Raw genomic sequence first — 56,519 nt, forward strand, 5'->3', positions numbered from 1 at the left:
ACCATCTCGCCGACCCACTCACCCATCGCCACACAACGAGTCTGGCCCTGCCGCTGACGCGGCAGGGCCAGAACCCAAGATCTTCATCAGACTTCTAGGGGGTGTCCGCGAAGTCCATCGTCGAGCCGATGGTCGTGGAACCGGTCGTCAGGAACGTCGTCGGGGGCAGGGAGCCGTCCGCCCGTCGTGCTCCGTACGCACCGGTCGCGTCCGTCGTCCGGAAGGGCGGGGTGGCGATGCCGCTGTCCCAGTCGTTGCCGGCGGAGACGGTCGAGGAGCCGAGCTTCGCCGCTCCGCCCTTGTCGCCGACGGCGAGGTTCCCGCCGAGGCGGGCCTTGCCGGTGGCGAAGTGGAAGCCGTCCTCGGCGTTGGCGTACGCGGTGTTGCGGTTCAGGGCGACGGCCCCGGTGTTGGAGTTCTCGGTGAAGCCGTGCAGGGTGTTGTCCCAGGCCGCGTTGTTGTTGACGACATGGGCGACGGACGCGCCCCCGCCGCCCAGCTCGAAGCCGTTGCCGTTGCCTTCGAAGGCCGTGTCGTTCCAGCGGTTCTCGCCGTTGCCGAAGGCCCAGGAGTGCTCGATGGTGACCGGCGAGGAGAACTGCCACAGGTCGAGGCCGTCGTCGGCGTTGTCGTACAGCCGGGCTCCGGTGATCCTGTTTCCGGTCCCGGAGCCGAACTTCACGGCGATGCCGTCGGCGTTCCGGCCGTGGCCGGCCGGGTCGTAGTTGCCGTGGCTGTCCAGGTTCTGCACGAGGTTGCCGGTGGTGCCGTCGCCGCGCAGGGTGAAGCCGGAGTCGCCGTTGTCCGCGGTGACCAGGTTCCTGAAGATTCCGCCGGCCGAGGACGTGGCGACGAAACCCTGGGCCGGGGAGTTGACGAAGGCCAGGTCCTGGACGGTCCAGTGGTCGCCGTATATCGCGGCCAGCCAGGACCCGGCGGGCAGCCTGGACCCGTCGATCCGTACCTTCTCACCGTCGTACGCCCGCAGGGTGATGGGCGCGGAGCTGGTGCCGTTCGCCGTGGACCTGAGGGTGGCGGCCGGGTGGTAGGTGCCGCCGCGGACCTGGATCACGGTGCCGGCGGTGGCGCTCTTCACGGCCTGTTCGAGGTGGGCCGCGGTGCTGACGGTGACCGTCCCCGGGGCGGCCTGCGCGCCGCCGGTCGACAGCCCGAGGTAGACGCCGCCGGCCCCCGCGGCGCAGGCCACGGCGGCGGCGATGGAGAGCGTACGGGTCCTGCGATGACGTCCGGCGCTCGGCAGCACGGAGCGTTCCTTTCCTGAGGGATCGGGGACGGAGACGGCTCGGAGGGGCCCGCTCCGGCCCGTTTCCGTCCAGCAGTCGCCGCCGCGCCGGAAAGGGTTGCCGCCGTCACGTGGGCCGGAGACCCCGGTGTTCCGAAAGTTTCGGAACCACCGGCCTCACGCTGCACCCGTTGACGCCCTGCGTCCCTCCGGTGAAACTCCGAGGGCCCGCTATCCAACAGAATCCCCCACACTCCGACAGGAAGTGTCATGCGCCCCCGCATCGCCCGCACGCTCCTGCTTCCCTTCCTGGCCCTGTCCGGCCTCCTCCTGACCCTTCTCTCGGCACCGACCAGCACCGCAGACCCCGGAGCCCCACCCGTGAAGCAAAGCAAGTACGCCGGTTATCTCTTCGCCTACTTCACCGGCGAGGGCACCGCCGACGGCGAGCAGATCCGCTACGCCCTCAGCCGCGGCAACGACCCGCTGCACTGGCGCGAGCTGAACGCCGGCAAGCCGGTGCTGACGTCCACGATCGGCGAGAAGGGCCTGCGCGACCCGTTCGTCATCCGCTCCCCCAAGGGTGACAAGTTCTACCTGATCGCCACCGACCTGCGGATGTACAAGAACTCCAGCGGCAGCTGGGACCAGGTCCAGCGGCACGGCAGCAAGTCGATCATGGTCTGGGAGTCCACCGACCTGGTCCACTGGACCGACCAGCGCCTGGTGAAGGTCTCCCCGGACAGCGCGGGCAACACCTGGGCCCCGGAGGCCTACTGGGACGACAAACTCGGTGAGTACGTCGTCTTCTGGGCGTCGAAGCTGTACGCCGACGACGACCCGGACCACAAGGGCAACACGTACAACAAGATGCTGTACGCGACCACCAAGGACTTCCGCACCTTTAGCGAGCCGAAGGTCTGGAACGACCCGGGCTACTCGGTGATCGACTCCACGGTCGTGAAGCACAAGGACGAGTACTACCGCTACACCAAGGACGAGCGGGACCCCAGCTCCTCCAGCCCCTGCTCGAAGTTCATCACCGGGGAGAAGTCGACCTCGCTGACGTCGACGAAGTACGACTTCGTGGCCGACTGCATCGGCAAGGGCGCGATGGACCGCGGTGAGGGCCCGACGGTGTTCAAGTCGAACACCGAGAAGAAGTGGTACCTGTTCATCGACGAGTACGGCGGCCGCGGCTACGTCCCCTTCGAGACCACCGACCTCGCTTCGGGCAAGTGGACCCCGTCCACGGACTACCAGCTCCCGGCGAGCCCCCGGCACGGCACGGTCCTGCCGGTGACGCAGAAGGAGTACGACCGGCTGCTGGCCGCCTACCCGGCCACGCCCACCTCGGTCGTGGACGCGACGGCGAAGCACCAGAAGGGGTACTCGATCGTCACGGACAGCGCCTCGAAGGTCGTCCTGCCGATGGAGCCCGAGGCCGACCTCCGGGGCCTCGCCCCGAAGCTGTGGGCCGGTGAAGGGGCCGAGCTGAGCCCGAAGTCCGGCACGCGCCGCGACTTCCGCAAGCCCCAGAAGTACACGGTGACGGCCGCCGACGGCACCGAGCGCACCTGGACGGTCGAGGCGGTCCGCACCCGCAGCCCGATCCTGCCGGGCCTGAACGCCGACCCCGACGTGCACTACCTGAACGGCCGGTACTGGATCTACCCGACGACGGACGGCTTCCAGGGCTGGAGCGGCACCAGGTTCAAGGCGTACTCGTCGAAGGACCTGGTCAACTGGAAGGACCACGGCGTCATCCTCGACCTCGGGCCGGATGTGAGCTGGGCCGACAACAACGCCTGGGCGCCCGCGATCGCCGAGCGGAACGGCAAGTACTACTTCTACTTCTGCGCCGAGCAGCAGATCGGCGTCGCGGTGGCGGACTCCCCCGCCGGCCCCTTCAAGGACGCGCTCGGCAAGCCCCTGGTCGCCAAGGGCGGATCGCTGAAGGGCCAGATGATCGACCCGGCGGTCTTCACGGACGACGACGGCCAGGCCTACCTGTACTGGGGCAACGGTCACGGGTACGTGGTGCCGCTGAACGACGACATGGTGTCGTACGACGCGTCGAAGGTGCGGGACATCACCCCGGACAACTTCCGCGAGGGCTCCTTCGTCATCAAGCGGAAGGGCACGTACTACTTCATGTGGTCGGAGGACGACACCCGCAGCGAGAACTACCACGTGGCGTACGCGACGGGGCCGTCCCCGCTCGGCCCGTGGACCAAGCGCGGGACGATCCTCGAGAAGCGGCCCGAGTACGGCATCCTCGGCACCGGCCACCACTCGGTGGTGAACACCCCCGGCACCGACGACTGGTACGCCGTCTACCACCGCTTCGCTCTGAACGGCCCCGGCAGGCCGGGCGGCGACGGCATGCACCGCGAGACCACCATCGACCGCATGGAGTTCGCGGCCGACGGAACGATCAAGCCCGTGGTACCGACCCTGGAGGGGATCAAGCCGGTACGGCGGTGAGTCTCACAGGACGTCGTCGAGCCAGCTGACGACCTCGTCCTGCATCGTGTCGGTGAAGACGTGGCCGAGCTCCGGCCACGTCTTCGTCCGTATCCGCTCCTCGGCGTGGTGCGCGCGCCAGACGGCACGCAGCCTGTCGTACGCGACCCGCACCCCCTCGGCCGGGAACAGCGTGTCGAGTCCGCCGTCGAAGAACAGCATCGGCCGGGGTGCGGCGATGCTCGCCACGTCGGGGATGTCGAGGTGCCGGGCGAGGCCGGGGTGGAGCATGTAGTACGCCGACTGCCCGCGCAGCGTGTTGTTGCCGGGCACCATCATCTCCTTCAGGCCCGTCATCCAGCACACGCTCGCGGCGGCCGCGACGTGACCGCTGAGGGCGGCGGTCTGCCACGCCCGGCAGGCGCCCATGGAGAAGCCGACGGCCGCGACCCGGCGGGCGTCCACCCGGTCGAGGCCCGCCAGGAACGCGGCGGCCCTCTGGTCCTCCCGGGCCATGAGCCCGGCGAGCGAGGAGCCGAGGTTGTAGAAGTTGGCGGCCAGGGCCTGCTGCTGCTCGTAGGCGAGGGGCCCGCGGTCGCCCCAGCCGAGCGCGTCCAGGCACAGCACCACATAGCCGCGCCGGGCCAGTTCGTCGCCGACGAACCGCCCGCTGAAGTACTTCTCGGCCCACGCCCGGGCGGACGCGAGCCGCGTGTCGTCGTACCAGGGCCGGACGAGTTTCTCCTTGCCGATGTCGAACCTGGCGCCGTGGTCGTGCAGGAGCAGCACCGCCGGGAAGGGCCCGCGGCCGTGCGGGGTCAGCAGGGCGCCGCGGACCCGTTCGTAGCGGGTGAGGGAGACGGTCACCAGCTCGCGGGTGTAGTCCCGCGTCCGGGAACGGCCGGTGAACTCCGGCGCGTACGGTGTCCCGTCCTGCCGCTCGACGAGGAGGTGCTCCTCGACGGTGGCCCGGGCGGTACGCCGCCAGGCGCGGACGTCGCGGATGGGGGACCGGCCCCAGGCGAGCGGGAAGGTCAGGGCGTCCTTCAGGGCCGGGTGGAAGTCGGGCAGCGGACCGTCCACGACCGCCGCCTCCGCCCCGCTCACCGCTCCCCCGCCCAGCAGCGCGGTCCCCGCGCCGACCACGAACGTCCGTCGTCCCAGCGCCTCATGGGCGTCCATACGGCCTCCCGGCTCCGGCGTGCCGCAGGACGTACCGCTCGACCGCCGCCGGGGAGGTCAGGGCGCGGTGCTGGTACACGTCGGCGGGGTCCCAGCCGATGTCGTTCCCGAGTCCGAGACCGCTCGCCACGGCGTTCAGGCGGGCGGGCCGGCCGTTGAACCAGGAGCCGGTGTCGTGGAACCGCGCGCCCCCATAGGCCGCGACGGCGAGCGACGGTCCTCCTCCTGGGTACCGGAAGACGTTGCGCTCGGAGAAGATCGCGGACTCCACGCCGACGCCCAGGGCGTAGAGCGGCGCCCGGCCCCGGTGGACGTTGTTGACGACGTGCACCTGCCCGAAGCGGACCCGCGGGGCGCGCTGCACGATGTCGCTGAACAGGTTGCGCACGAAGGTCACTTTGAGATGCCCCCGGTCCCGGTCGCCGCGTCCGTCGCCCGACCCGATGAGGACCGCCTTGTCGTGGTCCTCGAACCGGCTGTCGGAGACGGTGACGAGGTCGGAGCCGTCCTCGATGTCCAGCAGCCCGTCGTGCCGCTGCACGCGCTCGCCGTGGAACCCCGGCGGGGCCTCGCGGTCCGGGAAGCGTCCGTCGGTGAAGGTGCAGTGGTCGATCCAGATGTTCCTGCCGGTGATCACGGTCAGCGCGTCGAAGCGGGCGTTCCAGTCACCCTGGGTGCCGTCGTCCGGGGACCAGCTGGTGAAGTGGTCGACGGGCGCCTCCAGACGCAGGTTGCGCACGATGATGTTGCTGCCGGTGTTGACGGTCAGGAACACCCCTAGCAGCCGGGCGTCGCGGCCGGCGCCGACGAGTGTGGTGTTGCTCGGCACGGTGAGCTGGATCTGCGCCTTCTCCTTGTTCGAACCGGTCTGCCGAAGCTGCCGCTGCTGCTTGCAGTGGCCGAAACGGGTGTCGGACCAGGAGGCTCCGTCCTCGCCGAAGCAGGACATGTACGCGCCGAGGTCGTATCCGGGCGCGTAGTCCTGCTCGCCGAGCAGGGAACCGTCGTCGCTCTCGTGGCCGTTGATGGCGCCGGTGACCCGGATCACCTTGGGCGCGGCCGGCTCGCCGTCGTTGGCGAGGGCGGCCTTGAGCTCGGCGCGGGTGTCCACCGTCCAGGTCCGGCCGCCCGCCCCGCCGGTCGTGCCGGGGCCGGTCGAGGCCCAGCCGGTGGGGGCGCGTTCGTCTGCGAAGGCCGGTGCGGCCGGCCAGAGCAGGCAGAGGCCGAGGAGGAACACGGCGGCCCTACGCATACGGCCGCCAGTCGCCGAGCCAGGCGGCGCGGGTGGCGGACCGGGCCTGCCGGGGGGTGAGCTGTGGCCGGTTGGCGGGGACCGTGATGTCCGCGCCCGGGCCGGTGTTGCGGTACTCGGCGAAGCGCTGGGCCTGCCACGGGTAGGAGTCCGACATGTTGGCGTAGGGCGCGACCGCGTCGATGCCCGGGCCGAGCCGGGTGTCCCGCACGGTGAGCATGGGGCGGGCGGTGGTGTCGGAGCTGGGTACCCAGGGCCGGGCCAGCTTGTAGTAGCCGTCGGGTGCCTCGCTGCTGACACGGCTCCGGGTCACCAGGTAACCGAGCGGATTGGCACCGGCCGTCGACGGCGCGAAGACGAACCCGTAGGGGGCGCCGGCCAGGTCGGTCCGTGTCAGGGTCCGGAAGTGGCACTGCTCGAAGACCGCGGTGGCCCGTCCGAAGACGAAGTCGACGTCCCCCTCGGCGTAGCAGTGGGCGAAGTACTGGCGGGCGAAGGTGCCGAGGGCCATGGAGTCGGCGTACAGGGTGTCCTGGTGGCCGAGGAACCGGCAGTGGTGGAAGGCGGACCGGTCGCCCTGGGCCTTGAGGGCGACGGCCTGGGTGCCGGTGGTCCCGGGGTGGTCGGCGCGCAGCCAGTCGTTGGCGAAGGTGATCCAGCGGGCGGTGAAGCCGTCGGCCTGCAGGGTGGTGGTGGCCGAGCCGGTGGTCCCGTGGGTGCCGCCGCCGGGCTTGGGGGTTCCGGCCGCGTTGTCGTACACGATGACGACGTCACGGGGGTTCTCGCTCGCCCCGATCCAGGTCATCCCCGTGCGGGTGCGGTCGACGGCGACCGTCTCCCGGTAGGTGCCGGGGGCGATGACGAGGGTGTGCCCGGCCCCGTTCGCCGCGGCCACCGCGTCCCGGACGGTGGTGACGTCACCGGCGCCGCCCGGATGGACGTAGAGCGTCCTGGGCGTCAGGCGTGCGGCCGGTGAGCCGTAGCGGCCGAACGGGCGCGGGCGGCCGGCGGCCCGCGCGGGGACGGCGGCCGGACCGAGCGCGGCGCCCGCTCCGGCACTCACTGTCAGGAATCCTCTTCTGGACAGGGGCATGCGGGTGCTCCTTCTCTGTCACTGCTCAGAGGCCGGGGCGGGCGCACCCCCGGGGTGGGGGATGCGATGCGGGCCGCCCCGGCCGGTACCAAGGGGGCGTCAGCAGATCCGGCCCGCACCGGCCTGGCGGTCGACGATCCGCGGGACGGCCTTCGGCGAGTCGACCTTCGTGCGCAGGACCGGCTTCCAGCCCGCGCCGGACTGCAGGATCTCGCCGGGGACCTCCGCGTTGTGCACGGCGATGAGGTCGGTCCGCTTGCCGTTGACGTAGTTGTTCTCAGCGGTGAGCGGCGCCTCGTTCCACTTCTTCAGGGTCTTGCCGACGCCGATGCCGGCGGGCAGCGAGAACGCGTTGTCCGTGGCGTGAAGCTGTGAGGAGGCGCCGATGCCGAAGGTGTAGGCGTACGGCTGGTCCTTGGTCACCACGAAGTGGTTGTTGTACGCGTCGACCTGCCCGAACCGCACGCGCGGGGCCCGCTCGACGATGCCCTCGAAGCGGTTGTGGTGCAGCGTGACCTTGAGTTTGCCCGTGTCGTCGGCGGCGGCACCGTCGCTGTTGCCGATCAGCATGGTCTTGTCGTGGTCCTCGAAGGAGTTCCAGGACACCGTCACGTGGTTGGCGCCGCGCACGATGTCGACGAGGCCGTCGTGCTGCTGGTAGATCTTGCCGAAGTAGGCCGGCAGGCTGCTGTCGGGGTAGCGCCCGTCGGTGAGGGTGTTGTGGTCGATCCACACATGGGTGGAGCCGTACACCACCACGCCGTCGTACTCGGAGTTCCAGGCGCCGGTCTTGTTGTCGTCGGTCGGGTCCCACTGCGGGAAGCAGTCGACCGGGGCCTCGAAGGCGAGGTTGCGGACGATGACGTTGTCCACGCCCTTGATCTGCAGGCTGCCGCCGCGGATCCCGGAGCCCTTCCCCACGCCCACGATGGTGGTGTCGGCGGGCACGCTCGCCTTGATGGTCTTGTCCTGCGCGGCGGCGGAGGCGGCCCGCAGGTCCTCCTGCTCCCCGCTGACCGGCTTGTCGTGGCCCCAGACGGAGGGGTCGTAGGCCGCGAGGTACTTCTGGAAGTCGTAGCCCTCGGCCGCGAAGGCGTCGCAGCCCTCGGAGACGGCGTCGATCACCCCTTTCACCTTGATGATCCTGGGCGCCGGCCCGCCGTCCTTCAGGGCGGCCCGGAACTGCTCCCAGGTGGTGACGGTGTAGACGTGCTCCGCGTCGGCCTCGGAGCCGCCGGTGGTACCGGTGCCGTGGGAGCCCCAGCCGTCGCCGGCCCCGAGGGTCTGCCGGGCGAGATCCCGTGGCTGGGCGTGCGCGCCGGTGCCGCTCAGGGACAGCACGAGCGCGGTGCAGCCGACGAGCACGCCGGCTCTCGCAATGATGTGATCATGACACTTCTGGAGATGCATGGTGCGGCTCTCTTCCTTCTTCGTCGGGGGGTGTTACGCGGCGGCTTCCGGCCAGGTGATCCAGGACTCGGGAATCCGCTCGTCCAGCCGCCGCACATCGCGCGGCCCGAGCACCCGGGTCCGCAGCAGCTCCCGCGCCACGAGCCGGGCCACCTCGACGGCCCCCGGCGGGTTGAAGTGCGTGTTGTCCTGCTCGGTCGCCGTCCAGTTGAAGTACTTCTTGGTCTCCTCGGCCCCGAGCCGCTGCCACAGCGCGAGCGACAGCGCCTGGATGTCGAGCAGCGCGACCCGCTCCTCGGCGGCGAGCGCCCGCATGGCCGCCGGGTACTCCCCGTGCGTCGGCAGGGCCTTCCCCGCGGCGTCGAAGCGCCGGCGCTCCACGGAAGTGGCGAGCACGGGCCGCGCCCCTCGCGCCCGGGCGCCGTCGAGGTACATCCGCAGATACTCCTGATACGTCGACCAGGGCTCGGTGTACCGGGTGGGGTCCTCCGCCTTCTCGTCGTTATGGGCGAACTGGACGAGGAGAAAGTCCCCGGGCCGGATGGCGGACAGGATCCCCTTCAGCCGCCCCTCGTCGACGAAGCTCTTCGAACTCCGCCCGTTCACGGCGTGATTGGAGACGGCGAGCCGGGAACTCCGCAGAAAGAACGGAATCGCCATTCCCCACCCGGTCTCGGGCGCGGCATTGGCGTACTTCTGCGCGGCGGTGGAATCACCGGCGATGTAGAGCGTGGGGGTACGGCGGGTCCCCGCGTGAGCGGTACCCGACATGGAAAACACCAACGGCACAGCGGCCGCAGCAACAGCAACCTGTCTACGACTGAGAGACACGCGGAGTTCCTTTCAGCGAATGGGGGTTGCGCAACTCACCAAGGGGCGCGGGGAACTGCGCGACAAGCCAGGGGCGGCCCGCAGCCTGCGAACCACAGGCCGCCCCGCGGCGAAATCCAGAACTAGCCGTTCTGCTGGTCCCACTCCTCCTGCGCGGCATTCAGCTGCTCAGCCATCGTGTCCAGGAATTCCTTCGCACTCATCTTCCCCAGCAGCACCTTCTGGAAGTTCGGCTCATTGTCGGCCTTGGAGATCGTGTTCCAGTCCGGCAGGTAGTACGGCAGCTGCACAATCGTCGTCGACCCGTCCGACAACGCGTCAGCGGCCAGCTTCGTCGGCTCGGCCTTCGAGATCCACGCGTCCTTCGCCGCGTCCGTGTTCGACGGCACCTGCCCCGCCGCCTCGTTGAACTTCGAGTTCTCCGCCCTGGACGTGGCGAACTCGATGAACTTCCAGGCGGCGTCCTTGTTCTTGCCGCTCTTGAACAGACCCAGCCCGTCCACGGGGTTGGACACCTGCACCCGCTTGCCGGAGGAGCCGACCGGCTGGGGAATGCCGCGGAACTTCTCGACCCCGAGCGCCTTCACATGGTCCTGGTACGACCCGAGATTGTGGTTCAGCATCCCGATCGTGCCGGAGTCCCACTGCGCGACCATCTTCGTGAAGTCGTTGTTGAGGTCGGCGGCCGGAGTGACCTTCTTGTACAGCGCCGCGTACTTCTCCAGTGCCGCCACGTTCTTGGGGTCGTTGACCGTGGTCTTCTCACCGCTGGAGTCCCAGAACGACGTGATGCCCGACTGCCCGTACATGGCGTCCAGCGCCTGGGCGATGGAACCCGCACCGCCGCGAATGGTGTAGCCGAACTCGTTCTTGCCCGTGTTCGTCAGCTTCTTCGCGGCCTCGTAGAACCGGTCCCACGTCGTGGGCGCCTCGAGCCCCGCCTTCTGGAACAGATCGGTGCGGTAGTACAGCACACCGTTGTTCGCGGAGGTCGGGATCGAGTACAGCTTGTCGTCCCCGCCGCCGGCGGCCTTCAGCGACTCGACCATGTCCTTGTTGAGCTTGCCGTTCAGCGACGACGAGCCGAGCCGCTCGTCGAGCGGCTCCAGCGCGCCCTGCGCGGCGAACCCGGCGAGCATCGCCGCGCCCACACCGCCGACGTCCGGCAGGCCGCCGCCCTGAAGGGCGGTGTCGACCTTCGACTGGTACTCGGTCGAGGCGATCCCGACGTAGTCGACCTCGATGTCCGGGTTGGCCTTCTCGAATTCGGTGATGATCTCCTTCCAGCTCTCGGTGCGGACACCGCCGTTGTTGTCCCAGAAGACGATCTTGCCCTTGCCGCTTCCGTCCGCGCCCTTGTCGCCGCCCGCCCCGCTGCCGTCGTCGCCGCAGGCGGTCGCGGTCAGCGCGAGCACGGCCCCCAGGGCGACGGCGGCCGAGGTGCGGCGCCCGCCTCTGCTGCTGGTGCGATTGCTGATCTTCATTGGTCGGCTCTCTTCTTCTGGATCCAGCGGAACTTGAAGGTGTGGGGGGTCAGTGGCGGGTGTGCGGCGCCCAGCCGTCGGTGCCCGCCAGGTAGGCGGTGACGGTGTGGGAGCGCGCGTCCCGGTCGCTCATCTGCGGACGGTCCGGGGTGACCGAGGCGCCCGGGCCGTAGGTGCGGTACTCGCTGAACCGCGCGTCCTTCCACGAGAACCCGCTCATGTCGGTCCACGGCGAGGACTTGACCGCGGCGGGCAGCCGGGTGTCCCGGATCAGCACCTGGGCGACCGCGTCCGGCTCGCCGCCCGGGTGCCAGGGCCGCCCCAGGTGGTAGGTCCCGTCCGGGGCGTCGCTGACGATCTTCGACTTGGTGATCAGGAACCCGTAGGGGTTGCCCTTCCACGTCGAAGCCGCCGTGATGTAGCCGTTGTTCGAGTCCGAGCCGCGGCTCAGCGCCCGGATCACCGACCGCTCGATCACGGTCGTCGCCCGCCCGTAGATGAAGTCGACGTCACCCTCGATGTAGGAGTCGCGGACGTACACCCGGCTGATCACGTTCAGCTTGGGGCTGTCGGTCATCAGGGTGTCCTGGTTGCCCAGGAACGCGGTGTCCTCGAAGACGATCCGGTCGCCGGTCGTCTTCATGGCGAGGGCCTGTTCGCCCTTCAGCTCGACCGCGGCCTCGTCGAAGTCGTTGCTGAAGGTGAGGTTGCGTGCGGTGACGTCGTTCGCGGCGATGCGGACGGTGGCGCTCCCCGTCGAACCCCCGTACTCGGCGGGCGTGTCGAAGACGATGACGGTGTCGGAGCGGTCCCGTCCGGTGCCGCGCAGCTCGATGCCCGGCTTGCTCGCGGGGATGAACACCTTCTCGCGGTAGGTGCCCGGCGCGACGGCGATCGTCACCGGGACGTCGTTGCCGTCGGGGACGGCGTCCACCGCGGACTGCACGGTCGGGTGGTCGCCCGGGACGTGCAGCGTGACCGGCCCGCCGATCCGCTGCTGCGGCCCGGAGAACCGCTTCACCAGCGCGGGTACGGCGGCGGCCGGGTCGAGCCGGTAGGAGTAGAAGTCCCGCGGGTCGAACGCCGTGCCCCACGCGTCGTGCCGGCCCGAGGTGTTCCGCAGGATCGACCCGCGCTGCACCAGCTCGGCCGTCGCGTCGGCCTGGTAGGGGTGCTGGACGCCGTCGTAGAAGCTGTTCTCGATGACCATCTTCGTCCTGCCGCGCGCCCAGTTGCCGTAGGTCCAGACCGGGTCGCCGTCGGACAGCTGCGCGGACAGGTAGTTGTTGTAGAGGTGCGCGTAGGCGCAGTTGTCGGCGGAGGGGTTGCGCTGCTTGGTGCCCCGGAACCAGTTGTGGTCGACGGTGATCTGCGTCGTGACGTTCGGGGTCCAGCCGATGCCGAAGGTCTTGTTGTTGTCCGTGAACTGGTTGTAGGAGACGGTGACGTACTCGCTGTCCTTGCGGATGTCGAGCTGCCCGTCGCAGATCCGGGAGAACCGTATGTGGTCGATCCACACGTGGTGGGCGGTGTCCAGGCGGATGCCGTCGTAGTCGGTGTCCTTGCAGTCCCAGTTGCCCTCGACGGCGGTGTCGCGGATGGTCAGGTTGCGGATGACGACGTTGTGCGTGCCGGGGTCGAGGGTGAAGCCGCCGTGCACGATCTCGGCGGTGTCGCTCACGCCGATGATGGTCTTGTCCGAGGCGACGGGTATCTCCGTGCCGAAGGGCTCCATCTCCAGGGTGCCCTTGACGCGGATGACGTACGGCTCCTCGGCCGCCGCGTACTTCGCCAGTGCGGCCTGGTCGGTGACCGTGACGACCTTGCCGCCCGCGCCGCCGGTGGTGCCGCCGGCGAGGGAGGCGAAGCCGTGCGGCCGGTCGGTCCAGCGGTCCGCGGTGGGACCGGGCCGCGGTGAAGGGGCCGCCCGGGCGTCCCCGATCGCGCCGAGGCCGAGTGCGGCGACCAGGCCGAGCACGGCGGCCGCGATCCTGCCGTGCCCCGGTCTCGACAAGCGCTTGCTACGGAGGTGCGTCATTGCGGCTCCCAACAGGCGTACGACAAGGGTTCGTTACGAGTAGCTGATCCGGAACTGGCTGAAGGTCGCCGCGCCGCCGTGCCCCTGACCGGCGGGCGCGAGGGCGAAGAGGCCGAGCAGGGCGCCGACCCAGCGCCACGGAGTGGCGGCGAAGACGGGGCCGGACGGGCGGAATCCGTCCCCGTCGCCGACGTCGGCGGAGAAGCGGCAGCGGGCGTCCGCGCCGATCTCGATCCGCAACCGGGCCCGGCCCCCGGGCGCGAGCCGGGGGTGGGCGGCGTCACGTTCGGCCTCGGCGACGGCCTCGGCGAACCGGTGCACGAGGTGGACGGTGCCGTCCGGGCCCCGCTGGAGTCCGATCCAGCCGAACGCGTCCCCGAGGACCGCGAGCCCCGCCCGGGCCCCGGGCTCGTCGCTGTCGAGGCGCAGCTCCACCTCGGCTGTGCAGGGGGTGCCGGGCAGCCGCTGCGTCAGCACGTGGGGCAGTTTCCGCAGGTCGTGGGCGTCGGCCGAGCGGACGCAGGTCAGCCGCAGCCCGTCCCCGGAGTGCTGGGTGGCCCAGCCGTCGCCCGGGTTGGCCGTCCACTGCCACTGGCGGCCGTACCGTCCGCCGGGGAAGTCGTCGTCGGTGGCGGGCGCGGCGGGCGGCTGCGGCGGCAGGGCGGGGCGGCGGTGTTCGGAGACGGGAGCGCCGTCGTCCCCGAGTACCGGCCAGCCGTCCGGGCCCCAGCGCATCGGCTGGAGGTGGACGACGCGGCCGTAGGCGCCGCGCTGCTGGAAGTGCAGGAACCAGTCCTCGCCGGACGGGGTGCGTACCCAGCCGCCCTGGTGGGGGCCGTTGACGTCGGTGTCCTTCTGCTCCAGGACGACTCTCTCCTCGTACGGCCCGAAGAAGCCGCGCGAGCGGAAGGCGCCCTGCCAGCCGGTCTCCACGCCGCCGGCGGGGGCGAGGATCCAGAACCAGCCGTCGTGCCGGTAGAGCTTGGGGCCTTCGAGGGTGAACCAGCCGGGTATGCGGTCACCGTCGACGATCACCTTGCCCTCGTCGAGCAGGTCGGTGCCGTCGGGACGCATCCGGTGGCCGGTGAGGCGGTTCTTGACGCCGGAGCGGGACTTGGCCCAGGCGTGGACCAGGTAGGCCTCCCCGGTCTCCTCGTCCCACAGGGGGCAGGGGTCGATCAGGCCCTTGCCGGCCTTCAGCAGGTGCGGGCGGGTCCAGGGGCCCCTGATCTGCGGGGCGTTGACCTGGAAGATGCCCTGGTCGGGGTCGCCCCAGAAGATCCAGAAGCGTTCGTCGTGATACCGGAGGGAGGGGGCCCAGACACCGCAGTCGTGCCGGGGCCTGTCGAACTCGGCGGCCGGTTCCAGGCGTTCGAGCGCGTGGCCGACCAGGGTCCAGTTGACCAGGTCCCGCGAATGCAGCAGCGGCAGTCCGGGGGCGCGGCCGAAGCTGGAGGCGGTCAGGTAGAAGTCGTCGCCGACGCGGACGACGTCCGGGTCGGACCAGTCGGCGTCGAGGACCGGGTTGCGGTAGGTCCCGGAGGTCACGGGCTCACCGCCTTGCGGACGAGGGAGGCCGCGGCGTCCCGGTCGAGCCGGCCGTCGGCGACGACGGTGACCACCCGGCGCACGACGGTCTCGCCCGGCGGGAGCGGCACCCGTTCGTCGTACGCCAGGGAGGAGCCGACGCCCGGGTACTCCTCGGTGCGCACGAACCACGGGTCGCGGCGGGTCTGTTCGGTGGCGCCGGCGAAGACCAGCGTCCAGGTGCCGCCGCGGAGCGCGAGCCAGTCGGCGGGGCTGCCGTGGACCTTCTCCTCACCGTCGGCGCCGGCCGTGAAGACCTCCGGCGCGGCGGACTCCTTGCGGGCCCGCCAGAAGAAGCCGCCGTAGGCGGCGCCAGGGCGCCCGTTGGTCGCGGGGCTGCCGATCGACAGCGGGTTCCCGGTGACGTTGGTGAGGGAGAACGTGAGGTCCAGCGCCCAGGCCCGGTCGGTGAGTTCGGTGGCCGCGACCGTCCGGCGTTCGCGCAGCAGCTCGCCGCCCGGGCTCACCCAGCGCAGCTCCTCCACGAAGCCGTCCGGGTCGCGCAGCTGGAAGGCGATGTGCCGCTGCGAGCCGTGGTTGTCGAGCTCGGTCGGGCCCTGGTCGCGGACGTAGGTGCGTCCGCCCCAGAAGTTGAACCCCTCGACGTCGGGAACGGCGACACCGACGCCGAGGTGGTGTGCGTGGTCGGCCGGGGCGAGTTCGGTCACGGCCGTGCCGGCCAGGGTGGTGACGGGGTGCAGGTAGGGGCGCGGTGAGAGCCGGGCCGGCAGCTCGGGCCGGGTGACGTACCGGCCGACCGGCCGGCCCGCGACGCGCAGGACCGCTGTGTCGTTGCTGGTCATCGGGTGCTCACCTCGTTCGACAGGGGCGCCCAGGGGGCGTCGAGCTCGGAGTAGAGGGAGAGGGTGTCGGCGGCGGCCGCGACGAGGCCGTCGATGCCCGGCACGACCCGGCGCCTCTCGCCGGGGATGCGGTGCCAGGCGGTGTCCGGCAGCGGCGCCGGGTCGGGAGCGGTGCGGATGGCCTCCACGACCTTCATGAAGGCGCCGGTCCCGTCCGGCGGGACGAGCAGGTCCACGCCGGTGGTGAGGTGGTCGACGAGGTTCTCCAGCAGGTCGGTGCGGCCGTGCTCGGACTCCTCCGGGCCGTGCCCCGCGCGCTGGAGCAGCACCCGGTCCTGCTTGTACCAGAAGGTGATCCGGCCGGTGCTGCCGTGCACCAGCACGTACGGCTCGTCGGCCCGCTCGGCGCACAGGGTCGCGGCGACGGTGACGGGGTGGCCCTGCGCGGTGGTGATCCGGACGCAGGAGGTGTCGTCGGACTCGATGGCGTTGGCGCGCAGCAGCTCGGTCTCGATGCGGGTGACGTCCTCGGCGCGGGTGCTGCCGCCGAGGGCGAGGGCGGTGGCGACGGCGTGGGCGAGGGGATTGGTCAGCGCCCCGTCGATCACGTCGACGCCGTTCAGCCGCCGCTTGCCCGCCCAGGGCGCCCGCCGGAAGTAGTCCTCGTCGCGCACCCAGGCACCGGCGCCGCCGAGCCCGACGAGCTCGCCGATCGCGCCCTTCTCGATCAGCTCGCGGACGGCGGGCAGGGCATGCGAGCCGAGCGACTGGAAGCCGATCTGGCAGACGACTCCGGCCGCGGCGACCCCGTCGGCCATCCGCCGGAACTCGGCGTAGGAGGGGGCGGGCGGCTTCTCCAGGAGGAGGTGCACACCCCGTTCGGCCGCCGTGATGGCGAGGTCGGTGTGGGTCGGGATCGGGGTGCAGATGACCGCGGCCTCGGCACCGGTGGAGTCGAGCAGGGCGCCGAAGTCGGGGGACTGCTCGGGGGTGCCCAGGTCACCCAGTTCGTCCTCGGTCAGCGGCGTCAGTTCGCAGACGCCGACCAGCCGTACGACGCCCTTCCTCTGCAGACGGCGGATGTTCTCGACATGCCAGCGGCCGTGGCCGCGGGCACCGGCGAGGACGACGGGCAGGGGCGTGCTCGGGGGTTCGCTCATGGAGTCGATCATGCGACCGCTCATGGGATCCTCCCCGCACCCGCGCCGCGGGCCACCGCCCGGTCGGCCTCCCGGGCGCTGTCGATCCGCCCGTGCAGGGCGGGCGTCCAGCCGACGTCGGCCGTCAGATCGCGCTCACTGCCCGAGTTGTAGGCGTTGTGGATCGCGAGCAGATCGACCGGAAAGCCGTTGAAGAGGGTGCCGCTCTGGTGCAGGGCGCTGCCGTTCCAGCTCTTGACCAGGTCGGCGACCTCCACGTGGCCGGGCGCGTGGAAGGCGTTGTTCTGCGCGTACATCCTCGACTCGGTGGAGACGCCGAGGGAGTAGCGGTAGTCGTCGCCGGTGATGTCGTAGCGGTTGTTGTAGAGGTGCACCTGGCCGAAGCGGACGCGCGGGGCGCGCTGGACGACGGACTCGAAGGCGTTGTGGTGCAGGGTGACGCGGAGCTTGCCGCGGTCACCGGTGGCGGTGTCGCCGTTGCCGATGAGCATCGCCTTGTCGTGGCCGGCGAAGCGGCTCCAGGAGACGGTGACGAGGTCGGAGCCGCCTGTGATGTCCAGCAGGCCGTCGTGCCGCAGGTAGTTGCGGGCGAAGTGGGTGGGTTCCTTCGCGTCCGGGTGGCCCTTGTCGCTCAGGGTCACGTGGTCCACCCACACATGGGTGGCTCCGGTCAGCCAGATGTTGTCGTAGGCCGTCTTCCAGTCGCCGAGGCCGCCGGTGTTGGGCTGCCAGACGGGGAAGCAGTCGTAGGCGTCGCGCACGTCGAGGTTGCGGATGATCACGTTGTCCGCGTTCCTCACCTGGAGGCTCGCGCCCTTGAGGACGGCCGAGTCGCCGAGGCCGACGAGGGTGGTGTTCGAGCCGACGGGCAGCACGATCCGTTCGGCCTGCCGCGCGGCGGAGGCCTGGCGGGCCTCCTCCTGGGGGCCGCTGGGCTTGGCGGAGCCCCAGGTGCGGGGGTCGTAGGCGGCGAGGTACTTCTTCAGGCCGTAGCCGCCGGTGGCGTAGTCGGCGCAGTCCAGCCGGTCGCCGTCGTCATCGGTGTTGGCGTCGATCGTCCCGGCGATCTTGATGATCTTCGGGGTGTCGCTGCCCCCGTCGAGGGCCCGGACCAGTTCGGCCCGGTCGGTGACCGTGTACACGTGGCCGGCGTCGGCCGCCGCGCCTCCGGTGGTGCCCGCTCCCGCGGCGGCCCAGCCGTCGTTCGCCGGCAGGGTGTCGCGGCCGATGTCCCGGGCCTCGGCGTGCGCGGGCACGCAGAGCACCCCCAACAGTCCGGCCGCGACGGCCAGGTGTCGGCCCCTCATCCCTTCACCGCCCCCGCGCTGAACCCGGTGATCAGCCACTTCTGGATGAAGGCGAACACGAGCACCACCGGGACGGCCGCGATGATGCCGCCCGCGGCGAGCGCGCCCAGGTCGACGCTGTCGGCGCTCATCAGGCTGTTGAGGCCGACGGGGATCGTCTGCTTGTCCTGGTTGTTCAGGAACATCAGGGCGAACAGGAAGTGGTTCCAGGAGTGGACGAAGGCGAACGAGCCGACGGCGATGAGGCCGGGCCGCAGCAGCGGCAGCACCACGATCCGGAAGGCCGTCATACGGTTGCAGCCGTCGACCCAGGCCGCCTCCTCCAGGGAGTACGGCACGTTCTTGATGAAGTTGCTGATCAGGATCATCGACAACGGCAGCTGGAAGACCGTCTCGGCGAGGATGACACTGCCGAGCGAGTTGATCATCTGCAGTTCGGCGAAGATCTCGAACAGCGGCACCAGCAGCAGCGCGCCCGGCACGAACTGGGAGCACAGCAGGCCCAGCATGAACGCCCGTTTGATCTTGAAGTCGAACCGGGCGAGGGCGTAGCCGCCGGCCAGCGCCACGAGCGTCGTCATGAGCAGGGTGGCGACGCCGACGAGCACGCTGTTGGTGAAGTAGGTGCCGAAGCTGCGCTCCGTCCAGACCTTCTCGAAGTGGTCGAAGGTCATCGGCCAGGGCACGAGCGAGGTCGAGCCGGCCGGGCGCAGCGAGAACAGCAGGATCCAGTAGAAGGGGACGAGGGTGAAGAGCAGGTAGATGCCCAGGGGCAGGTAGATCTGCCAGCGGGGTGCCTCGTCCCAGGCGCGGTGGCCCTTGGCGGGGCGCGGCGGTTCGCCGGTGGCGCGCACGGGGGCGGGTGCGGCCTTGGTGGCTTCCTTGACGCTCACTTCTCGCCTCCGAACTTGCTCAGCCGCAGGTAGACCATCGAGCAGAAGAGCAGGATCACGAACGCCACCGTGGTCAGGGCCGACGCGTAGCCGAAGTTGTGGGCGTCGACGGATGTGTTGGCGATGTACAGCGGCAGCGTGGTCGTCTCACCCGCCGGGCCGCCGCCGGTCAGGGTGTAGAGCAGGTCGACGTTGTTGAACTCCCACACCGCGCGCAGCAGCGTGGACAGGATGATGGCGTCCTTCAGGTGCGGCAGCGTGATGTGCCAGAACTGCTTGATGCGGCTCGCTCCGTCGACCTCGGCGGCCTCGTAGAGGTCCCTGGAGACGGACTGGAGGTCGGCGAGGATGAGGATCGCGAAGAACGGCACCCCTCGCCACAGGTCGGCCACGATCGCCGCCGGGAACACGGTCGAGGTGTCCGACAGCCAACTCGTCCCGTAGGAGCCGATCCCCATGTCCGCGAGGTAACGGGTGATGCCCGTCTGGGAGTTGTAGAGCAGCACCCAGATCGCGGAGGTCAGCACGCCGGAGACGGCCCACGGCGAGAAGACCAGGGCGCGTCCCAGCCCCCGGCCCACGAAGGTCTGGTTGACGATCAGGGCGAGCGCGAGGCCGAACAGCAGCTGGAGTCCGACCTCGACGACGACCCACTTGGCGCTGAAGACCAGGGTGTCCCAGAAGATCGGGTCCTTGGTGAAGGCGTGGACGAAGTTGTCGAAGCCCGCGTAGCCGTTCCGCCACGGCTTGGTGGGGTTGTAGTTCTGCAGGCTGTAGTAGAAGACGCTGATGACCGGGTAGGCGATGAACCCCACCATGAGCAGGGCGGCCGGTGCGATCAGCAGGTACGGGAGCCTGCGCGGCGTGGCGGAGGCCCGGCGCCGCCGGGGTGGCGCGGGCGGTTTCGCCACGGCTGCGGCTTGGGCCATGACTGTTCTCCGTTCTCAGTACGTCGTGGTACTTGGTGCGTCGGTGCGTGCACGGGAAGCGCTTTCTCCCCGGGCAGGGTCGTGCCGGGTCGTGCTGCGGAGCAAAGGTGGTGCCGGGGTGGTGCGGTGGCGCGTGAGTCGTTCCCGTTCAGCCCGCGTACGGGTCCTGCACCTTGCCCGGTCGGGCCAGGAACTCGAAGTCGCAGCCGGTGTCGGCCTGCGTGATCTGCTCGTTGTAGAGCGCGCCGTAGCCGCGCTCGTACCGGACGGGCGGCGGGGTCCACCGTGCCCTGCGCCGCTCCAGTTCCTCGTCGTCGACGTGGAGGTGGAGCATGCGCGCCCCGACGTCGAGGGTGATGCTGTCGCCGGTGCGCACGAGGGCGAGCGGTCCGCCGACGTACGACTCGGGCGCGACGTGCAGCACACACGTGCCGTAACTCGTGCCGCTCATCCGGGCGTCGGAGATCCGGACCATGTCCCGCACGCCCTGCTTGAGCAGGTGGTCGGGCAGCGGCAGCATCCCGTACTCGGGCATGCCCGGACCGCCCTTGGGGCCGGCGTTGCGCAGCACGAGCACGTGGTCGGCGGTGATGCCGAGCGCCGGGTCGTTGATGGTGCGCTGCATGGTCCTGTAGTCGTCGAAGACGACGGCGGGCCCGGTGTGCTTGAGCAGGTGCGGCTCGGCGGCGATGTGCTTGATGACCGCGCCGTCCGGGCAGAGGTTGCCGCGCAGTACGGCCACTCCGCCCTCCGGCGCGACCGGGTTGTCCCGGGTGCGGATGACGTCGTCGTTGTGGACCTGTGCGCCTCGGATCTGCTCGCGCAAGGTGTCGTACGAGACGGTGGGCCGGTCCAGGTGGAGCAGGTCCGGGATCCGGGAGAGGAACCCGGGCAGGCCGCCCGCGAAGTGGAAGTCCTCCATCAGGTACGTCTGTCCGCCGGGCCGCACGTTGGCCAGGACCGGGACCCTGCGGGCGACGCGGTCGAAGTCGTCGAGGGTGAGCCGGACACCCGCGCGGCCCGCCATGGCGATCAGGTGGATCACGGCGTTGGTGGAGCCGCCGAGCCCGAGCACGGTCGTCACGGCGTCCTGGAAGGCCTCGGCGGTGAGAATGTCGTTCAGCTTCCGGCCCTTGTGGACCTGTTCGACGATGGTCATGCCCGCCCTGGCGGCCATCCGGTCGTGCCCGGAGTCGACGGCCGGGATGCTGGAGGCGCCCGGGACGGTGACGCCGAGGGCTTCGGCGGCGGCGGTCAGGGTGGAGGCCGTGCCCATCGTCATGCAGTGGCCGGGCGAGCGGGCCAGGCCGCTCTCCAGCTCCTGCATCTCGCATTCGCCGATGACGCCGGCCCGCTTGTCGTCCCAGTACTTCCACATGTCGGTGCCGGAGCCGAGGACCTCGTTGCGCCAGTGCCCCGGCAGCATCGGCCCGGCCGGCACGAACACCGCCGGCAGATCGACCGACGCGGCTCCCATGAGCAGCGCGGGCGTCGACTTGTCACAACCGCCCATCAGCACCGCCCCGTCGACCGGGTACGACCGCAGCAGCTCCTCCGTCTCCATCGCGAGCATGTTGCGGTAGAGCATCGGGGTCGGCTTCTGGAAGGTCTCGCTGAGCGTGGAGACCGGGAACTCCAGGGGGAAACCGCCGGCCTGCCACACCCCCCGCTTCACGGCCTGGGCGCGGTCGCGCAGGTGGACGTGGCACGGGTTGATGTCGGACCAGGTGTTGAGGATCGCGATGACCGGCTTGCCCAGGTGCTCCTCGGGCAGGTAGCCGAGCTGCCGGGTGCGGGCGCGGTGGCTGAAGGTGCGCAGGCCCTCGGTGCCGTACCACTGGTGGCTGCGCAGCTCCTCGGGAGGCTTCCGGTCCGTCATATCGACCACCCGGCGGCGATGGCGGCGACTTCGGCGCGTTCGCTCTCCGGCAGTGGCTTGCTCGGCGGGCGGACCTCGCGGCGGCACAGCCCGAGGGAGGCGAGGGCCTCCTTGACGACGGTGACGTTGTCGGCGGAGCCGTTGGCGGCGCGCAGCTCCTCGAAGCGGCGGATCTGCTCCCAGACCTTCATCGCGGCCGGGTAGTCGCCGGAGCGCAGTGCCTCGATCATGTTCAGGGAGACGGCCGGGGCGACGTTCACCAGCCCCGAGGTGAAGCCGGTGGCGCCGGCGGAGAAGTAGGAGGGGGCGTACGGCTCGGCGAGCCCGGCGACCCACACGAACCGTTCCAGACCGGCGTCCCGGGCGAACGCGGCGAATCTGGCCGCGTCGGGGACTGCGTACTTCACGCCGATGACGTTCGGGCAGGCGTCGGCGAGTTCGGCGAGCCGGGCACCGGTGAGCTGCGCGTTGCGGATGTACGGCACGACGCCCAGCTCGGGCACGGCGGCGGCGATGGCCCGGTGGTAGTCGACCCAGCCGGCCTGGGAGACGTAGGGGTGGACGGGCTGGTGGACCATCACCATGTGGGCGCCGAGCTCCCGGGCGTGCCGGGCGGAGGCGACGGCGGTCGGGATGTCGTGCCCGACGCCGACCAGGACGACGGCCCGCTCCCCCGCCTCGTCGATCGTCAGCTCCGTGACCAGGCGGCGCTCTTCGGGGGTCAGGGCGTAGAACTCGCCGGTGTTGCCGTTCGGCGTGAGGGTCGTGATGCCGCCGTCGAGCAGGCGGCGCAGCAGGGTCCGGTGGGTGTCCTGCGCGACGGAGCCGTCCTCGGCGAACGGGGTCACCGGGATCGCCACCACGTCGGCCAGGGCCGCCCGCTGGGTCTCGAACGCCACGCTGCTCATTCCTGACCTTCCTGTTCCAGTCCTGCCTGGGGGAAAGCGCGCTGCACGAAGGACGCGATGTGGGCGTGCAGGGCGCGCGCCGCACCGTCGGCGTCGCCGTCGAGGGCGAGCCGCAGGATCTCCCGGTGCTCGCCGGCCTCCCGGTCCCAGGAGGGCGAGGCGGCCCAGGCCACGGCCGAGACGAGGGCGGCCTGGTCGCGGACCTCGTCGAGCATCCGGCCGAGCAGCGGGTTCCCGCACGGCAGGTAGAGGGCGCGGTGGAACTCCCGGTTGGCGAGGGAGCGTTCGGCGGTGTCGGTGGCGGCGTCCGCCCGGGTCAGCGCCTCGCGGGCGACGTCCAGGGAGGCCCCGCGCTGCACGGCCCGCTTCAGCGCCTCGGGCTCCAGCAGCAGCCGTACGTCGTAGACCTCGCGCGCCATGTCCGCGTCCACCAGGCGCACGGTGACGCCCTTGTACTGGCTCATCACGACCAGCCCGGTCCCGGCGAGGGTCTTGAGCGCCTCGCGCACCGGGGTCTTCGACACGCCGAACTGCGCGGCGAGCTCGGTCTCGACCAGCGCCTGTCCCGGCGTCAACTGCCCGGTGAGGATGCGGTGTTTGATCCCCTCCAGCACGTACTGCGTGCGGGAGGGGATCGGCGTGGGCACAGAGGTCATGCGCGCCTCTCGGATCTCGCGTCTCGGTGGATCGCGTATCGGATCTCGCGTATCGCGTCTCATATATGACGTACGAAGTACGACGCGATGACGGTAGGAGGGCGCGTTCGCTGCGTCAATGCTTCCGGCAAAGAAACTGCAATCGCTTTCTACGGCCTGGGCGCCCACTCCGGGTCCCGCCCGCCGAGCCCCACCGCCCGGGCCAGCAGGGATGCCTCCGGCCCGACCGGCACGACGGGTCCGAAGATCTCGCCCCGGTCGGGGTCGTCGACCGACGCCGCGAGGAAGTCGTGGCAGGCCCGGAGCGCGGCCTGGTCGGGGGCGTACGGCCGGCCGGTCGCGCGGGCCAGGTCCCATCCGTGGATCACCAGTTCGTCGATGACGACGAGGCCCGCGATCTCACCGGGCAGGTCGACACCTCCGGCCCGGGTCATACCGGTCCAAGCGGCCGGGTCGCGCCAGGCCTCGGCCAGTTCGGCGAGGACCTTGGGCAGCTCCTCGCGCCAGCCGGGCGCGACGTCCGGGAGCGCGGAGCCCGGGCTGGTGTCCGTGGTGACGCCGAGATCCTTGCGGGCGGCGTCACGGAAGGCCGCGGCCAGCCCCGCCAGGTGGCCGAGCAGGTGGCGTACCCGGTATTCGGGGCAGGGCGTCGGGCCGGCCAGCTGCCCGTCGCTGACGCCTGCGACGAGCCGCGCCAGCTCCTCCGTCTGAGGGCCGAGGTCGAGGGTCGTGCCGGTCCCGGTGATGTCGGTCATGCGAGCTCCTCAGGGTGTGATCCTGGGAGGTAGACCGACGCCGGCCGCGGAACTCATCGCCCGCACGTCCCCGCTCCTCGCGGCCGGTCCCGCTCCGCACGGGCCGGCCGGTGAGCAGGACGTGGTGGGGCGGCCCAGCGCGCAGGACGACGCCCCCGATGTCCTGCGCGAGACGCGGACCGGGGGCGCCTCAGCGGGTGGGGGGACGCCCCGGATGTCCTGCGCGAGACGCGGATCGCCCGGCCTTCGGGGGCCGGGTGCTCACCGGCGTCGCCTGTCCTGTCGTTCAGCCAGGCGCTTGCCTCTGGTCGGGACTCGGCATCTTCTGGCGCTCCCTCTTCGGCGGCCATCCATGAGGCCATTGGCCAGTCTCACGGAGTTCCATGTACTTGTCCCCCGGAAGATGGGTCGGGGAGAAGTGCGGAGCGGTGCCGTCGTGCGGTACCACGATGAGCGACGTGAACGGAGCCTGCGTGGGGTCGCCCGTGTCGATGTGTTCCTTGAAGTCGAAACGCACGGTCCAGCCGTAGGCGAACCGGATCGCTGTATCCGGCAGCATCACCACCGAATCGGGCTTCTCAGGGAAAGCCTTCGTTTTCAGGTATTCGGCGGCTGCTGCCACGGCCTCGTCACGGCTCAGCACTCAGGAGCTCCGCGGAGTTCTCAGGGACCAACTGCCGACCGGGAGCCGCGGGCGGCTCGGGCCTCAAGGTCATCTCTGCGTACTCGGCAAGTCGGGAGCGCCGAATCGGCGTCTCCGAGCCACCCCCGAAATCTGTCACGCCGCAACTTTTTCATGTGACGCACGAGCGCTCCTCCTCCACCTCATGGGCCACCTCAGTCACTCACAAGATCGATACGCAGCTGTCACGATTCCCGACCGCGTCAGGGTGCGAAGGAAGCAGCCGGAGTGGGTGGACCTCCGGCCGCACGCCCTTCGACTCCCTCCGGCACGCGGAACAGGCGGCCGCGTTCACGTGGCAGAGATCCGGCGGCTCCCGGACGCTCCGCTAAGGAACCTGCCCGATCCCCTCCCCGGGTCCTTAGCCGCACGATGGCCAGGCATGACGACCAAGACGACCTGGCCGCTCGTACGCGTGCTGCGCGACCGCGACGCCGGGTTCTACCTCTCGGGCGTGGTGGTCTCCGGGTTCGGCACCTCGGCCCTGTGGCTGGCGTCGGGCGTGTGGGTCAAGGACCTGACCGGTTCGGACGGCCTGGCCGCGCTGTGCATGCTCGCCATGTGGCTGCCCGCCCTGGCCGGCCCGCTGCTGGGCACTCTCGCCGACCGGGTCCGCCGCAAACCGCTGCTGATCGGACTGAACCTGCTCCTGGCCGGCCTCCTGCTGACCCTCGTGAGCATCGACTCCCCGGGCCGCCTGTGGCTGCTGTACGCGGTGCTGTTCGTGTACGGCGCGGCGGGCGTCGTCCACGACGCGGCCGAGTCGGCCCTCGTGGCGAGGGCGGTCGACCCGTCTCTGCTGGGCGACTTCAACGGCCTGCGCATGACCGCCACCGAGGGCATGAAACTGCTGGCCCCGCTGGCGGGCGCGGGCCTCTACGCGGCGTACGGCGGCGCGAGCGTCGCCCTCCTGGACGCCGCGACGTTCGTGCTGGCCACGGGGCTGTACGCGATGCTGCGGGTGAGGGAGGAAAAGCCCGCGCCGCCCTCCGGCAGCCGCCGGCGGCAGACCGCCGAGGGCGTCCGCCACCTGTGGGCGCACCCCGTGCTGCGCCCCCTGGTCCTGGCGGGCGGTGCCACCATGCTGTGCGCCGGTGTGAACGGGGCGATGGTGTACGCCGTCGTCGACGGCCTCGGGCACTCCCCCGCGTACACCGGTGTTCTGTACGCCGTGCAGGGCGCCGGTTCGGTCGCGGCCGGCCTCCTCTCCGGCTCCGCCCTGCGTCACCTGGGGGCTCGGCGTTTCGCGGCCTCCGGGATCATCCTGCTGGCGCTCGCGGTGGCCCTGCGGGCCGTGCCGTCCGATCCGGTGGCGCTGGTGTGCGGCGCGGCGATCGGCGCGGGGCTGCCCGCGGTGCTGATCGCCGCGCTGACGTCCGTGCAGCGTGAGACGCCGGGTGCGCTGCTGGGCCGGGTCACGGCCACCGCGAACACCCTGGTGTACACACCGAACGTGGTCGGGCTGGCCGCCGGGGCGGCCCTGGTCGAGCTGGTGAGCCACCGGCTGGTGCTGGTGGCCCTGGGCGTGGCCCTGCTGGTGCCGGCGGGCGCGCTGTGTCAGAGCCCGGCGAGGGCGGAGCGAACCGCCTCCAGGTCGTCGTCGGATGCCAATCCGGCGTGATACAGCCGCAGTTCGGTGGCGCCGAGCTCCCGCGCCCCGGCCGCGTCGGCGGCGAGGGTGCCGGGGCTGCCGCCCATCCCCGAGACGACGGTGAAGTTGGCCGCGATGACGGCGCCCTGGCGGTCCTGCCGCGCGAACGGCGTCAGCGTGCCGGTGCCGCCCGCGCAGGGCACGACCACGCCGTCCGCGACGGACAGGATGTGTGCCGGGTCGACTCCTGGGTTGGCGCCGACGTGGTACGACACGGGGTCCGCGTGCAGCAGCACCCGGAAGCCGTCGGGAGCGGCCGCCCGGACCGCCGCGACGGCCTGTTCCTGGAGCGTGCGGGCGGTTTCGTCGCGGTACGCGCGCGTGGTGTTCGCGAGGGTCTCGCCCAGGAGCTTCTCGATGCCCGTCCAGCCCCCGTCGGAGGGCGCGCCCTGCCACACCGGTTCCAGTGCGGTCCGTACGGCGGCCGCCAGCTCGTCGGCGTCCAGGCCGTGCCGGCCGTAGCCGTCCCGGCAGGACGGGCAGAAGCACAGCGCCATCAGGTACTGCCCGGCGTCCCCGAGGCCGATGCCGCCGGTCTTGTCGTGGGCGTGCAGATGCTGCAGGCCGTACCAGCCCAGGGACTCCAGCTCGGTGCCGCGCGCGCCGGTCCGGACGGCGGCCTCGGCGGCCAGGTCGGTCAGGTACGCGCGCGTGGCGGGCTGCGCGATGCACGGCGCCCAGGGGTAGCGGTCGCCGTAGGCGTTGACGACCGAGGTGGCCGGGTGCTCGGCGCCGAGGCGGGAGTTGTGCGCGAGGACGACCCAGGTGTGCACCTCGAGTCCGGCGTCGGCGAGCGCGGCGGCGGCCTCACCGAAGGCGTCGCCGGGGGCCCAGTCACCGGCCGGGTAGGGGCGCAGGTCCCGCCCGGTCCAGCGGTCGCCCGCCGGGTACAGCACGGCGGCGTGCTCGGCGGTGACGATGCGGTGGCGCGGGTGGCGGGGCGTGAGCGCGCGCGTGGAGTGGTAGGCGGCGGCGAGCGTCGCCTGTTCCACGCCGAGCGCGGCGATCCGCGCGGGTGCCTCCGGATCCCCGTTGACGTCCCAGGGGTAGACGAATGTCGACGCCTTCACTTGGCCTCCTCCAGCAGCGCGTAGCCCCGCTCGATCAGTTCGGCGAGCTGCTTCACATGATCCCCGGCCGGCTCGTGCAGCGGGGGCCGCACCTGCCCGACGTCGAGGCCGCGCAGCCGTACACCGGCCTTGACCAGGGCGACCGCGTAGCCGCGGCCCTGGGCGCGCAGTTCGACGAACGGGCGGTAGAAGCCGTCCAGGAGCTTCTCCACGGTGGCGTCGTCGCCGGTCCGCAGGGCTTGGTGGAAGGCGAGGGCGAGTTCGGGTGCGAAGCAGAACACGGCGGACGAGTAGAGCGTGACACCGAGGGCGCGGTAGGCGAGCTGGGTCTGCTCGGCGGTCGGCAGGCCGTTGAAGTAGAGGAAGTCGCCGGGTACCTCGGTGCGGACGGCGCTGACGACGCGCTGCATGAGGTCGAGGTCGCCGAGCCCGTCCTTGAGGCCGATGATCCCGTCCGTGCGGGCGAGTCCGACGACGGTCTCCGGGGTGAACACGGCGTTGTCGCGCTGGTAGACGATGACCGGCAGGGCGGTCGCGGCGGCCACCTCCCGGTAGTGCCGCAGCAGCCCCTCCTGCCCGGCGACGACGAGGTACGGCGGCATGGCGAGCAGCCCGTCCGCCCCGGCTGCCTCGGCGAGGCGGGCGTAGCGCACGGCGAGCGCGGTGCCGTACCCGGTGCCCGCGACGACCGGCACCCGCCCGTCGGCGGCCTCGACGGCGGCCCGTACGCAGACTTCGAACTCCTCGGGCGTCAGCGCGTGGAACTCGCCGGTGCCGCAGCAGGCGAACACTGCGGCGGCTCCGGCCTCCACGCCGCGCCGGACGTGCGTGCGGTAGGTGTCGAGGTCGACGGAGCCGTCGGGTCCGTAGGCGGTGACCGGGAAGAACAGCGGCCCGCTGGGGATGTCGAGTCGAGCAGCGAGGGGGGCTGACGTCACAAGCTCTCCCGGTTCCATATTCATGATTGGCGTCCATATGTCTGAACGACACCACGCTAAGGCGCCCCCTCGGTGCCGGTCAAGCGCGCACACCCGCGACGCACCTGCGGATTCACCGCCTCCGCGGCATACTTGACGGGCTCCGTCCCAGATCCTTAGCGTGTCCACGCATATGAATGCCGTGCACCCATGTGCACGGTTGGCGATCAAGGAGACCCGAGGATGCCCGCTCCCCGCACCGTCCTGCTCACCGGCGCCGCCGGCGGCCTCGGCACCCTGATGCGGGACCTGCTCCCGGACTACGGCTACGACCTGCGCCTGCTGGATGTGCGCCCGATCGAGGATGCGCCGGACGCGATCATCGCCGACCTGGCCGACCGGGACGCCGTGCGCGAGGCGGTCCGGGGCGTCGACGCGATCATCCACCTGGCGGGCATCTCCCTGGAAGCTCCCTTCGAGAAGATCCTCAAGGCGAACATCGAGGGCACCTACCACCTGTACGAGGCCGCCCGCGAGGAGGGCGTCGGCCGGATCGTCTTCGCCTCCTCCAACCACGCCGTCGGCTACACCCCGCGCCCCCAGGGCGACACACCCCTCGATCCGGGCGCGCTCATCCCGATCGACACCCCCCGCCGCCCGGACACCTTCTACGGCCTGTCCAAGTGCTTCGGCGAGGACCTCGCCCAGCTCTACTGGGACAGGCACGGCATGGAGACGGTCTCGGTGCGCATCGGCTCCTGCTTCCCCGAGCCGACCAGCGTGCGCATGCTCTCGGTGTGGATGAGCCCCGCCGACGGCGCCCGCCTCCTCCACGCCGCCCTGACCGCCGAGCACGTCGGCCACACCGTCGTCCACGGCTCCTCCGCCAACACGCGGCTGTGGTGGGACCTCGGCACCGCCCGGGCGCTGGGCTACGAGCCGCAGGACGACTCCGAGCCGTACGCCGAGAAGCTCATCGCCGAGCAGGGCGAGCTGCAGGACGGCAACGAGGCACACGCCTACCTGGGCGGCCACTTCGTGACGGACCCCCCGATCTGGCCGTACTGACCGGAAAGAGCCGACGCACCAGGGCGGGCGGGCACCGAACGGGCCCGCCCGCCGCCGCGTTCGGGCACCATCGCTGCCCGAACTCACGCACCGGTCACCGCCGACGCAGGTCCGCACCGGGCACACCTCTTGCCGAACGGGCACAAACGGGCAGCATCGAGCCCGCAACAGGCCTGGTCAGTACCGCATCCCCGCTGTAGAAATTCCCCCACGGGCCGCACCGGGCCCGAACGGGCAGCACCAGCGGAAGGCAGGGGTCGGCATGAGCACGCACACGGCGGAAGAACGCCGGCGCGAGATCGTGCTGGCCGCACGACGTGACGGCTCGGTCGACGTCACGGCCCTCGCCGCCGAGCTGAACGTGGCCAAGGAAACCGTGCGGCGAGACCTGCGCGTCCTGGAGGACCACGGCCTGCTCCGCCGCACCCATGGCGGCGCCTACCCCGTGGAGAGCGCCGGCTTCGAGACGACGCTCGCCTTCCGGGCCACGAGCCACGTCCCCGAGAAGCGCCGGGTCGCGACCGCCGCGGCCGAGCTGCTCGGCGACGCGGAGACCGTCTTCGTCGACGAGGGCTACACCCCGCAGCTCATCGCCGAGGCGCTCCCCCGGGACCGGCCGCTGACCGTGGTCACCGCGTCCCTGCCGGTCGCGGGCGCCCTCGCCGAGGCCGAACACATCTCCGTGCTGCTGCTCGGCGGACGGGTGCGGCGCGGCACCCTCGCCACCGTCGACCACTGGACGACGAAGATGCTGTCCGGCTTCGTCGTCGACCTGGCGTTCATCGGCGCCAACGGCATCTCCCGCGAACACGGCCTCACCACCCCCGACCCGGCCGTCAGCGAGGTCAAGGCACAGGCGATCCGGGCCGCCCGCCGCGTGGTCTTCGCGGGCGTGCACACCAAGTTCGGAGCGGTCAGCTTCTGCCGGTTCGCCGAGGTCGCCGCACTGGAGGCGATCGTGACGAGCACACTGCTGCCGACCGCCGAGGCCCACCGGTACTCCCTTCTCGGACCGCAGGTCATCCGCGTCTGACCCCCCATCGACCGTCCATCGACCCCACGTCCCCCCAGGGCGCCCGCACGCCCTTCGACGCCCCTTATCTCCCCATACATCCAGGAGCGATCCATGCGAACCCAGAGCCGACGACGGCCCCCGCGAGCCACGCTCGCCCTGGCCGCCGCAGGGACGCTGCTCGCCCCGCTGCTCTCCGGCTGCTGGGTCGGCGCGGGCGGGGCCGGATCCGGCGGCGACGCCATCAACGTCCTGATGGTCAACAACCCCCAGATGGTCGAGCTGCAGAAGCTGACCCGCGCCCACTTCACCGAGGAGACGGGCATCAAGGTCAATTTCACCGTCCTCCCCGAGAACGACGTCCGCGACAAGATCAGCCAGGACTTCGCCAACCAGGCCGGCCAGTACGACGTCGCCACACTGTCCAACTACGAGATACCGATCTACGCCCGCAACGGCTGGCTGCGCGAGATGAACGGCTACGTCGCCGAGGACCCGGCCTATGACGAGCAGGACGTCCTGAAGCCGATGCGCCAGTCCCTCACCGCCGACGACGGCAAGCTCTACGGCCAGCCCTTCTACGGCGAGTCGTCGTTCCTGATGTACCGCAAGGACGTCTTCGAGCAGCAGGGCCTGACGATGCCCGCGCACCCCACCTGGCAGCAGGTGGCGGACCTCGCGGCGCGGACGGACGGCGCCGAGCCCGGCATGAAGGGCATCTGCCTGCGCGGGCTGCCCGGCTGGGGCGAGGTGATGGCCCCGCTCACCACGGTGGTGAACACCTTCGGCGGCACCTGGTTCGACACGGACTGGAAGGCGCGGCTCGACTCCCCGGCCTTCCGGAAGGCGACGAAGTTCTATGTCGACCTGGTGCGCGAGCACGGCGAGTCCGGCGCCGCCCAGTCCGGCTTCGCCGAGTGTCTGAACAACATGACCCAGGGCAAGGTCGCCATGTGGTACGACGCCACCTCAGCGGCCGGATCCCTGGAGGCGGCGAACTCCCCGGTCAAGGGCAAGGTCGGCTACGCCCCCGCCCCCGTCGAGAAGACCGAGTCCTCCGGCTGGCTCTACACCTGGGCCTGGGGCATCCAGAAGGCCTCCCGCAACCCGGACAACGCCTGGAAGTTCGTCTCCTGGGCGTCCGGCAAGGGCTACGAGGAACTGGTCGGCGAGAAGGCGGGCTGGTCCAACGTCCCGGCCGGAAAACGGGCCTCGACCTACGCCAACCCCGACTACCGCGAGGAAGCCGGCGCCTTCCAGGAGATGACCAGGGAGGCCATCGAGAAGGCCCGGCCGAACGATCCCGGGGTGCAGCCGCGTCCCGCACCCGGCATCCAGTTCGTCGGCATCCCCGAGTTCACCGACCTCGGTACCAAGGTCTCCCAGGAGATCAGCGCGGCCATCGCCGGACGCCAGTCCGTCGAGTCGGCCCTGAAGAAGTCTCAGGCGCTCGCCGAGAAGATCTCCGAGGAGTACGAGGGACGATGACCGCCACGACACCGGCCCCCGTGGCCACACCCGAGACGCGCACCCCGGTCCGCCGCCCCTCGGCGCGGCTGCGCGCCTGGGCGACCCGGGCCCCGCTGCTGCCCGCCCTGATCTTCATGATCGTCGTCACCCAGCTGCCCTTCGTGGCCACGCTGGTGATCTCCTTCTTCGACTGGAACTCCCTCTATCCCGACGCCCGCCACTTCACCGGCGTCGACAACTACCAGGAGGTCCTCACCGACCCGGACCTGCGCCACTCGGTGTGGACGACCGTGCTGCTGACCGTGGCGGTGGTCCTGGCCAGCCTGGTCCTGGGACTCGTCCTGGCGCTGCTGCTGGACCGGAGGTTCCGTGGCCGGGGCATCGTACGGACCTTGCTGATCGCACCGTTCCTGGTGGTGCCGGTCGCAGCGGCCCTGCTCTGGAAACATGTGCTCTACAACCCCGAATACGGCCTGTTCAACGGGTTGTTGCACTATGTGGGCGGGCCACAGCCCGACTGGATCTCCACCACCCCGCTGCTCGCGGTCGAGGCGTCCCTCGTCTGGCAGTGGACGCCGTTCATGATGCTGATCCTGCTCGCCGGCCTGCAGAGCCGCGACCACGAGCAGATCGAGGCGGCCCGGGTCGACGGCGCGAGCGACTGGCAGATCTTCGTCCACCTGACGCTTCCGCACCTGCGCCGCTACCTCGAACTGGGCGCCCTGCTGGGCTCGATCTACATCGTCCAGAACTTCGACGCGGTCTTCACGATCACGTCCGGCGGCCTGGGCACCGCCAATCTCCCCTACACCGTCTACCAGAGCTTCTACCAGGCCCACGAGAACGGCCTCGCCTCGGCCGCGGGCGTCCTGGTGGTCATCGGCTCGATCGTCATCGCGACCTTCGCCCTGCGCGTGGTGTCGTCCCTGTTCCGCGAGGAGGTGTCCCGCGCATGAGCACGACCGCACCGCGTGCCCGCCGTGTCCGTGGCAAGGGAGCGGGCCTGGGCCTGCTGGCCTGGCTGCTCGGCATCGTGTTCTTCCTGCCCATCGCGTGGATGGCGCTGACGTCCTTCCACTCCGAGGCGGACGCGGCGACCAACCCGCCGTCCTTCGCGGCCTCGCTGACCCTCGACGGCTACCGCGAGTTCTTCGGCGCGGGCGGCGGCGCGAGCCCCTGGCCCGCCCTGGTCAACTCCCTGGTCGCGTCCGTGGCCTCGACACTGCTGGTCCTGCTGCTGGCCTTCCCCGCCGCGTACGCGCTGTCCATCAACCGGGTCCGCAAGTGGACGGACGTGCTGTTCTTCTTCCTCTCCACGAAGATGCTGCCCGTCGTGGCCGGCCTGCTGCCGATCTACCTGTTCGCCAAGAACGCCGGGATGCTCGACAACATCTGGCTGCTGGTCATCCTCTACACCTCCATGAACCTGCCGATCGCGGTGTGGATGATGCAGTCGTTCCTCGCCGAGATCCCGGTCGCGGTGATCGAGGCGGCCCGGGTGGACGGGGCACGGCTGCCGACGGTCCTCGCGCGCGTGGTCGCCCCGATCTCCCTCCCCGGTATCGCCGCGACGGCGCTCATCTGCTTCATCTTCAGCTGGAACGAGCTGCTGTTCGCCCGGGTGCTCACGGGTGTGGTCGCCGAGACCGCCCCCGTCTTCCTGACCGGCTTCATCACCAGCCAGGGCCTGTTCCTGGCGAAGGTGTGCGCCGCGTCGCTCGTCATCTCCCTGCCGGTGCTCGCCGCGGGATTCGCCGCCCAGGACAAGCTGGTCCAGGGCCTGTCGTTGGGAGCCGTGAAATGAAGGCCGCCGTCATCGAGTCCGTGGGCAAGGCCGTCGTCGCCGAGGTCCCGGACCCGACACCAGGGCCGCGCGAGGTCGTCGTCGAGGTCGCGGCCTGCGGGCTGTGCGGCACGGACCTGCACATCCTCCAGGGCGAGTTCGCCCCGAAGCTCCCGATCGTGCCCGGGCACGAGTTCGCCGGCGAGGTCGCCGGGGTCGGCACCCAGGTCACGGAGGTGTCGGTGGGCGACCGGGTGGCGGTCGACCCGTCCCTCTACTGCTACGAATGCCGCTACTGCCGTACCGGCCACAACAACCTCTGCGAACGCTGGGCGGCGATCGGCGTGACCACGGCCGGAGGCGCGGCACAGTACGCGGTCGCCCCGGTGGCGAACTGCGTGAAGCTCCCCGAGCACGTCCGCACCGAGGACGCGGCGCTCGTGGAGCCGCTGTCCTGCGCGGTGCGCGGCTACGACGTGCTCCGGTCCCGCCTCGGCGCGCACGTGCTGATCTACGGCTCCGGCACCATGGGCCTGATGATGCTGGAGCTGGCCAAGCGCACCGGCGCGGCGAGCGTGGACGTCGTCGACGTGAACCCGGCCCGCCTGGAGACGGCCCGCCGCCTCGGCGTCTCCGCGTCGGCGGCGAACCCCGACGAACTGGACCGTCCGCAGGGCTGGGACCTGGTCGTCGACGCCACGGGCAACGCGGCGGCGATCCAGGACGGACTGGACCGGGTGGCGAAGGCCGGCACGTTCCTGCAGTTCGGGGTGGCCGACTACGCGACGCGGGTGACGATCGACCCGTACCGCATCTACAACCAGGAGATCACCATCACCGGTTCGATGGCGGTCCTGCACAGCTTCGAACGCGCGGCGGAACTCTTCGCGAACGGCGTCCTGGACCCGGAGATCTTCATCAGCGACCGCATACCGCTGGAGCGGTACCCGCAGGCGCTGGAGCAGTTCGCGGCGGGGGTCGGCCGCAAGATCGTGGTCGTGCCGTAGGGCCTCGGACCACTGCGGCGGGGGCGGTCGGAAATTCAGTGGGCCGCCCTCCCCCGCCCTTCTACGCTCGCGGCATGCCACGAGCCCACGGATTCACCTACGAGCAGCACACGGGCGGCCGGGTCCGCATCAGCCACCACGGCCGCCCCGCCACCACCCTGAACGGCCCCCGGGCCGCGCAGTTCCTCGCCGAGGTCGAGACCTCCGACCCGCAGCTGGTCATGGCCCGCTGGACCGGCAACTACAAGCGGGGCAACGAACGCACCGCCCGCGCCCACCCCCGCAATCGCCGGTGACCCGATTGGCCCCAAGGTAAGGGAACGGCAAAACCACCTCGCTCGTTCACCCGGCATGACAGCTATGACCCCCGGCTCGAACATCCCCCTGTCCGCCGCCCGCGTGACGGTGGACGTCACCGCCCCGGTGCGGCTCGACGTATCGGGCCTGCTGCTCACCGCCGACGGCAAGGTGCGCTCCGACGACGACTTCATCTTCTACAACCAGCCCTCGGGCCCGGGCGTGACGTACCGCTCGGGCGGCGGCAGTGCGCCCGACGCGATCGTGGTCGACACGACGGCCGTGCCCTCCGGCATCGAGAAGATCGTCGTCACGGCGAGCCCGGACGCCGCGGGCCAGACCTTCCAGGGCATCGAGCCGACGGCCACCATCCGCAACGCCGACGACAGCTCCGTCCTGGCCACGTTCACGCCCCCGCAGCTCGGCGGCGAGACGGCCCTGGTCATCGTGGAGGTCTACCAGCGCAACGGCCAGTGGAAGGCCCGCGCCGTCGGCCAGGGATACGCCAACGGCCTCGCGGGCATCGCCACGGACTTCGGAGTCACGGTGGAGGAACCGGCCGCCGCCCAGCCGGTGACCCCGCCCCAGCCGGTGACCCCGCCGCCGGCCCCGGTGCAGCCGCCGGCCCCGCCCGTCAGCACCCCCGCCGCGCCCGCGGCCGCCCCGGCCACGCCTCCTCCGCCCGCCCCTGGCGCCGGGAAGATCAACCTCGACAAGGGCCGCGTCAGCCTCCAGAAGAACCAGACCGTCTCCCTGATCAAGGGCGGCCGTCCCCTGCTCTCCTCGGTGAAGATGGGCCTCGGCTGGGAGCCGGCCTACCGCGGCAAGGACATCGACCTGGACGCCTCGGTCATCGCCTACGGGCCGCAGCGCAACCACATCGACAGCTGCTACTTCGGCAAGCTCCAGATCGTGGGCGGCGCGATCCGGCACTCCGGGGACAACCTCACGGGTGAGGGCGGCGGAGACGACGAGGTCATCACCGTCGACCTCGGCCGCCTGCCCCAGGAGGTCACAGGCCTGGTCTTCACGGTCAACTCCTTCTCCGGCCAGAAGTTCACGGAGGTCGCCAAGGCCTACTGCCGCCTCCTGGACGGCGCGACCGGCGAGGAACTGGTCCGCTTCGACCTCACCAGCGCCGAGGCGCAGACCGGCGTGATGATGGCCAAGCTGATCCGCCAGTTCTCCGGCGAGTGGGACATGACGGCCATGGGCGACTTCGTGAAGTCCCGCACGGTGAGGGGAATGGTGAAGCCGGCGGCCCAGGCCCTGTAACCCACCGAACCGGCCTCCGGGGACGCCCCCTCACCAGGGGGCGTCCGGCCCAGTCCGGCCCACTCGCTCAGCACCGACGACACGCGCTACGGCGGCAGCGGCCGATCAGCGCCGCCCCGCCGCCAGCCCCTCCATCAGCAGTGTCAGATACCGCCGGATGTGCCGGCCCTCCCCGTCCGCCAGTTCCGAGGCCGTAGCCACCCCGTGCGCCAGCCGCAGCACGTCGACCGGCTCGACGTCCCGCCGTAGCGTGCCCTCCTCCTGCGCCGCCCGGACCAGCCGCCCCGCCGCGGCCTTGACCGAGTCGCCGCAGGCCGTGTTCACGAGGGAGCCGGAGTCCGTGACGGCCGGGCCCAGCAGCGCCTTCAGCCCCCGCATCCGGGTCAGCCCGGCGCCGAGTTCGTACAGCCACTCCCCCAGCGCCTCGCCCGGCGGCAGTTCGGCCGCCAGCTCATCGGCCCGGGCCGCGATCGCCTCGACGCGGTCCAGGTACGCGGCCTCCAGCAGCGCCTGCCGGGTCGGGAAGTGCCGGTACAGCGTGCCGGAGCCGACCCCGGCCCGCTTGGCGATGTCGTCGAGCGACGCGCCTTCCCCGTGCTCGGCGAAGGCCTCCACGGCGATCGTCAGCAACCGCTCGTAGTTGCGCCGGGCATCCGCCCGCATGGGCCTGACCTGCACCACGCGACCACTCCTCACCGACCGGGACTTACTCCGCACCTTACCGAGAGGCCGGACCCGGGTCCGGCCTCACATCTTCATCGCCCCCGCCGCCAGATCCCGCAGGAAGTGCCGCGCCCCGAACAGGAACACCACGATCAGTGGGATGACGCTCATCAGCGCACCGGCCATCACCAGGGCGTAGTCCGCGTTGTAGAGGACATTGAGGTTCGCCAGCGCCACCTGCAAGGTCACCTTCTCCGGGTCGATCATCACGACCAGGGGCCAGATGTAGTCGTTCCAGAGGCCGATGAACGTGAAGATGCCGAGGAAGGCCAGAGCCGGGCGGAAGAGGGGCAGCGCGACCTGCGTGTAGAGGCGGAAGAAGCCGGCGCCGTCGATCCGCCCGGCGTCCAGCAGTTCGTCGGGCAGGGAGTTCTGGGCGTACTGGCGCATCCAGAAGATGCCGAAGGCGTTGGCCGCGCCGGGGATGATCAGCGCCTTCAGCGAGCCGGCCCAGCCGAACTCGGCGATGGTGACGAACTGCGGCACCAGGGACAGCTGGGCGGGGATCATGTACGTGACCAGCAGCATGCCGAAGAGGAACTTCTTCGCCGGGAACTCGTACTTGGCGAAGGCGAAGGCCGCCAGCGAGTCGAAGAACAGCACGAGCGCGGTGCCGACGACGGCCACCACGACCGTGTTGAGCAGTGAGCCGAAGAAGTCGATCGTGTCGAGCACCCGGCTCATGTTGTCCAGCAGATGCGGGCCCGGCACCAGCTTGGGCGGGTAGCCGTAGATGTCCTGGGTCGTGCCGGAGGCCATCACCACCAGCCAGTAGAAGGGGAACAGCGAGATCAGCACGCCGAGCAGCAGTACCGCCCGGACACAGATCCGGGAGAGCCTGCTGCCGGAGCCGATCGCGAGCCCCGCGCTGCCGGTCGTCCGGTCGTCAGCGGCCATCACGAGCCCCCTTGCGGCGCAGCAGTCCGGCGATGCCGGGCCGGCGGTCGTCGCGGTCCGAGCCGGACACCAGCCGCCAGTTGATGATCGTGAACACCGCGATGATGGCGAAGAGGAGCCAGCCCATCGCGGCGCCGTAACCGAACTGGTGCTCCTTGAAGGCCTTCTGCCACAGGTAGAGCACGATGGTCATCCCTTCCTGACCCGGTCCGCCCGTGGTGCCGACGTCGGTCGACTGGAAGAGCACCTGGGACTCGGTGAAGACCTGCAGGCCGTTGATGGTGGAGGTGACGGCGGCGAAGAGGACCACCGGACGCAGCTGCGGCACCACGACGCGGAAGAGGGTCTGCCGGCTGTTCGCGCCGTCGACGCGCGCGGCCTCGAAGTGCTCGGTGGGGATGGCCTGGATGCCCGCCAGGAAGATCAGCGCGTTGTAGCCGACCCACCGCCAGATGATCATGATGGAGACGGACGACTTGATGCCCCACTCGGAGGACAGCCAGCCGATCCCGTCCAGACCCACGGCCCTGAGCACCGCGTTGGCGAGGCCCGCCTGGGCGAAGACCGAGCCGAAGACGATGGTCATGGCGACCATCGAGGTGACGTTGGGGATGAAGTACGCCACCCGGTAGGCACCGGCGAAGCGGACCTGCGAGTGCAGCAGGAACGCCAGCACGAGCGCCAGGAAGAGCATCGGTACCGTGGACAGGAACCAGATCTCGAAGGTGTTGAGCACCGCGTGCCAGAACACCGTGTCCTGGAGCAGCCAGCCGTACTGCTTGAGTCCGACGAACCGCATGTCCCCGATGCCGTCCCAGTCCTGGAAGGACAGGTACATGGAGAAGACCACGGGGAAGGCGCCGAAGACGGCGAACAGCACGTAGAACGGGGAGATGGCGAGCAGCGGCGGGAGGAACCGCCGGCGTCCGCCGGGAGGGGCGGACGTGCCACGGCGGTCCGGGCGCCGCTCGTCGGCCGTGGGCGCACCGGCCGGGTCGAGAACCGTGGCCATGTCAGCTCACCCCCAGCCGTGTCAGCGCGGTCTCGGCGGTGTTCACGGCGTCCCGCCAGGCCCGCTCGGGGTTCTTGCCGAGCGTCTCCACATTGGTCAGCTCCTGGAAGAACGGGGTGTTGGCGGTCTCCTCGTAGGGGCTGAAGTAGACGACCGGGGCCTTCCGGGCGGCCGGGCCGAAGACGTCGATGGGCTGCTGACCGCCGAAGAAGGGGTCGGGCTTGTGCATCGCCGGATCGGCGTAGGAGGCGGGAGTGGTGGGGAACAGGGCCATCTCCTGGTAGCTCTCGAGCTGGTTCTCCGGGCTCAGCAGCCACTTCAGGAAGGCGAAGGCGGCCTCCGGTTCCCGGCAGTAGCGGGTCAACGTCACATAGGAGCCGCCGTAGTTGCAGGGGCCGTCCGGCAGGGTGGTCAGCCGCCAGGAACCGGCGGTCTCCGGCGCGGTGTCCTTCAGTGTGTTGATGGCCCACACCGCCGTGGTCATGGTGGCGAGGCGGCCGCCGCTCATGGCCGCGTTGAAGTCGGGCGTGCCGTCCGTGATTCTGGCGCTGAGGCCCTGGCGGAGGATGTCCACGGACAGGTCCCAGGCGCGCCGGATGTGCTCCTGGTCGCCGATGAAGCGGTTGTCCGCGTCCACGAACTGCTGCGGGCTCTGGAGCAGCACCTGCTGGAACACGTTGCCGGTGTTGCTCACGAGGTAGGGCTTGCCCGGCCCCTTGCGCCGCAGTGTCCGTCCGGCGGCGATGAACTTCTCCCAGGTGGGAATCTCTTCGGCGACGTCCTGCGGCTCGTGGGGCAGTCCGGCCTCCCGGAACAGGTCGCGGCGGTAGTAGAGCGCGGTGGGCCCGGCGTCCAGGGGGAAGCCGATCATGCGGCCCGTCGGGGTGAAGCAGGCCTTCCACTTCCAGTCGAGGTACCGGTCGCGGACGGACTCGGCACCGAGCGTGCGCAGGTCGAGGAACTCGTCCTCGTCCGGGAAGAACGTGGCGAGGTTGTCGTTGTTCACGACCGTCAGGTCCGGCACGTGGGCCTGGGCGGCCAGACTCGTACGCACCTTGGAGTCGATGTCGCCGTCCGGGACCTGGGAGCCCTTCACCTTCAGCCCCGGAACGCCGGGGACCCCGCGGGCGGCCGTGGCCAGGAGTCGGTCGCTGAGTGAGCCCTTCCAGTACCAGAGGCTGAGATGGTCGGAGCCTGTGGAGGCCGATCCCTCGGCGGTCCCGCACCCCGAGAGCGTCAGCAGGCCGGCGCCCGCGCCGCCCAGGGAGGCCCCCAGAAAGCGTCTGCGGGACATCGTTCGGTGTTCCATGGGCGCGCACTCGCTTTCCGGGCGTGCCGCGGCCGGGGCACAGCGCTTGCCGCGGGCCCGTTCTCACGGGGGTGGGGGGGGGAGGCTTCCGGGATGCGGAAGTGAAGACAACGATGTCGGCGGGCGCGTGGTGGTCGGGCCGACGGTCTCGCGGTGGGGGGTTCTGAGCGTCCGTGAACGTTCACGTGAGCGGTGCCGTCGAGTATCGGGGCGCTCGAAATCCGGTGTCAAGGGAACGGAAGGGCCGGAACGTCAGGCGGAGTCGCGCACCACGAGTTCGGGGGTCACCCACGCGTCCGCGCCCCGCAGCGGTTCCTCGCCCGCGCGCAGCCGGGCCACCTGCTCCACGGCCAGCCGTCCCAGCTGCCGCTTGTCGATGTGCAGGGTGGTCAGAGCCGGTTCGACCAGCTCGCCCAGGGAGAGGCCGTCGAAGCCGAGCACGGCCAGGTCGTCCGGAACCCTCCGGCCCCGACGCCGGGCGGTGCGCATCGCCCCGACCGCGATCAGGTCGTTGAAGCCGAAGACCGCGGTGATCCCGGGCCACGCGGTCAGCAGCCGGTCCATGCCGGCCTCGCCGCCCGCCACGCTGTGCTCGGGGCACACCACGATCCAGTGCTCGTCGACCGGCAGGCCGAGCCGTCGCGCCTGATCCAGGAAGGCCTGCCGGCGGGGACCGGGGCCGTGCACGCCGTCGAGCATGCCGATCCTGCGGTGCCCGGCGCGGAACAGATGGTTCATGCCCTGCTCGACACCGGTGGCGGCGTCGATGCCCACGGCGGCGAACCGGGTCTGCTGCGGGCCACGCTCCAGCAGCACCAGCGGCACGCCTCCGAGGTGCCGGGTGAGCACGTCGTCCGGGTTCTTGAAGTAGCCCACCACCGCGTCCGCCTGGTGGGAGAGCACGTCGAGCGCCTCACGCTCCCTGGCCTCGTCGATCCGGGAGTCCCACACGACGACCTGCCAGCCGCGCTGCTCGGCGGCTTCCAGCACCCCGGCGGCCACCTCCGGGAAGAACGGGTTCCGCAGGTCGGGGATGACCAGGCCCGCGGTGACGGCCCCCTTCTGGACGAGTCCGCGCGCGAACCGGCTCGGCCGGTAGTCCAGGAGCCGCGCCGCCTCCAGGACCCGTTCCTTGGTGCCGGGGTCGATCTCACCCTTGTCGTTGACGGCCCGGGAGACCGTCTGGCGTGACACCCCGGCCAGCCGTGCGACGTCGTGGATCGTGGCCCGGCGCCGGGCACCGTCGGGCCGCCCGGCACTCGGCTCCGCACGCTGATTGTCCGTCCACACGGTCAGCACTGTATCCGGCACGGCAGCCTGCCCGGCAGGGGCAGCCGGACGCACACCCTCCGGATACCCACCGGCACCGGCCCACCCGCGCGGACCCGCACCCGCGGTACGACGCAAGGGGACGTGCCGGGGGGGTGTCCGCCCGCAGCTGGTTGGCGCGTCAACGAAGAGTCAGTCGGCGTGAGACTCCATCGCGCCGTTCCGAGGACGGACACCCCCCGGCACGGCCCCGCCCACCGCCCGGCGATGGCGCGCCGGGACGCCGGCCCGTCAGTCGCCCAGCTCGGTGAACAGCGTCAGCTGGAGGGCGCCCGGGGCCTCGAGCCGGGAGTTCAAGGAGTTCCACGGGGTGCGTGTCGGCTCGGCGACGACCTCCGCTCCGGCGGCGGCCAGCTTCGCCGTGGTGGCGACGGAGTCGTCCACCTGGAAGGCGACCCGGATGTGCCCCGCGACCCGCCGCCCCACCTCGACCTCGTCGATGAACGCGGCGTGGTTCGGGTCGGTCAGTTCCAGGGTGGCCCGCCCGGCGTCGAGGATCGTGACCCGCCCGTCCTCCGAGGCGAACGCGGCCTGTTCCGTCAGCCCGAGCACGTCCCGGTAGAAGTGCAGCGCGGCGTCGTAGTCGTCGGCGGTCACGACCAGGCGGAGTTCGCGGACGGCTGGCTCGTCGGACATGGCGGCTCCTCCAGGGCGTAGGTGACCGGGACAACCCGACGGCCCGCCCGATGATTCCCGTCCGCGCCCGGCACCCGACGCTCAGAACAGCGCGCTGTACGCGTTCAGTGCCGGCTGCCCGCCCAGGTGGGCGTAGAGCACCGTGGAGTCGCGGCCGATCTCGCCCCTCGACACCAGGTCGATCATCCCGGCCATGGACTTGCCCTCGTAGACGGGGTCGGTGACCATCCCCTCGGTCCGGGCCGCGAGGCGCATCGCCTCCAGGGTGGCGTCGTCGGGGACGCCGTAGACGCCGGCGTGATACCGCTCGTCGAGTACGACGTCCGCCTCGGTCAACTCCCGTTCGACGCCGATGAGCTGCCCGGTGCCGTGCGCGATCCGGGCGATCTGGGTACGGGTCGCGGCCGGTTTCGCCGAGGCGTCGATGCCGAGTACACGCCGGGGCCGCCCGCCCGCCTCCTCCAGCGCGGCGAACCCGGCGACCATACCCGCCTGGGTCGACCCGGTCACCGAGCACACCACGACGGTGTCGAAGAAGACGCCCAGCTCCCGCTCCTGCTCGGCGACCTCGTACGCCCACCCGGCGAATCCGAGCCCACCGAGGGGATGGTCGGAGGCGCCGGCCGGGATGGCGTACGGCTTTCCGCCGCCCTCCTCGACCTCCTTGAGCGCCTGCTCCCAGCTCTCCTTGAAACCGATGCCGAACCCGGCTTTCACCAGCCGCACGTCGGCCCCGGCGAGCCGGCTGATCAGGATGTTGCCGACCTTGTCGTACACGGCGTCGGGCCAGTCCACCCAACTTTCCTGTACCAGCACGCACTTGAGCCCGGCCCGGGCGGCGACGGCCGCCACCTGGCGGGTGTGGTTGGACTGCACCCCACCGATCGACACAAGCGTGTCGCAGCCCTGCGCGAGCGCGTCGGCGACCAGGTACTCCAGCTTGCGGGTCTTGTTCCCGCCGTACGCGACACCGGAGTTGCAGTCCTCACGCTTGGCCCAGAGGGAGGCGCCGCCGAGGTGTGCGGTGAGCCGCTCCAGGGGGTGCACGGGCGAGGGCCCGAAGAGCAGCGGGTAACGCTCGTACGCGGAAAGGGACATGGGTCCTCCCTGGATGGGTTCCGGTGTCAGTCGGCGAGCTCTTCGAGCCCCCGCCAGATCTCCGCCGTGACGAGGACCGCCTCGTCCACGTCGCCGGTCGCGCAGGCGTCGATCAGCCGCTCGTGCAGCCCGGCCGAGCGGCAGCTGCCGCCCTCGCCGAAGCGCCGCCGCTCCAGTCGGCGGATGAGCGGGGTGTAGCGAGCGACGGTCGCGGCGGCCGCGGAATTGCGGCTCGCCCGGACGAGGACGTCGTGCAGTTCGTCGTCGGCCCGCAGCGCCGCGTCCACGTCCCCGGCGCCCACCGCCGCGGCGAACCGCTCGTTGGCTGCGCGCATCGCGGCGATGTCCGCGGCACCGAGCCGGGGCACGGCGACCCTCGTCACGAGCTCGTGCATGGCGCCGACCACGGCGGCGGCGTCCCGCACGTCGGCGGTCACCAGAGGGGTCACGCGGGTGTAGCTCTGCGGCTTGCTCTCCAGCAGCCCCTCGTCCACCAGCCGGGAGAAGGCCTCCCGCACCGGCGCCCGGGACAGCGCGAGCCGCTCCGCTAGTTCGGCGTCGCGCACGATCGCCCCCGGTTCGATCTCCCCGGCCACGATGGCGTCCCGGATCGCCGCGTACGCCCGGTCCCTGAGCAGGGTGCGGGGCACGGGCCGGATGGCTTCCATGGATTGAAATGTTAGATGTCAGTGCGGCGCTCGACAAGGTGCGCGCACAGACCCGTGGCCCGCACTCCCCACGCGGTGCGGGCCACGGTCTCTCAGGCCGCCCAGGGCCAGTCGGCGTCCCGGGAGGCCTCGATCAGCGGAACCATCCGGAAAGCCGCGTCCGAGAGCCCCCCGAACGTGTGCCGGTTGCCCGTCCCCGACGGGCCGTGGCCCGCCCGGTACCCGGCGAGGTTCCAGGTGTAGACCGGCACGTCGGCCGGGATCTGCTCGGTCGGGTCGCCCCGGTGGTGGTGCGTGTACTGCTCGTCGGTGACGATCAGCACCCGGTCGTGCTTCTTGTAGTGCCGGCGCACCGCCTCCGTGGTGTCGGTGCCGCCCAGGTCGCCGAAGCGGTCGAGGATCTTCAGCACGGACTCGCCCCGGCGGAACGTCACACGGTCGCTCGTGGAGCCGAACTCCACCAGATCCGCGCGCTCCGCCCGCAGCGCAAGCGCCGTACCGAAGATCGCCGCCGCGTCGGCCCGGGTGAGCTCCGAGCGGTCGGACAGCCGGGACCAGAACATCGAGCCCGAGCGGTCCACGAGTACCAGCGTCCGGCCGGGCAGCGCCGGCACGTTGGCCAGCGAGTGGCCGAGCGCCCGCTCCAGGGCGTACGACCAGCGCAGCGACGGCGCGTGCTGGTACGCGGCGAGATACCGGAAGGGGAACTGCCGCGAGCGCGCGACCTCCGCCGGGTCGCTGATCCGCGCGGCGACCCGCTCGGCCACCTCGTCCGAGACACCGGCCTCGTCGAAGTTCCGCAGGTTGCGCACGAGGGCCATGGTGCCCATGGAGGGAATCACGGCCTCCCAGGCCGCCTTGTCCATCGGCCCCTGCAGCCAGCCCGCCAGCGCCTCCCACGTCATCCCGGCCTCGGCCAGCCGCTCGGCACCGCCCTCGGCGGTCACGACCGCACGCCGCTCCTCGACGGGCAGCGCCATCAGCTCGCGGTGCGCGGTGAGGACGTGGTCCGACGGGGGCGGCACGGCGGTGTCCGGGTGGTGCCGGCGGTCGAGGGCGTAGCGGAACAGCTCGCCCTGCCACGGATTGTCCGGGTCCGGCGCCGCGTGCACGAGGTTGAGGATGTCGCCGAAGCGGTAACCCTTGGAGGCGGTGTCGTACTTCAGCAGCGCCTTGCCGTGGTAGAGCCGGCGCACGGCGTCGGCGATACCGCGCTTGACGGGCTTCGGCACAGTGCGGCCGTACATGGCGGTCCAGTACGCGAGCAGTTCGCCGGGCTCGTCGGGCCGCTGGAGGACGGAGGCGACGACCTGCCGGTTGGACGGGCCGTCGGCCGCGCCCGCGTCCAGGCGGGCCTTGACGTACTCGGCGGCGCCGACGACGGAGGCCGTGCGCAGGTTGCCCGCGCCGCGCAGCCAGCCGAGCAGGCCGGCCGTCCACTCCGGGTCGGTGACGGCGAGCTCGCGCACGAGCCGCTGGAACCGGTCGTCGCGGTCGTCGCCGGTCTCGTAGAAGGTCTGCTGGGAGACGAAGTGGGACACGGCGAGCAGGAAGAGTTCGGAGCGGGCGTCCCGCTCGCGGCCCCGGCCGCCCTCGTACGTCCGCAGCACACGCCCCGTGGACGTCACGCGCGAGACGGGACGCGCGCGGGCTGCCTTGGAATTGAATCGCGCCATGGTGAATTCCCCCGAATTCGTTCGTGTTTCGTGATTCCGGGGGAGCGCTGCATGCGGGAAAAGAGGTGGGTGCCCGAGGACAGAAGTCGGCGACGGACTAATGCAGATGCTCTACTCACTTGAGCTACAGCGACCCGAAGTCGCTGACGGGACTCGAACCCGCAACCCTCTGATCCAGGAAGTAACCGTTGCCTTCGCACCGGGCACCCACCACATGCTGCGCCTCCCGAGATCAAGTCGGCGGCGGCGTCGGATTCTTTGGAAGAGAAGTAGCCGCTGCCATCGCACCGGGAGGTGCGTGACGTTGTGATCTCACTGTAGGAGGCGCGGGTCCGGAACTGCGAGCGAATTTATGACCGCTTCTGGCGCTTCCAGGGTCCGCTGACGGCGAGCATGATGCCGGGCGTCTGGATGTTGGCGTAGAGGGTCCGGCCGTCGGGCGAGAAGGTGACACCGGTGAATTCGCTGTACTCCGGCTCCTCCTCGGTCCCGATGTTGAGTTCGTTGCGCGCGATCGGGTACGTGCGTCCGCTGTCGGTGGCCCCGAACAGGTGCTGCACGCCTTCCCCGTCCTCGGCGATGACGAGGCCGCCGTACGGGGAGACGGTGATGTTGTCGGGCCCGTCGAGCGCGCCGTCCTTCGAGGGGTCGGGGTTCACGCCGAGCAGGACCTTCAGCGTGAGGGTGCGGCGCTTGGGGTCGTAGAACCAGACCTGGCCGTCGTGCTGTACGGGGCTCTCCTCGCGGGCGTAGGAGGCGACGATGTAGGCGCCGCCGTCGCCCCACCACATGCCCTCCAGCTTGCGGGCACGGGTGACCTGGCCGTCCTTGAACTGCTTGCGCACGGGGGTGGTGCGGGCGTCGCGGTCGGGGACGTCCACCCAGTCCACGCCGTAGACCGTGCCGATCTTCGTGGCGCGGGACAGGTCGTCGACGAACGTGCCGCCGGAGTCGAAGCACGTGGGTGCCTGGAGGACACCGGCGTCGTCGGCGAGCCTGCGGAACTGTCCGGGGCCGTACTCGAAGCCCCTGGGCGGAGTCCAGCGGAAGAAGAGGCCGTTGGGGCCGGCGGCGTCCTCGGTGAGGTAGGCGTGGCCGCGCTTGGGGTCGATGACGACGGCCTCGTGGTCGTAGCGGCCGAAGAACTTCAGCGGTTTGGGGCTGCGGTTGGCGCGCCGGTCGCAGGGGTCGACCTCGAAGACGTAGCCGTGGTCCTTGGTCATGCCGTTGACGCCGGCCTTGTCGGAGTTCTCCTCGCAGGTGAGCCACGTGCCCCAAGGGGTGCTGCCGCCGGCGCAGTTGGTGGAGGTGCCGGCGATGCCCACCCACTCGGCGACACGTCCGTCGGGGCGTACTTCGACGACCGTGCAGCCGCCGGCGGCGGCCAGGTCGTAGACGAGGCCCTCGGTGAGCGGCACCGGGTGCTCCCAGTTGGCGCGCGGGCCCTTCAGCTCGTGGTTGTTGACGAGCAGGGTGGTGCCGCGGGGGCCGTCGAAGGCGGCGGTGCCGTCGTGGTTGGACGGCGTGGACTCACCGGACTCCAGGGTGGTTCTGCCGCTGTAGGTGAGGATCCGGTACGTGAAGCCGGCGGGCAGGGCGAGGATGCCCTGGGGGTCGGGGACGAGCGGCCCGTAGCCGACTCCGTGCCGGACGTCCGCCGCCACGTCTCCCGCGCTGTCGGTGTCGGTGGACGCGAGGGCGTTCGGCGCCGTGGCGAGGGCGCCGACACTGCCCGCCAGCGCCACACCGGCACCGGTGATCGCGGAGTTCCTGGCGAAGTCCCTGCGGGTGAGCGACATGGTGTCTCCTGTGACGGGGGGGTGCCGTGGAGGGTGGCGGACCTTCTTCGGCAACACCGTCCCGCGCACCTGTGAACGCGAGTTGAACGCCGCCCAAAGGGGCGCCGGGAACTGCGCGACCAGCCACAACACCGCCGCACCCGCGCGACGGGATCAGCCACCCTGTTGCGATCGCGCCTTGAACGCAGCCTTCCGCGCTTCCTTCGCCACCTTCTTGTCGGGATGCAGCCGCCCCATCGCCTCCAGCACATCAGCGGTCGCGGGATGGTCGACCCGCCACACCGCCGCGAAAAACCCGCCGTGCTGCTGCGCGAGCCCCTCCACCAGCGCCCGCAGCTCCTCGGAGTTCCCCTCCGCGGCCAGTTGCGCGGCCACCGTGTCGATGGTCAGCCAGTACACCATCTCCTCGGACGGCGCGGGCACGTCCACCGCCCCGTGCTCGGTCAGCCACACGCGCGCGAGCCCGCCCAGCTCGGCGTCGTCGAGCACCTCCCGCAAGGCGGGCTCGGCCGAAGCCCCGACGAGCGACAGGGCCTGCTGACACCGCAACCGCCGCAACGGCGCCCCGGCATCCGCGCCCCGCGCCGCCGCCAGCAACTCCCGTGCCGCGGCGAGCGCTTCCCGGCGCTGAAGCCATTGCTCGGTCTCGGCCTGCGCAGCGCCCGGCGGGAAGTCCGCCGTGCCGTCGAGCAGCACGTCGGCCCCCTTGTCCGCGAGGTCTCCGACGGCCGGCGCCTCGTACCCGGCCTCCCTCAGCCGCGCGCGCATGCCGTACAGCCCGAGCGGGGTGAGCCGGACCATGCCGTACCGGGAGACGTCGGTGTCATCGACGGGCGCCGCGGGCTCCTCGTCGGCGTCGGCCATGAGCGCCTCGTCCACGGGCTGGTACGCGACGAACCCCACCGGCTCCAGCATCCGGAACTGATCGTCCAGCCGCATCATCGCGTCGGAGACCTGCTCCAGGACGTCGTTGGTGGGCTCGCCCATGTCGCTGGGCACGATCACCGAGGCGGCCAGCGCCGGCAGCGGCACCGGGGCGCCGCCCGGCGTGTCCTCACCGGCGGTCAGCAGATAGAGGTTGCCGAGCACGCCGTCGAGGAACGCGGCCTCGCCCTCGGGGTCCCAGTCGAGGGCGGAGAGGTCGACCTCGCCCTCCTCGTCCACGAGCCCGTCCAGGTCGGGCACGCTCGCGTCGGCGAGCACGGTCTCCAGGGCTGTGAGCCACACGGCGAGCACCTCCTGCGGCGAGCCACCGGTGAGCAGGGCCAGATCCTCACCGGCCCTCACGGTGCCCTCCTCCTCGTCCACGACCTCGACGAGCCCGGCGTCCACGGCGACCCGCCACGCCTCGCTCGCGTCGGCGGCGGCGTCGTCCCCGCTCAGCCCGAGCGCCTCGACGGCCGCGGGCAGCTGCTCGTCCACGAGCCCTCCCCCGGCGTCGACGCGGGTGTCCGGCCCGGCCCAGCGGGCGAGCCGGGCGGCCCGGGACAGCAACGGCGTGGACAGTGCGTCGCGCGCCAGCTCCGCTTCGGGGTGCAGCCGCACCGGTGGCAGGGGGGAGCGGTCTGACATCGGCTGTTTCTCCTAGGGCGCCTCATACGACTCAGCCGCTCAGCCTAGACGGATTTCCACCCATGCCGCCCACTTCATCTCCCCGTCAGCGGCCGTACATGGCCGAAACCTTGACAACTGACATGGACAGGCTGGAGATTGACGCGCGTAGAAGTCGGCGGACACTTGTTCACCGGACCCGCCCCACCAGGTCCACCCGTCCCCTTCCCCTACGCGCGTCACCGCACCCGCCCCACAGGTGGCGGCAGCCAGCCATTCCACACGTGTCCGCCCTCGTCCCGGCGCCCTGTCACGTCCCCGGAGGGAACCCCGTTGCCGAGCAAGTCGTCCGCGCGTCTCGCCGCGCTCACCGTCGCCGCCGCGTGCTCCGCGGCATCCACGATCGTCCTCACCGGCCCCGCGCACGCGGAGTCGGTCCGCATCCACGACATCCAGGGCAGCACCCGGATGTCCCCGTACGCCGGCCAGCAGGTCACGGACGTGGCCGGAATCGTCACCGGCATCCGGACCTACGGCTCGTCCCGCGGCTTCTGGATCCAGGACCCGAAGCCCGACGCCGACCCGGCGACCAGCGAGGGTGTCTTCGTCTTCACCGGCTCAGCCCCGAAGGGCGTGGCCGTCGGTGACTCCGTCACGGTCAGCGGCACCGTCTCCGAGTACGTCCCCGGCGGCACGGCCTCCGGCAACCAGTCGCTGACGGAGATCACCAAGCCGACCACCACGGTCGTCTCCAGCGGCAACGCGCTCCCCGCCGCCACGGCGATCACCTCGCGCTCGGTCCCCGCCGCCTACGCCCCCGCCGGCGACACGGCCGCGGGCGGCTCGGTCAACGCGCTCCCCCTCAAGCCCTCGAAGTACGCCCTGGACCACTACGAGGCGTTGGAAGGCATGTCCGTCCGGGTCACCGACACCCGTGTCGTCGGCGCCACCGACCCGTACACCGAGCTCTGGGTGACGGTGAAGCCGCACGAGAACCGCAACCGCCACGGCGGCACGGTCTACGGCTCCTACGACGCCCAGAACACGGGCCGCCTCCAGATCCAGTCCCTCGGCCCGACGGCGGACTTCCCGAAGGCGAACGTGGGCGACACCCTCACCGGCACCACCGCCGGCCCCCTGGACTACAACCAGTTCGGCGGCTACACCCTGGTCGCGAGCGAACTGGGCACCCTGAAGAGCGCGGGCCTGGAGCGCGAGACGACCCGCAGGCAGCGCTCCTCCGAACTCGCGGTCGCCACCTACAACGTCGAGAACCTCGACCCGACCGACGACACGTTCGCGGCCCACGCCTCGGCGATCGTGAACAACCTGAAGTCGCCGGACATCGTGTCGCTGGAGGAGATCCAGGACAACAACGGCGCGAAGAACGACGGCACGGTCGCCGCCGACCAGACGCTGACCAAGCTGATCGACGCGATCGTCGCGGCCGGCGGCCCGAAGTACGACTGGCGCTCGATCGACCCGGCCGACGGCACCGACGGCGGCGAGCCGGGCGGCAACATCCGCCAGGCGTTCCTGTTCAACCCGGAGCGGGTCTCCTTCGCTGACCGCGCGGGCGGCGACGCCACCACGGCCACCGGTGTGACGAAGATCCGCGGCAAGGCGCACCTGACGCTCAGCCCCGGCCGTATCGCCCCCGCCGACGAGGCCTGGAAGAGCAGCCGCAAGCCGCTGGCCGGCGAGTTCGTCTTCCGCGGCCGCTCGGTCTTCGTGATCGCCAACCACTTCAACTCCAAGGGCGGCGACCAGGGCCTGACCGCCCAGTACCAGCCGCCGTCCCGCAGCTCCGAGACCCAGCGCCACCAGCAGGCCACCCTGGTGAACGCCTTCGTCAAGGACATCCTCGACACCCAGAAGAACGCGGACGTCATCACGCTGGGCGACATCAACGACTTCGAGTTCTCGCAGACCACGAAGCTCCTGGAGGGCCGCGGCGAACTCTGGTCGGCGATCAGGTCGCTGCCCGGGAGCGAGCGTTACTCCTACGTCTACCAGGGCAACAGCCAGGTCCTCGACCAGATCCTGATCAGCCCGTCGATCCGGCGCGACTGCGACTTCGAGTACGACAGCGTGCACATCAACGCGGAGTTCCACGACCAGATCAGCGACCACGACCCGCAGATTCTGCGTTTCCGCCCGTAGTACGGCCGGTCGGGGCCGGCCGAACGCGCCGTTCGGCCGGTCCGCCCCTCACGGCGTCAGCCCGAGGACGTGGTCGTAGCGGCTGACGGAGCCGCTGGGCAGAAGACCCGGCCAGTTCTGCACACGCCTCCACTGCTCGGTCGCCGAACCGACCCCTTCCCCCGGCGCCGCCAAGGCATCGATATGCGCCTGGGCACTCTCCCACCCGGCGTAGTTGAGGACCCGGGTGCCGTCGGTGCTGAGGTGGAAGTGGGCGGAGACGCCGCCGGGGTGCGCTTCCGGTTCGCTCGCCAGGGCCTCGAACACCGCGTCGACCCAGGCGCGCTGCCGGTCCTCGTCGGGCCCCTCGAAGCGGACATCGACGATGACGACGCATCCGGGGGCGGGCGCCGCCGCGCCTTCCCGTCCGGCACTGCGATAGTGCCGGTACCGCCCGATCCCCACCCGCTCGATCCCCGGCACCGCGGCGTCGATCTCGTCGACGCGCTCCTGCCGGTGGGCTTTGCCGAACGCCTCGAAGGCCTGCTCGCTCCTCCACTGCGAGTAGTGCAGCAGAGTGTCCCCGTCGTGCCCGGCGTACACGTGGTACCCCAGCAGATCGTCGGTGGGCCAGGGCCGCCGCTCCCACGTCCGCCCGATCGCCTCGACGGCCTGCCGCTGCCGCTCGGGGGTTCCCACCCGCCAGGTGCTGAAGAAGGGGGCGCCGATACGGGGGTCGGCGGGGTCGGGGTGCTGCTCGGTTCGACGGCTCATGAACACTCCAGTCGTAGCGCCGGTCGCGAACACACCCCACCTTTCAACCTCGACCAAGCTTGAGGTCAAGAGGGGGCCGCACCCCACACGCGACCCCGTCGCTCAGTGATGCCCGTGCGCATGCCTCCACCGCAGCACCCCGACAGCCACCACGGCCCCCGCCGCCCCGGCCACCAGCACCGGCTTCGGATGCCGCATCCCAGCCTGGACGACGGACCGCACCGGACGAGGTCCCGCATGCGTCGCCCTGTCGTGCACGGTGTGCCCGGCCTGCGCGGCACTGCTCCGCAACTGCACCGTCATCGCCCCGGCCTTGTCCCGCAGATCGGCCGCCCGCGCCCGGGCACGGCCCTTCACATCCGCCTTCCCCGCCAACTGCTCCACCGTGTTGCCGAGTTCACTCCGCGTCTGCTCGATCTGCCGCCGCAGCTCATCGGGCCCCTTCGCCCCACTCGTCGCGTCCGTCATCGATGCGCCCTCTCCTTGATCTCCTCCACGTCCGCCCTGACACTGCCGAGAGTCCGCTCAGGCGTCGGCGGCGCGGCCTTCCGCAGCTGCCCCCGTCCGACAGCCGCCAGCACGGCCGCGATCACGAACAGCACCCCCGTCACGATCAGCGCGGCGGCCCACACGGGCAGCACCAGCGAGAGAGCGGCGGCACCCGTTGCGGCCAGGGCGAGAAACCCGGCGTAGGCGACGGCGCCCGCCGCCCCGAGCAGCCCGCCGCCACGGCCCGCACGCCGCCCCTTCTCCGCCAGCTCCTCCTTGGCGAGAGCCACTTCCTGCCGCATCAGCATGGAGAGCTGCTCCGTTGCCTGCCCGACGAGCTCGCCCACGGAGTGGCGCTCGTCGCGCACGGCCCGATGTTCCATGGTCCCGGTCACGGTGTTCCGCCTCCTCTCGAAGCCAGGAACACCCGGGTACCCGGACGGCCCCGCCGCTACCCCTGCGAGTCGCCCCCGGCACCACGGACGGTCGACCCCGCGGCCACCCACCGCAACAGGGCACGAGCAGATCGACCCCTACCGCCCAGCCATAAGCACCACTTAACAATATCGGGTAGCGAAATTAAGTGGAGCTACACGAAGAGGCTGCCGACACTACTCGCATGACGACACCCTTCGGCCGCACCCTCTGCGCCATGATCACTCCCCTCACCCCGTCGGGGGCCGTGGACCTCGACGGCGCCCAGCACCTCGCCACCCACCTGGTGGCCAACGGCTGTGACGGCTTGGTCCTCTCCGGCACGACGGGCGAGTCCCCCACCACCACGGACGCCGAGAAGTCGGCCCTCGTCGCTGCGGTCCGGGAGGCGGTGGGCGACCGGGCGAAGGTCCTCACCGGCATCGGCACGCCCGACACCCGCCACACCACCGAACTGGCCCGGGAGGCCGAAAAGGCGGGTGCGGACGGCCTGTTGGTGGTGTCGCCGTACTACAGCCGCCCCCCGCAGGACGCGATCGAGGCCCACTTCCGAGAGACCGCGGACGCCTCCGGACTGCCGCTCATGCTCTACGACATCCCGGCCCGCACCGGCTCCCGCGTCGAACCCGAGACGATCCTCCGCCTCGCCGAACACCCCAGGATCGTCGCGGTCAAGGACTGCTCCCACGACTTCCTGGGCGCCCAGAAGGTACTGGCCCGCACGGCCCTGGCGTACTACGCGGGATGCGACGAACACAACCTCGCGCTGTACGCCGTGGGCGGCACGGGCTACGTCAGTACGGTCGCCAACGTGATCCCGGACCATCTGCGAGCGGTCCTGGACGCGTTCGACGCGGGCGACACGGCCCGGGCGGCCCGTCTTCAGCAGCAGGCCACCCCCCTCATCGAGGCGATCATGTCGGCGGGCCTGCCGGGCTCCGTCACGGTCAAGGCGCTCCTGAACGCCCTGGCCCTCCCCGCAGGACCGGTCCGCGCCCCGCTCCGGACCGCCGGCCAGGCCACGACCGGCACCCTGCTGTCGCTCCACGCCGACCTCGCCGGGACCTGATCACCGCTCCGCGAACACCGGCTCCCACCGCCCCTTGGTGTTGTCCTCGGGAGACCGGAAGTCGCTGAGCGGGGTGGTCTTCTCGCCGCCGATGGTCACCAGCACCAACCGCTGACGGAACTCGTTGCCGTCCGGCCCGATGTCCCAGGCGACGAGCGAGTTCCCGTCCGCCCAGGCGAGCAGCTGCTGCCCGCGCACCTCGCGCTGCTTGCCGGTGCGGGCGTCGAGGACGAAGGACGACGTCTTCCACTTCCGCCCCGCGAACGCACCGGCGACGAGCTGCCCGTCCGGAGACACCCCCGCGTCGACGGACCAGTCGCGGTACTGCTCCAGCGCCGGCGCGGGAACCTCCCGGCCGGTGAAGTCGTAGAACTTCTCACCGGGCTCGGTGGGCATCCCGGACCAGACGAAACGGCCGTCGCGGGTGAACGCGAAGTCCTGACGGGAGTTGATGAACGCCTCGGGATCGTGCGCACCGCCGCCGATCTCCACCCCGGCCCAGGAGCTGCTCCCGGAAGCCACGTCGATGACATGGAACCCGGTCCGGTCCGACTGCATGAACGGGGCGTCCCAGCCCTCCGACCCGTCGATCTTCACCCGGCGGTCGGGATTCTCGCTGTACGTCGTCGCGACGAGCTTCCTGCCGTCGGTGGAGAACTCCACCCCCGCCACCGGCCGGTCGACCGGGATCCACCGCTTGACCTGTCCGCTCGCCAGGTCGAGCAGCCCGATGCGCGGCACGGGCAGGTCCCGCTCCAGCACGGCGGCGGTCGTCATCCCGGGGGCGACCGCGACGTACGACCACCGGTCGTCCTTCGCGTACTTCTTCGTCTTCGGGTTCAGCAGCCGGTACGTGCGCTGCGAAACGGCACGGTCGGCGGACTGCTCGACGATCGTGTGGGTGAAGTACGCGGCCAGCGCGACCCGCCCGGCCGCGATCACGTCGCGCGGCGGCGACTGGTCCGGGTGGGGGGTGATGCCGGTGTGCTCGACCCCGCCCGAAGGGCGTACGTCCTGCTTGCCGGAGTCCAGGACGGGCACGGCCACGACGACGGCGATCACGGCTGCGGCCGCCGCGGCGACGGTCGCGAGCCGTCGGCTGCGGCGGCGGCGGCGGACCGACAGCACCCGGTCGGCGAAGCCGGGACCCGCGGGCGGCTGCCCCTCGGCCTGGTCGCGCAGTGCGTCACGCACGAGTTCGTCGACGTTCACTGACGCACCTCCACGGGCGAGTAGTCAGGGGAGGGCCGCTGCTCGGCGGCGGCCGGGCCGAGGGTGGCCAGCTCGGGCGCGAGGGCGCGCAGCCGGGCGAGGGAACGATGGGTGGCGGACCGTACGGTGCCGACGGAGCAGCCCAGGATGCGCGCCACGTCGCCCTCGGGCAGATCCTCGAAGTAGCGCAGCACGAGCACGGTGCGCTGCCGCGCGGTCAGCCGGGCCAGTGCGCCGCGCATCACCAGACGCAGCTCGGCTGCGCCGGAGGCGTCCGGGTCGGTGCCGGTCTCCGGCGGTTCGGCGACGCTCAGTTCACGCCTCGGCCACTTCAGCCGCCAGCGGCTGACCTGCTGCCGGTAGAGGACCTGCCGGACATACGCCTCGGGTTCGTCGATGCGGTGCCAGCGGCCCGCCGCCTTGATCAGCGCGTTCTGCAGCAGGTCCTCGCCCGCGTGCCGGTCGCCGCCGCTGAGCAGGACAGCGGTCTTCAGCAGCGCGGACGACCGGTTCGCCACGAACTCCCGGAAACTCTCCTGCGCTTCGGCATCCATCGTCACCTTCGCTCTCCCCCGGGGCGAACCCTGCGTCCGCCCCCCGTACTTCCTGTGACGCGTCCGGGGGCGCCCCGCTATGCCACCTGCCGGGAACAAAACGGGACGGCCCGCACCGCAGGTGACTGCGGTGCGGGCCGTCCCGTCTTGACTGCCGGCTCAGTTCCAGGCGTACCCGTCACCGAACAGCAGCGTGTGCTCCAGCACGTCCTCCGCCGGGTCGTCGATCTGACCGACGTTGACGTTGACCAGACCGACCCGGTGGCCGTTGTGCGAGCCCGTGTTCGTCTCGTCGGCGTGCGCGGCGCCCGCCGGCAGCCAGCACACCGCCAGCGCCGCGACCACCCCGGCCAGCACGCGCCCCACGGCCCGCCCCCGCTTGTTCCTCATGTCCCGGTCCTCGTTTCGTCGGTTCGGCGTCTGATCGGACACTGCGTCCACCCGTTCATCTGCCAAAACCACCGCGAGGTCACGCCGGGTCATCCGTACGGGATCGTCGCGGGGCCGTCAGTTGTGGCTGTGCAGGATCTCGTTCAGCCCGCCCCACACCGCGTTGTTCGGCCGGGCCTCGACCGTGCCGGTGACCGAGTTGCGGCGGAAGAGGATGTTGGAGGCGCCGGACAGCTCGCGGGCCTTGATGATCTGGCCGTCGGGCATGGTGACGCGGGTGCCGGCGGTGACGTAGAGGCCGGCCTCGACGACGCACTCGTCGCCGAGCGCGATGCCCACGCCCGCCTCGGCGCCGATCAGGCAGCGCTCGCCGACGGAGATGATGACGTTGCCGCCGCCGGAGAGGGTGCCCATCGTGGAGGCGCCGCCGCCGATGTCCGAGCCGTCGCCGATCACGACACCGGCGGAGATGCGGCCCTCGACCATCGAGGTGCCGAGCGTGCCGGCGTTGAAGTTGACGAAGCCCTCGTGCATGACGGTGGTGCCCTCGGCGAGGTGGGCCCCGAGGCGCACCCGGTCGGCGTCGGCGATGCGGACGCCCTTGGGGGCCACGTAGTCGGTCATGCGGGGGAACTTGTCGACGGAGGT

General features: G+C 71.0%; 51 protein-coding genes (1 of these 51 running past the window's edge). 12 read left to right on the plus strand and 39 right to left on the minus strand.

Annotation, left to right across the window (positions count from 1 at the left end):
- Window positions 1-94 precede the first annotated feature (94 nt).
- A complete protein-coding gene (locus IO24_RS0136210; protein ID WP_031143474.1) occupies window positions 95-1,264 on the minus strand; it encodes a right-handed parallel beta-helix repeat-containing protein in 1,170 nt (389 codons plus the stop codon).
- A gap of 249 nt (window positions 1,265-1,513) precedes the next feature.
- Between IO24_RS0136210 and IO24_RS0136215 the strand changes: the two genes are divergently transcribed.
- The gene (locus IO24_RS0136215) at window positions 1,514-3,730 is read left to right on the plus strand and encodes a glycoside hydrolase family 43 protein (protein WP_031143476.1); all 2,217 of its coding nucleotides are present in this window, start codon (window positions 1,514-1,516) and stop codon (window positions 3,728-3,730) included.
- 3 nt (window positions 3,731-3,733) lie between these two features.
- Here the strand turns inward: IO24_RS0136215 and IO24_RS0136220 are convergent, their stop codons facing one another.
- From IO24_RS0136220 to IO24_RS0136305, 18 genes are all read right to left on the minus strand, one after another.
- Complete coding sequence (locus tag IO24_RS0136220; RefSeq protein ID WP_031143478.1) at window positions 3,734-4,891, minus strand: dienelactone hydrolase family protein; 1,158 nt, start codon at window positions 4,889-4,891, stop codon at window positions 3,734-3,736.
- Window positions 4,878-6,143 carry a pectate lyase family protein gene (locus tag IO24_RS0136225; protein ID WP_031143480.1) on the minus strand — a complete coding sequence of 422 codons (1,266 nt, stop codon included), beginning with the start codon at window positions 6,141-6,143 and terminating at the stop codon, window positions 4,878-4,880. The genes IO24_RS0136220 and IO24_RS0136225 overlap by 14 nt, the downstream gene beginning before the upstream one ends.
- Window positions 6,136-7,236: a pectinesterase family protein gene (locus IO24_RS0136230; RefSeq protein WP_031143482.1), complete on the minus strand. Its 1,101-nt coding sequence runs from the start codon at window positions 7,234-7,236 to the stop codon at window positions 6,136-6,138. Before IO24_RS0136230 ends, IO24_RS0136225 begins: the two co-directional genes overlap by 8 nt.
- A gap of 99 nt (window positions 7,237-7,335) precedes the next feature.
- On the minus strand, window positions 7,336-8,646 hold the full coding sequence (locus IO24_RS0136235; protein WP_031143484.1) for a pectate lyase family protein: 1,311 nt from the start codon (window positions 8,644-8,646) through the stop codon (window positions 7,336-7,338).
- A gap of 33 nt (window positions 8,647-8,679) precedes the next feature.
- A complete protein-coding gene (locus IO24_RS0136240) occupies window positions 8,680-9,477 on the minus strand; it encodes a rhamnogalacturonan acetylesterase (protein ID WP_031143486.1) in 798 nt (265 codons plus the stop codon).
- Window positions 9,478-9,599: 122 nt separating this feature from the next.
- Entirely contained in the window at window positions 9,600-10,961 is a 1,362-nt protein-coding gene (locus IO24_RS0136245) for an ABC transporter substrate-binding protein (RefSeq protein WP_031143488.1), read from the minus strand.
- Window positions 10,962-11,010: 49 nt separating this feature from the next.
- Window positions 11,011-12,999 (minus strand): pectinesterase family protein, encoded by a 1,989-nt coding sequence (locus IO24_RS0136250; protein ID WP_031143490.1) that lies wholly within the window; start codon window positions 12,997-12,999, stop codon window positions 11,011-11,013.
- Between the two features lie 33 nt (window positions 13,000-13,032).
- Window positions 13,033-14,547: a glycoside hydrolase family 43 protein gene (locus IO24_RS0136255; protein WP_031143492.1), complete on the minus strand. Its 1,515-nt coding sequence runs from the start codon at window positions 14,545-14,547 to the stop codon at window positions 13,033-13,035.
- On the minus strand, window positions 14,544-15,389 hold the full coding sequence (locus IO24_RS0136260) for a DUF6807 domain-containing protein (protein WP_031143494.1): 846 nt from the start codon (window positions 15,387-15,389) through the stop codon (window positions 14,544-14,546). The genes IO24_RS0136255 and IO24_RS0136260 overlap by 4 nt, the downstream gene beginning before the upstream one ends.
- Window positions 15,386-16,573 (minus strand): Gfo/Idh/MocA family protein, encoded by a 1,188-nt coding sequence (locus tag IO24_RS0136265; RefSeq protein ID WP_199808889.1) that lies wholly within the window; start codon window positions 16,571-16,573, stop codon window positions 15,386-15,388. Before IO24_RS0136265 ends, IO24_RS0136260 begins: the two co-directional genes overlap by 4 nt.
- The gene (locus tag IO24_RS0136270) at window positions 16,570-17,856 is read right to left on the minus strand and encodes a pectate lyase family protein (protein ID WP_031143498.1); all 1,287 of its coding nucleotides are present in this window, start codon (window positions 17,854-17,856) and stop codon (window positions 16,570-16,572) included. Before IO24_RS0136270 ends, IO24_RS0136265 begins: the two co-directional genes overlap by 4 nt.
- The gene (locus tag IO24_RS0136275; RefSeq protein WP_031143500.1) at window positions 17,853-18,749 is read right to left on the minus strand and encodes a carbohydrate ABC transporter permease; all 897 of its coding nucleotides are present in this window, start codon (window positions 18,747-18,749) and stop codon (window positions 17,853-17,855) included. The genes IO24_RS0136270 and IO24_RS0136275 overlap by 4 nt, the downstream gene beginning before the upstream one ends.
- Window positions 18,746-19,678: a carbohydrate ABC transporter permease gene (locus IO24_RS0136280; RefSeq protein WP_031143502.1), complete on the minus strand. Its 933-nt coding sequence runs from the start codon at window positions 19,676-19,678 to the stop codon at window positions 18,746-18,748. The genes IO24_RS0136275 and IO24_RS0136280 overlap by 4 nt, the downstream gene beginning before the upstream one ends.
- A 148-nt stretch (window positions 19,679-19,826) precedes the next feature.
- On the minus strand, window positions 19,827-21,557 hold the full coding sequence (araD, locus tag IO24_RS0136285; protein ID WP_031143504.1) for an L-arabinonate dehydratase: 1,731 nt from the start codon (window positions 21,555-21,557) through the stop codon (window positions 19,827-19,829).
- Window positions 21,554-22,465, minus strand: a complete 912-nt coding sequence (locus IO24_RS0136290) for a dihydrodipicolinate synthase family protein (RefSeq protein ID WP_031143506.1) — start codon at window positions 22,463-22,465, stop codon at window positions 21,554-21,556. Before IO24_RS0136290 ends, araD begins: the two co-directional genes overlap by 4 nt.
- A complete protein-coding gene (locus IO24_RS0136295; protein ID WP_031143508.1) occupies window positions 22,462-23,121 on the minus strand; it encodes a GntR family transcriptional regulator in 660 nt (219 codons plus the stop codon). Before IO24_RS0136295 ends, IO24_RS0136290 begins: the two co-directional genes overlap by 4 nt.
- A gap of 149 nt (window positions 23,122-23,270) precedes the next feature.
- A complete protein-coding gene (locus IO24_RS0136300; RefSeq protein WP_031143510.1) occupies window positions 23,271-23,876 on the minus strand; it encodes a TIGR03086 family metal-binding protein in 606 nt (201 codons plus the stop codon).
- A gap of 286 nt (window positions 23,877-24,162) precedes the next feature.
- The gene (locus tag IO24_RS0136305; protein ID WP_045297084.1) at window positions 24,163-24,519 is read right to left on the minus strand and encodes a YrhB domain-containing protein; all 357 of its coding nucleotides are present in this window, start codon (window positions 24,517-24,519) and stop codon (window positions 24,163-24,165) included.
- Window positions 24,520-24,940: 421 nt separating this feature from the next.
- Here IO24_RS0136305 and IO24_RS0136310 point away from each other — a divergent pair, with 421 nt between their 5' ends.
- On the plus strand, window positions 24,941-26,179 hold the full coding sequence (locus IO24_RS0136310; protein WP_031143515.1) for an MFS transporter: 1,239 nt from the start codon (window positions 24,941-24,943) through the stop codon (window positions 26,177-26,179).
- Here the strand turns inward: IO24_RS0136310 and IO24_RS0136315 are convergent.
- Window positions 26,116-27,279 carry a hypothetical protein gene (locus IO24_RS0136315; RefSeq protein ID WP_031143517.1) on the minus strand — a complete coding sequence of 388 codons (1,164 nt, stop codon included), beginning with the start codon at window positions 27,277-27,279 and terminating at the stop codon, window positions 26,116-26,118. The genes IO24_RS0136310 and IO24_RS0136315 overlap by 64 nt on opposite strands.
- Window positions 27,276-28,217, minus strand: a complete 942-nt coding sequence (locus IO24_RS0136320) for a 5-dehydro-4-deoxyglucarate dehydratase (RefSeq protein ID WP_031143519.1) — start codon at window positions 28,215-28,217, stop codon at window positions 27,276-27,278. Before IO24_RS0136320 ends, IO24_RS0136315 begins: the two co-directional genes overlap by 4 nt.
- Before the next feature lie 222 nt (window positions 28,218-28,439).
- Between IO24_RS0136320 and IO24_RS0136325 the strand changes: the two genes are divergently transcribed.
- The 8 genes from IO24_RS0136325 (at window position 28,440) to IO24_RS0136360 (ending at window position 36,108) form a co-directional block, all read left to right on the plus strand.
- Window positions 28,440-29,264 (plus strand): NAD-dependent epimerase/dehydratase family protein, encoded by an 825-nt coding sequence (locus tag IO24_RS0136325; protein WP_031143520.1) that lies wholly within the window; start codon window positions 28,440-28,442, stop codon window positions 29,262-29,264.
- Window positions 29,265-29,526: 262 nt separating this feature from the next.
- Window positions 29,527-30,297, plus strand: a complete 771-nt coding sequence (locus IO24_RS0136330) for a DeoR/GlpR family DNA-binding transcription regulator (protein ID WP_031143521.1) — start codon at window positions 29,527-29,529, stop codon at window positions 30,295-30,297.
- 93 nt (window positions 30,298-30,390) lie between these two features.
- Window positions 30,391-31,764 carry an ABC transporter substrate-binding protein gene (locus IO24_RS0136335; RefSeq protein WP_031143522.1) on the plus strand — a complete coding sequence of 458 codons (1,374 nt, stop codon included), beginning with the start codon at window positions 30,391-30,393 and terminating at the stop codon, window positions 31,762-31,764.
- Entirely contained in the window at window positions 31,761-32,702 is a 942-nt protein-coding gene (locus IO24_RS0136340; protein WP_031143523.1) for a carbohydrate ABC transporter permease, read from the plus strand. Before IO24_RS0136335 ends, IO24_RS0136340 begins: the two co-directional genes overlap by 4 nt.
- Window positions 32,699-33,550, plus strand: coding sequence for a carbohydrate ABC transporter permease (locus tag IO24_RS0136345; protein ID WP_031143524.1), 852 nt, complete (start codon window positions 32,699-32,701; stop codon window positions 33,548-33,550). Before IO24_RS0136340 ends, IO24_RS0136345 begins: the two co-directional genes overlap by 4 nt.
- A complete protein-coding gene (locus IO24_RS0136350) occupies window positions 33,547-34,536 on the plus strand; it encodes a zinc-dependent alcohol dehydrogenase family protein (RefSeq protein ID WP_031143526.1) in 990 nt (329 codons plus the stop codon). The genes IO24_RS0136345 and IO24_RS0136350 overlap by 4 nt, the downstream gene beginning before the upstream one ends.
- A gap of 74 nt (window positions 34,537-34,610) precedes the next feature.
- Window positions 34,611-34,832 carry a hypothetical protein gene (locus IO24_RS0136355; protein ID WP_031143528.1) on the plus strand — a complete coding sequence of 74 codons (222 nt, stop codon included), beginning with the start codon at window positions 34,611-34,613 and terminating at the stop codon, window positions 34,830-34,832.
- A 64-nt stretch (window positions 34,833-34,896) separates the two neighbouring features.
- Window positions 34,897-36,108 carry a TerD family protein gene (locus IO24_RS0136360; RefSeq protein ID WP_031143529.1) on the plus strand — a complete coding sequence of 404 codons (1,212 nt, stop codon included), beginning with the start codon at window positions 34,897-34,899 and terminating at the stop codon, window positions 36,106-36,108.
- 105 nt (window positions 36,109-36,213) lie between these two features.
- Here the strand turns inward: IO24_RS0136360 and IO24_RS0136365 are convergent, their stop codons facing one another.
- The 11 genes from IO24_RS0136365 to IO24_RS0136415 form a co-directional block, all read right to left on the minus strand.
- Window positions 36,214-36,789: a TetR/AcrR family transcriptional regulator gene (locus IO24_RS0136365; RefSeq protein ID WP_031143530.1), complete on the minus strand. Its 576-nt coding sequence runs from the start codon at window positions 36,787-36,789 to the stop codon at window positions 36,214-36,216.
- Window positions 36,790-36,855: 66 nt separating this feature from the next.
- Complete coding sequence (locus IO24_RS0136370) at window positions 36,856-37,728, minus strand: carbohydrate ABC transporter permease (RefSeq protein ID WP_031143531.1); 873 nt, start codon at window positions 37,726-37,728, stop codon at window positions 36,856-36,858.
- Window positions 37,718-38,740, minus strand: coding sequence for a carbohydrate ABC transporter permease (locus IO24_RS0136375; RefSeq protein ID WP_031143533.1), 1,023 nt, complete (start codon window positions 38,738-38,740; stop codon window positions 37,718-37,720). Before IO24_RS0136375 ends, IO24_RS0136370 begins: the two co-directional genes overlap by 11 nt.
- Window position 38,741: 1 nt before the next feature.
- The gene (locus tag IO24_RS0136380) at window positions 38,742-40,034 is read right to left on the minus strand and encodes an ABC transporter substrate-binding protein (protein WP_031143534.1); all 1,293 of its coding nucleotides are present in this window, start codon (window positions 40,032-40,034) and stop codon (window positions 38,742-38,744) included.
- A gap of 267 nt (window positions 40,035-40,301) precedes the next feature.
- On the minus strand, window positions 40,302-41,339 hold the full coding sequence (locus IO24_RS0136385; protein WP_031143535.1) for a LacI family DNA-binding transcriptional regulator: 1,038 nt from the start codon (window positions 41,337-41,339) through the stop codon (window positions 40,302-40,304).
- Between the two features lie 270 nt (window positions 41,340-41,609).
- The gene (locus IO24_RS0136390; protein WP_031143537.1) at window positions 41,610-42,014 is read right to left on the minus strand and encodes a VOC family protein; all 405 of its coding nucleotides are present in this window, start codon (window positions 42,012-42,014) and stop codon (window positions 41,610-41,612) included.
- 81 nt (window positions 42,015-42,095) lie between these two features.
- Window positions 42,096-43,112 carry a 1-aminocyclopropane-1-carboxylate deaminase gene (locus tag IO24_RS0136395; RefSeq protein ID WP_031143539.1) on the minus strand — a complete coding sequence of 339 codons (1,017 nt, stop codon included), beginning with the start codon at window positions 43,110-43,112 and terminating at the stop codon, window positions 42,096-42,098.
- A gap of 26 nt (window positions 43,113-43,138) precedes the next feature.
- Window positions 43,139-43,780, minus strand: a complete 642-nt coding sequence (locus IO24_RS0136400; RefSeq protein WP_031143541.1) for a GntR family transcriptional regulator — start codon at window positions 43,778-43,780, stop codon at window positions 43,139-43,141.
- A 92-nt stretch (window positions 43,781-43,872) separates the two neighbouring features.
- Window positions 43,873-45,456 (minus strand): TROVE domain-containing protein, encoded by a 1,584-nt coding sequence (locus IO24_RS0136405; RefSeq protein WP_031143543.1) that lies wholly within the window; start codon window positions 45,454-45,456, stop codon window positions 43,873-43,875.
- A gap of 350 nt (window positions 45,457-45,806) precedes the next feature.
- Entirely contained in the window at window positions 45,807-47,255 is a 1,449-nt protein-coding gene (locus IO24_RS0136410) for an alkaline phosphatase PhoX (protein ID WP_031143544.1), read from the minus strand.
- 153 nt (window positions 47,256-47,408) lie between these two features.
- Window positions 47,409-48,827, minus strand: coding sequence for a hypothetical protein (locus tag IO24_RS0136415; RefSeq protein ID WP_031143546.1), 1,419 nt, complete (start codon window positions 48,825-48,827; stop codon window positions 47,409-47,411).
- A gap of 312 nt (window positions 48,828-49,139) precedes the next feature.
- Here IO24_RS0136415 and IO24_RS0136420 point away from each other — a divergent pair, with 312 nt between their 5' ends.
- Complete coding sequence (locus IO24_RS0136420) at window positions 49,140-50,969, plus strand: endonuclease/exonuclease/phosphatase family protein (protein WP_031143549.1); 1,830 nt, start codon at window positions 49,140-49,142, stop codon at window positions 50,967-50,969.
- Between the two features lie 48 nt (window positions 50,970-51,017).
- Here IO24_RS0136420 and IO24_RS0136425 read toward each other — a convergent pair whose 3' ends face one another.
- From IO24_RS0136425 to IO24_RS0136435, 3 genes are all read right to left on the minus strand, one after another.
- Window positions 51,018-51,722: an antibiotic biosynthesis monooxygenase gene (locus tag IO24_RS0136425; RefSeq protein WP_031143551.1), complete on the minus strand. Its 705-nt coding sequence runs from the start codon at window positions 51,720-51,722 to the stop codon at window positions 51,018-51,020.
- 102 nt (window positions 51,723-51,824) lie between these two features.
- Complete coding sequence (locus tag IO24_RS0136430; RefSeq protein ID WP_031143552.1) at window positions 51,825-52,190, minus strand: DUF3618 domain-containing protein; 366 nt, start codon at window positions 52,188-52,190, stop codon at window positions 51,825-51,827.
- Complete coding sequence (locus IO24_RS0136435; RefSeq protein ID WP_031143554.1) at window positions 52,187-52,606, minus strand: phage holin family protein; 420 nt, start codon at window positions 52,604-52,606, stop codon at window positions 52,187-52,189. Before IO24_RS0136435 ends, IO24_RS0136430 begins: the two co-directional genes overlap by 4 nt.
- A gap of 224 nt (window positions 52,607-52,830) precedes the next feature.
- Between IO24_RS0136435 and dapA the strand changes: the two genes are divergently transcribed.
- Complete coding sequence (dapA, locus tag IO24_RS0136440) at window positions 52,831-53,715, plus strand: 4-hydroxy-tetrahydrodipicolinate synthase (RefSeq protein WP_031143557.1); 885 nt, start codon at window positions 52,831-52,833, stop codon at window positions 53,713-53,715.
- Here dapA and IO24_RS0136445 read toward each other — a convergent pair whose 3' ends face one another.
- The 4 genes from IO24_RS0136445 to dapD all read right to left on the minus strand — a co-directional run.
- Window positions 53,716-54,927 carry a WD40 repeat domain-containing protein gene (locus IO24_RS0136445; protein WP_031143558.1) on the minus strand — a complete coding sequence of 404 codons (1,212 nt, stop codon included), beginning with the start codon at window positions 54,925-54,927 and terminating at the stop codon, window positions 53,716-53,718.
- Entirely contained in the window at window positions 54,924-55,481 is a 558-nt protein-coding gene (locus IO24_RS0136450) for a SigE family RNA polymerase sigma factor (protein ID WP_031143560.1), read from the minus strand. The genes IO24_RS0136445 and IO24_RS0136450 overlap by 4 nt, the downstream gene beginning before the upstream one ends.
- Before the next feature lie 159 nt (window positions 55,482-55,640).
- Entirely contained in the window at window positions 55,641-55,871 is a 231-nt protein-coding gene (locus tag IO24_RS0136455) for a hypothetical protein (protein ID WP_031143562.1), read from the minus strand.
- A 117-nt stretch (window positions 55,872-55,988) separates the two neighbouring features.
- A protein-coding gene (gene dapD / locus IO24_RS0136460; protein WP_031143564.1) for a 2,3,4,5-tetrahydropyridine-2,6-dicarboxylate N-succinyltransferase crosses the window boundary here: on the minus strand, window positions 55,989-56,519 show its 3' portion. Its footprint extends 459 nt past the window's final position; 531 of the gene's 990 nt are visible here — the last part of the coding sequence; the start codon falls outside the window, past its right edge — the gene reads right to left on this strand; its stop codon occupies window positions 55,989-55,991.

The organism is Streptomyces flavovariabilis, assembly GCF_000725785.1.
Classification (GTDB): domain Bacteria; phylum Actinomycetota; class Actinomycetes; order Streptomycetales; family Streptomycetaceae; genus Streptomyces; species Streptomyces hawaiiensis.

Excerpts from the sequence above, each read along its gene's own strand:
- IO24_RS0136215 (WP_031143476.1), top strand. The coding sequence starts at position 1,514 with ATGCGCCCCCGCATCGCCCGCACGCTCCTGCTTCCCTTCCTGGCCCTG.
- IO24_RS0136220 (WP_031143478.1), bottom strand. The coding sequence starts at position 4,891 with ATGGACGCCCATGAGGCGCTGGGACGACGGACGTTCGTGGTCGGCGCG.
- IO24_RS0136225 (WP_031143480.1), bottom strand. The coding sequence starts at position 6,143 with ATGCGTAGGGCCGCCGTGTTCCTCCTCGGCCTCTGCCTGCTCTGGCCG.
- IO24_RS0136230 (WP_031143482.1), bottom strand. The coding sequence starts at position 7,236 with ATGCCCCTGTCCAGAAGAGGATTCCTGACAGTGAGTGCCGGAGCGGGC.
- IO24_RS0136235 (WP_031143484.1), bottom strand. The coding sequence starts at position 8,646 with ATGCATCTCCAGAAGTGTCATGATCACATCATTGCGAGAGCCGGCGTG.
- IO24_RS0136245 (WP_031143488.1), bottom strand. The coding sequence starts at position 10,961 with ATGAAGATCAGCAATCGCACCAGCAGCAGAGGCGGGCGCCGCACCTCG.
- IO24_RS0136250 (WP_031143490.1), bottom strand. The coding sequence starts at position 12,999 with ATGACGCACCTCCGTAGCAAGCGCTTGTCGAGACCGGGGCACGGCAGG.
- IO24_RS0136260 (WP_031143494.1), bottom strand. The coding sequence starts at position 15,389 with ATGACCAGCAACGACACAGCGGTCCTGCGCGTCGCGGGCCGGCCGGTC.
- IO24_RS0136265 (WP_199808889.1), bottom strand. The coding sequence starts at position 16,573 with ATGAGCGGTCGCATGATCGACTCCATGAGCGAACCCCCGAGCACGCCC.
- IO24_RS0136270 (WP_031143498.1), bottom strand. The coding sequence starts at position 17,856 with ATGAGGGGCCGACACCTGGCCGTCGCGGCCGGACTGTTGGGGGTGCTC.
- IO24_RS0136280 (WP_031143502.1), bottom strand. The coding sequence starts at position 19,678 with ATGGCCCAAGCCGCAGCCGTGGCGAAACCGCCCGCGCCACCCCGGCGG.
- araD (WP_031143504.1), bottom strand. The coding sequence starts at position 21,557 with ATGACGGACCGGAAGCCTCCCGAGGAGCTGCGCAGCCACCAGTGGTAC.
- IO24_RS0136290 (WP_031143506.1), bottom strand. The coding sequence starts at position 22,465 with ATGAGCAGCGTGGCGTTCGAGACCCAGCGGGCGGCCCTGGCCGACGTG.
- IO24_RS0136295 (WP_031143508.1), bottom strand. The coding sequence starts at position 23,121 with ATGACCTCTGTGCCCACGCCGATCCCCTCCCGCACGCAGTACGTGCTG.
- IO24_RS0136300 (WP_031143510.1), bottom strand. The coding sequence starts at position 23,876 with ATGACCGACATCACCGGGACCGGCACGACCCTCGACCTCGGCCCTCAG.
- IO24_RS0136310 (WP_031143515.1), top strand. The coding sequence starts at position 24,941 with ATGACGACCAAGACGACCTGGCCGCTCGTACGCGTGCTGCGCGACCGC.
- IO24_RS0136325 (WP_031143520.1), top strand. The coding sequence starts at position 28,440 with ATGCCCGCTCCCCGCACCGTCCTGCTCACCGGCGCCGCCGGCGGCCTC.
- IO24_RS0136330 (WP_031143521.1), top strand. The coding sequence starts at position 29,527 with ATGAGCACGCACACGGCGGAAGAACGCCGGCGCGAGATCGTGCTGGCC.
- IO24_RS0136335 (WP_031143522.1), top strand. The coding sequence starts at position 30,391 with ATGCGAACCCAGAGCCGACGACGGCCCCCGCGAGCCACGCTCGCCCTG.
- IO24_RS0136340 (WP_031143523.1), top strand. The coding sequence starts at position 31,761 with ATGACCGCCACGACACCGGCCCCCGTGGCCACACCCGAGACGCGCACC.
- IO24_RS0136345 (WP_031143524.1), top strand. The coding sequence starts at position 32,699 with ATGAGCACGACCGCACCGCGTGCCCGCCGTGTCCGTGGCAAGGGAGCG.
- IO24_RS0136350 (WP_031143526.1), top strand. The coding sequence starts at position 33,547 with ATGAAGGCCGCCGTCATCGAGTCCGTGGGCAAGGCCGTCGTCGCCGAG.
- IO24_RS0136355 (WP_031143528.1), top strand. The coding sequence starts at position 34,611 with ATGCCACGAGCCCACGGATTCACCTACGAGCAGCACACGGGCGGCCGG.
- IO24_RS0136360 (WP_031143529.1), top strand. The coding sequence starts at position 34,897 with ATGACCCCCGGCTCGAACATCCCCCTGTCCGCCGCCCGCGTGACGGTG.
- IO24_RS0136370 (WP_031143531.1), bottom strand. The coding sequence starts at position 37,728 with ATGGCCGCTGACGACCGGACGACCGGCAGCGCGGGGCTCGCGATCGGC.
- IO24_RS0136375 (WP_031143533.1), bottom strand. The coding sequence starts at position 38,740 with ATGGCCACGGTTCTCGACCCGGCCGGTGCGCCCACGGCCGACGAGCGG.
- IO24_RS0136380 (WP_031143534.1), bottom strand. The coding sequence starts at position 40,034 with ATGTCCCGCAGACGCTTTCTGGGGGCCTCCCTGGGCGGCGCGGGCGCC.
- IO24_RS0136390 (WP_031143537.1), bottom strand. The coding sequence starts at position 42,014 with ATGTCCGACGAGCCAGCCGTCCGCGAACTCCGCCTGGTCGTGACCGCC.
- IO24_RS0136395 (WP_031143539.1), bottom strand. The coding sequence starts at position 43,112 with ATGTCCCTTTCCGCGTACGAGCGTTACCCGCTGCTCTTCGGGCCCTCG.
- IO24_RS0136400 (WP_031143541.1), bottom strand. The coding sequence starts at position 43,780 with ATGGAAGCCATCCGGCCCGTGCCCCGCACCCTGCTCAGGGACCGGGCG.
- IO24_RS0136405 (WP_031143543.1), bottom strand. The coding sequence starts at position 45,456 with ATGGCGCGATTCAATTCCAAGGCAGCCCGCGCGCGTCCCGTCTCGCGC.
- IO24_RS0136410 (WP_031143544.1), bottom strand. The coding sequence starts at position 47,255 with ATGTCGCTCACCCGCAGGGACTTCGCCAGGAACTCCGCGATCACCGGT.
- IO24_RS0136415 (WP_031143546.1), bottom strand. The coding sequence starts at position 48,827 with ATGTCAGACCGCTCCCCCCTGCCACCGGTGCGGCTGCACCCCGAAGCG.
- IO24_RS0136425 (WP_031143551.1), bottom strand. The coding sequence starts at position 51,722 with ATGAGCCGTCGAACCGAGCAGCACCCCGACCCCGCCGACCCCCGTATC.
- IO24_RS0136430 (WP_031143552.1), bottom strand. The coding sequence starts at position 52,190 with ATGACGGACGCGACGAGTGGGGCGAAGGGGCCCGATGAGCTGCGGCGG.
- dapA (WP_031143557.1), top strand. The coding sequence starts at position 52,831 with ATGACGACACCCTTCGGCCGCACCCTCTGCGCCATGATCACTCCCCTC.
- IO24_RS0136450 (WP_031143560.1), bottom strand. The coding sequence starts at position 55,481 with ATGGATGCCGAAGCGCAGGAGAGTTTCCGGGAGTTCGTGGCGAACCGG.
- IO24_RS0136455 (WP_031143562.1), bottom strand. The coding sequence starts at position 55,871 with ATGAGGAACAAGCGGGGGCGGGCCGTGGGGCGCGTGCTGGCCGGGGTG.